At 57.0% G+C, this 56,149-nt stretch carries 57 protein-coding genes, 2 tRNA genes and 1 other RNA gene (1 of these 60 cut by a window edge); 25 read left to right on the plus strand and 35 right to left on the minus strand.

All coding sequences use genetic code 11. From position 1 onward, the window contains the following. Positions 1-284, plus strand: a 284-nt coding sequence (locus tag I9187_RS13330; RefSeq protein WP_245223220.1) for an HNH endonuclease, incomplete at its 5' end; no start/stop codon positions are given. A 139-nt stretch (positions 285-423) separates the two neighbouring features. On the opposite strand, the gene I9187_RS13335 is transcribed toward I9187_RS13330, so the two are convergent. The 3 genes from I9187_RS13335 to I9187_RS13345 all read right to left on the minus strand — a co-directional run bounded on the left by I9187_RS13335 (position 424) and on the right by I9187_RS13345 (position 2,130). After that, positions 424-498: transfer RNA gene (locus I9187_RS13335), tRNA-Gln, on the minus strand. An 89-nt stretch (positions 499-587) separates the two neighbouring features. Further along, positions 588-1,577, minus strand: a complete 990-nt coding sequence (locus I9187_RS13340) for an NADPH:quinone reductase (RefSeq protein WP_171175624.1) — start codon at positions 1,575-1,577, stop codon at positions 588-590. Positions 1,578-1,668: 91 nt separating this feature from the next. Continuing rightward, complete coding sequence (locus I9187_RS13345; protein ID WP_171176250.1) at positions 1,669-2,130, minus strand: SH3 domain-containing protein; 462 nt, start codon at positions 2,128-2,130, stop codon at positions 1,669-1,671. 198 nt (positions 2,131-2,328) lie between these two features. Between I9187_RS13345 and I9187_RS13350 the strand changes: the two genes are divergently transcribed. The 6 genes from I9187_RS13350 (at position 2,329) to I9187_RS13375 (ending at position 10,134) form a co-directional block, all read left to right on the plus strand. Beyond that, on the plus strand, positions 2,329-3,315 hold the full coding sequence (locus I9187_RS13350) for a D-glycerate dehydrogenase (protein ID WP_171176248.1): 987 nt from the start codon (positions 2,329-2,331) through the stop codon (positions 3,313-3,315). A 20-nt stretch (positions 3,316-3,335) separates the two neighbouring features. After that, positions 3,336-3,719: a GFA family protein gene (locus tag I9187_RS13355; protein ID WP_171175622.1), complete on the plus strand. Its 384-nt coding sequence runs from the start codon at positions 3,336-3,338 to the stop codon at positions 3,717-3,719. 111 nt (positions 3,720-3,830) lie between these two features. Next, positions 3,831-5,618, plus strand: coding sequence for a gamma-glutamyltransferase (gene ggt / locus I9187_RS13360; protein ID WP_171175620.1), 1,788 nt, complete (start codon positions 3,831-3,833; stop codon positions 5,616-5,618). Positions 5,619-5,709: 91 nt separating this feature from the next. Beyond that, a complete protein-coding gene (locus I9187_RS13365) occupies positions 5,710-7,119 on the plus strand; it encodes an FAD-linked oxidase C-terminal domain-containing protein (protein WP_171237189.1) in 1,410 nt (469 codons plus the stop codon). An 86-nt stretch (positions 7,120-7,205) separates the two neighbouring features. Further along, positions 7,206-7,484, plus strand: coding sequence for a hypothetical protein (locus I9187_RS13370; protein WP_171175615.1), 279 nt, complete (start codon positions 7,206-7,208; stop codon positions 7,482-7,484). A 142-nt stretch (positions 7,485-7,626) separates the two neighbouring features. Then, a complete protein-coding gene (locus I9187_RS13375) occupies positions 7,627-10,134 on the plus strand; it encodes an FAD-dependent oxidoreductase (RefSeq protein WP_209509448.1) in 2,508 nt (835 codons plus the stop codon). 34 nt (positions 10,135-10,168) lie between these two features. On the opposite strand, the gene I9187_RS13380 is transcribed toward I9187_RS13375, so the two are convergent. From I9187_RS13380 to I9187_RS13390, 3 genes are all read right to left on the minus strand, one after another. Next, a complete protein-coding gene (locus tag I9187_RS13380) occupies positions 10,169-10,504 on the minus strand; it encodes a carboxymuconolactone decarboxylase family protein (RefSeq protein ID WP_171175610.1) in 336 nt (111 codons plus the stop codon). 69 nt (positions 10,505-10,573) lie between these two features. Next, on the minus strand, positions 10,574-11,227 hold the full coding sequence (locus I9187_RS13385) for a DUF938 domain-containing protein (protein WP_171175608.1): 654 nt from the start codon (positions 11,225-11,227) through the stop codon (positions 10,574-10,576). Next, positions 11,224-12,297, minus strand: a complete 1,074-nt coding sequence (locus I9187_RS13390; protein ID WP_171175606.1) for an FAD-dependent oxidoreductase — start codon at positions 12,295-12,297, stop codon at positions 11,224-11,226. The genes I9187_RS13385 and I9187_RS13390 overlap by 4 nt, the downstream gene beginning before the upstream one ends. Before the next feature lie 161 nt (positions 12,298-12,458). On the opposite strand from I9187_RS13390, the gene I9187_RS13395 reads away from it, so the two are divergent. Continuing rightward, positions 12,459-12,887 carry a hypothetical protein gene (locus I9187_RS13395; RefSeq protein ID WP_171175604.1) on the plus strand — a complete coding sequence of 143 codons (429 nt, stop codon included), beginning with the start codon at positions 12,459-12,461 and terminating at the stop codon, positions 12,885-12,887. Next, positions 12,884-14,116: a biotin/lipoyl-binding protein gene (locus tag I9187_RS13400; protein ID WP_171175602.1), complete on the plus strand. Its 1,233-nt coding sequence runs from the start codon at positions 12,884-12,886 to the stop codon at positions 14,114-14,116. Before I9187_RS13395 ends, I9187_RS13400 begins: the two co-directional genes overlap by 4 nt. Before the next feature lie 58 nt (positions 14,117-14,174). On the opposite strand, the gene I9187_RS13405 is transcribed toward I9187_RS13400, so the two are convergent. The 7 genes from I9187_RS13405 to I9187_RS13435 form a co-directional block, all read right to left on the minus strand. Next, on the minus strand, positions 14,175-15,320 hold the full coding sequence (locus tag I9187_RS13405) for an iron-containing alcohol dehydrogenase (protein WP_171175600.1): 1,146 nt from the start codon (positions 15,318-15,320) through the stop codon (positions 14,175-14,177). Between the two features lie 67 nt (positions 15,321-15,387). Next, positions 15,388-16,770, minus strand: a complete 1,383-nt coding sequence (locus I9187_RS13410) for an aldehyde dehydrogenase family protein (protein ID WP_209509446.1) — start codon at positions 16,768-16,770, stop codon at positions 15,388-15,390. A 90-nt stretch (positions 16,771-16,860) separates the two neighbouring features. Further along, complete coding sequence (locus I9187_RS13415; protein WP_171175597.1) at positions 16,861-18,222, minus strand: glutamine synthetase family protein; 1,362 nt, start codon at positions 18,220-18,222, stop codon at positions 16,861-16,863. Between the two features lie 60 nt (positions 18,223-18,282). Further along, on the minus strand, positions 18,283-19,320 hold the full coding sequence (locus I9187_RS13420; protein ID WP_171175595.1) for a TRAP transporter substrate-binding protein: 1,038 nt from the start codon (positions 19,318-19,320) through the stop codon (positions 18,283-18,285). 57 nt (positions 19,321-19,377) lie between these two features. Further along, positions 19,378-20,703: a TRAP transporter large permease subunit gene (locus tag I9187_RS13425; protein WP_209509445.1), complete on the minus strand. Its 1,326-nt coding sequence runs from the start codon at positions 20,701-20,703 to the stop codon at positions 19,378-19,380. Beyond that, positions 20,703-21,224: a TRAP transporter small permease subunit gene (locus I9187_RS13430; protein ID WP_171175590.1), complete on the minus strand. Its 522-nt coding sequence runs from the start codon at positions 21,222-21,224 to the stop codon at positions 20,703-20,705. The genes I9187_RS13425 and I9187_RS13430 overlap by 1 nt, the downstream gene beginning before the upstream one ends. A 16-nt stretch (positions 21,225-21,240) precedes the next feature. After that, positions 21,241-22,026: an N-formylglutamate amidohydrolase gene (locus I9187_RS13435; protein WP_245223221.1), complete on the minus strand. Its 786-nt coding sequence runs from the start codon at positions 22,024-22,026 to the stop codon at positions 21,241-21,243. A 103-nt stretch (positions 22,027-22,129) separates the two neighbouring features. Here I9187_RS13435 and I9187_RS13440 point away from each other — a divergent pair, with 103 nt between their 5' ends. The 5 genes from I9187_RS13440 to I9187_RS13460 all read left to right on the plus strand — a co-directional run bounded on the left by I9187_RS13440 (position 22,130) and on the right by I9187_RS13460 (position 28,116). Continuing rightward, complete coding sequence (locus tag I9187_RS13440) at positions 22,130-23,002, plus strand: MurR/RpiR family transcriptional regulator (RefSeq protein WP_171175586.1); 873 nt, start codon at positions 22,130-22,132, stop codon at positions 23,000-23,002. A 105-nt stretch (positions 23,003-23,107) separates the two neighbouring features. Then, positions 23,108-23,181, plus strand: a tRNA-Gly gene (locus I9187_RS13445). A 128-nt stretch (positions 23,182-23,309) separates the two neighbouring features. Next, the gene (locus tag I9187_RS13450; RefSeq protein WP_171175584.1) at positions 23,310-25,130 is read left to right on the plus strand and encodes an ABC transporter transmembrane domain-containing protein; all 1,821 of its coding nucleotides are present in this window, start codon (positions 23,310-23,312) and stop codon (positions 25,128-25,130) included. Between the two features lie 160 nt (positions 25,131-25,290). After that, positions 25,291-27,180 carry an acyl-CoA synthetase gene (locus I9187_RS13455; protein ID WP_171175576.1) on the plus strand — a complete coding sequence of 630 codons (1,890 nt, stop codon included), beginning with the start codon at positions 25,291-25,293 and terminating at the stop codon, positions 27,178-27,180. A 12-nt stretch (positions 27,181-27,192) separates the two neighbouring features. Next, positions 27,193-28,116: an alpha/beta hydrolase gene (locus tag I9187_RS13460; RefSeq protein WP_171237195.1), complete on the plus strand. Its 924-nt coding sequence runs from the start codon at positions 27,193-27,195 to the stop codon at positions 28,114-28,116. Between the two features lie 30 nt (positions 28,117-28,146). On the opposite strand, the gene I9187_RS13465 is transcribed toward I9187_RS13460, so the two are convergent. From I9187_RS13465 to I9187_RS13530, 14 genes are all read right to left on the minus strand, one after another. Beyond that, on the minus strand, positions 28,147-28,983 hold the full coding sequence (locus tag I9187_RS13465; protein WP_171175571.1) for an alkaline phosphatase family protein: 837 nt from the start codon (positions 28,981-28,983) through the stop codon (positions 28,147-28,149). A gap of 151 nt (positions 28,984-29,134) precedes the next feature. Continuing rightward, positions 29,135-30,772 (minus strand): ABC transporter ATP-binding protein, encoded by a 1,638-nt coding sequence (locus tag I9187_RS13470; protein ID WP_171175561.1) that lies wholly within the window; start codon positions 30,770-30,772, stop codon positions 29,135-29,137. Beyond that, complete coding sequence (locus I9187_RS13475; protein WP_171175559.1) at positions 30,769-31,626, minus strand: ABC transporter permease; 858 nt, start codon at positions 31,624-31,626, stop codon at positions 30,769-30,771. The genes I9187_RS13470 and I9187_RS13475 overlap by 4 nt, the downstream gene beginning before the upstream one ends. Then, positions 31,623-32,579, minus strand: a complete 957-nt coding sequence (locus tag I9187_RS13480; RefSeq protein ID WP_171175556.1) for an ABC transporter permease — start codon at positions 32,577-32,579, stop codon at positions 31,623-31,625. The genes I9187_RS13475 and I9187_RS13480 overlap by 4 nt, the downstream gene beginning before the upstream one ends. Before the next feature lie 12 nt (positions 32,580-32,591). Next, on the minus strand, positions 32,592-34,181 hold the full coding sequence (locus I9187_RS13485; RefSeq protein ID WP_171175554.1) for an ABC transporter substrate-binding protein: 1,590 nt from the start codon (positions 34,179-34,181) through the stop codon (positions 32,592-32,594). Positions 34,182-34,425: 244 nt separating this feature from the next. Then, the gene (locus I9187_RS13490; protein ID WP_171237196.1) at positions 34,426-35,529 is read right to left on the minus strand and encodes a DUF4147 domain-containing protein; all 1,104 of its coding nucleotides are present in this window, start codon (positions 35,527-35,529) and stop codon (positions 34,426-34,428) included. Next, positions 35,529-35,966: a D-aminoacyl-tRNA deacylase gene (gene dtd / locus I9187_RS13495; protein WP_171175550.1), complete on the minus strand. Its 438-nt coding sequence runs from the start codon at positions 35,964-35,966 to the stop codon at positions 35,529-35,531. Before dtd ends, I9187_RS13490 begins: the two co-directional genes overlap by 1 nt. Positions 35,967-36,009: 43 nt before the next feature. After that, on the minus strand, positions 36,010-36,678 hold the full coding sequence (locus I9187_RS13500; RefSeq protein WP_171175548.1) for a nitroreductase: 669 nt from the start codon (positions 36,676-36,678) through the stop codon (positions 36,010-36,012). 77 nt (positions 36,679-36,755) lie between these two features. Then, positions 36,756-37,862, minus strand: a complete 1,107-nt coding sequence (locus I9187_RS13505; protein WP_171175546.1) for a TFIIB-type zinc finger domain-containing protein — start codon at positions 37,860-37,862, stop codon at positions 36,756-36,758. Between the two features lie 46 nt (positions 37,863-37,908). Beyond that, a complete protein-coding gene (locus I9187_RS13510) occupies positions 37,909-39,057 on the minus strand; it encodes an SPFH domain-containing protein (RefSeq protein ID WP_171175544.1) in 1,149 nt (382 codons plus the stop codon). A gap of 22 nt (positions 39,058-39,079) precedes the next feature. Beyond that, positions 39,080-40,075 carry a DUF2927 domain-containing protein gene (locus I9187_RS13515; protein WP_171237571.1) on the minus strand — a complete coding sequence of 332 codons (996 nt, stop codon included), beginning with the start codon at positions 40,073-40,075 and terminating at the stop codon, positions 39,080-39,082. Beyond that, entirely contained in the window at positions 40,050-41,240 is a 1,191-nt protein-coding gene (locus I9187_RS13520) for a toxic anion resistance protein (protein ID WP_171175540.1), read from the minus strand. Before I9187_RS13520 ends, I9187_RS13515 begins: the two co-directional genes overlap by 26 nt. A gap of 30 nt (positions 41,241-41,270) precedes the next feature. After that, positions 41,271-42,185, minus strand: a complete 915-nt coding sequence (locus tag I9187_RS13525) for a 5-bromo-4-chloroindolyl phosphate hydrolysis family protein (protein ID WP_171175538.1) — start codon at positions 42,183-42,185, stop codon at positions 41,271-41,273. 175 nt (positions 42,186-42,360) lie between these two features. After that, positions 42,361-43,176: a pseudouridine synthase gene (locus I9187_RS13530; protein ID WP_245223222.1), complete on the minus strand. Its 816-nt coding sequence runs from the start codon at positions 43,174-43,176 to the stop codon at positions 42,361-42,363. 61 nt (positions 43,177-43,237) lie between these two features. On the opposite strand from I9187_RS13530, the gene I9187_RS13535 reads away from it, so the two are divergent. Beyond that, positions 43,238-43,702 carry a nucleoside deaminase gene (locus I9187_RS13535; protein WP_171175534.1) on the plus strand — a complete coding sequence of 155 codons (465 nt, stop codon included), beginning with the start codon at positions 43,238-43,240 and terminating at the stop codon, positions 43,700-43,702. An 8-nt stretch (positions 43,703-43,710) separates the two neighbouring features. On the opposite strand, the gene I9187_RS13540 is transcribed toward I9187_RS13535, so the two are convergent. Then, a complete protein-coding gene (locus I9187_RS13540; RefSeq protein WP_171237199.1) occupies positions 43,711-44,403 on the minus strand; it encodes a metal-dependent hydrolase in 693 nt (230 codons plus the stop codon). A 60-nt stretch (positions 44,404-44,463) separates the two neighbouring features. Between I9187_RS13540 and I9187_RS13545 the strand changes: the two genes are divergently transcribed. Continuing rightward, entirely contained in the window at positions 44,464-45,135 is a 672-nt protein-coding gene (locus I9187_RS13545; RefSeq protein WP_171175530.1) for a ceramidase domain-containing protein, read from the plus strand. Between the two features lie 76 nt (positions 45,136-45,211). On the opposite strand, the gene I9187_RS13550 is transcribed toward I9187_RS13545, so the two are convergent. Both I9187_RS13550 and I9187_RS13555 read right to left on the minus strand, forming a co-directional pair. After that, on the minus strand, positions 45,212-45,775 hold the full coding sequence (locus tag I9187_RS13550; protein WP_171175528.1) for a DUF4202 domain-containing protein: 564 nt from the start codon (positions 45,773-45,775) through the stop codon (positions 45,212-45,214). A 152-nt stretch (positions 45,776-45,927) separates the two neighbouring features. Beyond that, positions 45,928-46,086 (minus strand): hypothetical protein, encoded by a 159-nt coding sequence (locus I9187_RS13555; RefSeq protein WP_171092527.1) that lies wholly within the window; start codon positions 46,084-46,086, stop codon positions 45,928-45,930. Between the two features lie 229 nt (positions 46,087-46,315). On the opposite strand from I9187_RS13555, the gene gatC reads away from it, so the two are divergent. The 5 genes from gatC to rnpB all read left to right on the plus strand — a co-directional run bounded on the left by gatC (position 46,316) and on the right by rnpB (position 50,021). After that, a complete protein-coding gene (gatC, locus tag I9187_RS13560; protein ID WP_171092525.1) occupies positions 46,316-46,603 on the plus strand; it encodes an Asp-tRNA(Asn)/Glu-tRNA(Gln) amidotransferase subunit GatC in 288 nt (95 codons plus the stop codon). Positions 46,604-46,606: 3 nt separating this feature from the next. After that, positions 46,607-48,094 (plus strand): Asp-tRNA(Asn)/Glu-tRNA(Gln) amidotransferase subunit GatA, encoded by a 1,488-nt coding sequence (gatA, locus tag I9187_RS13565; RefSeq protein ID WP_171237200.1) that lies wholly within the window; start codon positions 46,607-46,609, stop codon positions 48,092-48,094. Positions 48,095-48,132: 38 nt separating this feature from the next. Then, complete coding sequence (locus tag I9187_RS13570; protein WP_171175525.1) at positions 48,133-48,837, plus strand: hypothetical protein; 705 nt, start codon at positions 48,133-48,135, stop codon at positions 48,835-48,837. Further along, on the plus strand, positions 48,821-49,504 hold the full coding sequence (locus tag I9187_RS13575) for an N-acetylmuramoyl-L-alanine amidase (RefSeq protein ID WP_348540105.1): 684 nt from the start codon (positions 48,821-48,823) through the stop codon (positions 49,502-49,504). Before I9187_RS13570 ends, I9187_RS13575 begins: the two co-directional genes overlap by 17 nt. Positions 49,505-49,627: 123 nt before the next feature. Beyond that, an RNA gene (gene rnpB, locus I9187_RS13580) (RNase P RNA component class A) lies at positions 49,628-50,021 on the plus strand. A gap of 6 nt (positions 50,022-50,027) precedes the next feature. Here rnpB and I9187_RS13585 read toward each other — a convergent pair. From I9187_RS13585 to I9187_RS13595, 3 genes are all read right to left on the minus strand, one after another. Then, positions 50,028-50,360 (minus strand): GYD domain-containing protein, encoded by a 333-nt coding sequence (locus I9187_RS13585; RefSeq protein ID WP_171175521.1) that lies wholly within the window; start codon positions 50,358-50,360, stop codon positions 50,028-50,030. 67 nt (positions 50,361-50,427) lie between these two features. Continuing rightward, positions 50,428-51,270 carry a DUF2182 domain-containing protein gene (locus tag I9187_RS13590; RefSeq protein ID WP_171175519.1) on the minus strand — a complete coding sequence of 281 codons (843 nt, stop codon included), beginning with the start codon at positions 51,268-51,270 and terminating at the stop codon, positions 50,428-50,430. Between the two features lie 13 nt (positions 51,271-51,283). Continuing rightward, positions 51,284-51,919, minus strand: coding sequence for a DUF1326 domain-containing protein (locus tag I9187_RS13595; protein WP_171175517.1), 636 nt, complete (start codon positions 51,917-51,919; stop codon positions 51,284-51,286). A 266-nt stretch (positions 51,920-52,185) separates the two neighbouring features. Between I9187_RS13595 and I9187_RS13600 the strand changes: the two genes are divergently transcribed. From I9187_RS13600 to I9187_RS13610, 3 genes are all read left to right on the plus strand, one after another. Further along, positions 52,186-52,893, plus strand: coding sequence for a DUF533 domain-containing protein (locus I9187_RS13600; protein WP_171175515.1), 708 nt, complete (start codon positions 52,186-52,188; stop codon positions 52,891-52,893). Positions 52,894-53,020: 127 nt separating this feature from the next. Beyond that, a complete protein-coding gene (gene rpmG, locus I9187_RS13605; RefSeq protein WP_037309480.1) occupies positions 53,021-53,188 on the plus strand; it encodes a 50S ribosomal protein L33 in 168 nt (55 codons plus the stop codon). A 217-nt stretch (positions 53,189-53,405) separates the two neighbouring features. Further along, positions 53,406-53,912, plus strand: coding sequence for a hypothetical protein (locus I9187_RS13610; RefSeq protein ID WP_171175513.1), 507 nt, complete (start codon positions 53,406-53,408; stop codon positions 53,910-53,912). A 136-nt stretch (positions 53,913-54,048) separates the two neighbouring features. Here the strand turns inward: I9187_RS13610 and I9187_RS13615 are convergent, their stop codons facing one another. Beyond that, complete coding sequence (locus I9187_RS13615) at positions 54,049-54,828, minus strand: Bax inhibitor-1/YccA family protein (RefSeq protein WP_171175511.1); 780 nt, start codon at positions 54,826-54,828, stop codon at positions 54,049-54,051. 183 nt (positions 54,829-55,011) lie between these two features. After that, positions 55,012-55,221 (minus strand): DUF1127 domain-containing protein, encoded by a 210-nt coding sequence (locus I9187_RS13620; RefSeq protein WP_171175509.1) that lies wholly within the window; start codon positions 55,219-55,221, stop codon positions 55,012-55,014. A gap of 127 nt (positions 55,222-55,348) precedes the next feature. Here I9187_RS13620 and I9187_RS13625 point away from each other — a divergent pair, with 127 nt between their 5' ends. Then, a protein-coding gene (locus I9187_RS13625) for a LysR family transcriptional regulator (RefSeq protein WP_171175507.1) crosses the window boundary here: on the plus strand, positions 55,349-56,149 show its 5' portion. The gene runs 81 nt beyond the window's last position; 801 of the gene's 882 nt are visible here — the first part of the coding sequence; its start codon is at positions 55,349-55,351; the stop codon falls past the right edge of the window.

The raw sequence follows: 56,149 nt of genomic DNA on the forward strand, positions 1-56,149 counted from the left end.
CCAACTCCGTCCTATCGCAATCCTCTGAGGATGAGAACGGGTGCTGGGTGACCTCGACGCAGGGACGACCGAAAACACGCTTCAAGGGCCGTCAAGTGGCCTCTGCGCGGTTCGTGTACTGCGTGGTTAACCGGGCGGTGATCGATGAGGCGACGGTGGTTCGCCATCGCTGTCATAACGAGCGCTGCGTCCGTCCTGAGCACCTGATTGAGGGGTCGGTGGCGGATAACAAACGCGACGACTGGGATTTCTGGGCGAACGGGGTCGATCGAGACCTGCTGTAACCCGTGGCATGGGCCTCCAGCGGCTTCTGGGGGTCCACCCTCAACACCCGTAACACCCGAAACCACTGGGGCATAAACGGGGGCATTTCTTGGAGGGTTTAGCCCCAAGTGCCTAGTCTCGTTCCATGTTCTGATGAATTGGCTGGGGTGGTAGGATTCGAACCTACGATACACGGTACCAAAAACCGCTGCCTTACCACTTGGCTACACCCCAACGGTGAGCGGCTATCTACGATTGTTGTTGGCGGTGTTCAAGAGCTATTTGGCAAAAAAATGTGAGCGCCAGAAAATAATTTCGAGCACTCATTTGGTGCTGATCAAGACGGCCCCTACGCGATTTCCACCCTGAACCACGTCATGAGCAGCAGCGCAGTCCTCCAGTGCAAAGACGTTCTGGACCGGGCAGGTCAGCGCTCCTTCGACCAACGCACGATGAAGGGTTTCAACAGCGGCAGCGCGCAAGTTAGCAGGCAGCAGATAGATCAGGATCGTCTCAAGCGTTGCAGCTTTGAACATCATCGCTCCAAACGGAAAAACCGGTGCCATGTTTTGGGCAGACCCATACGCATTTATCCGGCCGTTCTCGGCGACCACAGTGGCGTTTGTTTCGATGTTTGATCCTAATTCGACATCTACGATACGATGGATCGCTTGTCCGCCGTTTGCGTCCAGAATCAGTTCCGTAAGATCTGGGCTGGCATAATCGAGTACGACATCCGCGCCTGCTGCGTGTACTCTGTCAAAGTTGCGTGGGCTTGCCGTTGTGATAACGCGCGCGCCTGCCCATTTTGCCAGTTGAACGGCAAGATACCCAACCGTGCCAGCCCCGCCATGAATCAGGATTGTTTGGTTTTTGGATAGCCCACCCGAAAACACGGCGTGGCAGGCGGTCAGTCCGGGGATGCCCAGAATCGCTCCGGTCTCAAGCGACACCGCGTCCGGCAGATCAACAGCCTGGTCGCTGGGTAAGGTGATGTAACTTGCAGCTGTTCCGAATGCGCGCTTCCATTGTCCATTCCAGACCCACACGCGCTGACCGATCCGGGATGTGGGTACGCCATCCCCGACGGCAGTGATCACACCGGATCCGTCACTGTGCGGGATGATCAGCGGAAAAGGAGGTTCCGTCACGCCTGGCCGGGTCCCAGACCGGGCCTTGATGTCCGAAGGGTTGACGCCCGAAAACGCCAACTCAACGGTGACCTCACCCGGTCCGGGAGGTATCGGAGGAAGGTCTTTCAGCTTCAGAACTTCGGCTGCGTCTCCGAAAGCGGAATAGGTCACTGCGCGCATAGGGTCCTCCGTTTGCCCTAGTTACATCGCAAACGAGTGGGGAATTCAAACCGCTTGTGCTTCGTGACCTGTGCAACAAGCGGCAGGTGCTTTATTCGCGGATTTCGGTTGGATCGACGCCCCAGAGATTCGATTTCAGCGTCCAGCCCCGATAGCCACCGGCCGTGATCCGGCACCAATCCAGCGAGCACGTGCCAAGGCGGGCCACGACGCCAGTCTCGAAATGTGCGTTCACAGGCGAATCCGGATCGGGGCGCACATATACAGGCAGCATGTCGGATTCGATCAGCACCGTGCGTACACCAGACAACAAAGCATAGTGAACCCACCCACCGGCGCCGTCGCGGTCCTGAACTTTGCGCCAGTTGCCGTATTCAGCCGTGACTTGCAGCGGCATCCCGCGCCGCTTGAATACCCAATCGATTCGATGGCTCAGCGACGGCCCGCGCCGAACGTTCCCTTCAGCGGCTTTCATTGAAACATAGCGGGGCAGGGGAAGGTTGGTAACCGATCCGCGCTTGTCCTCGGCATGCGCAGCCCAAGAGCTGAACATGACCAGAAATACGGATATCGCCGCCAGACATTGGCGTTTTACCGGTCGAATACCACTCACTGACTGCCTGCTCTTATGCCTGTTGATCCGGTTTTGAAAAAAGGTCGACTCAATGCCACTGGGGTTCTTGTGCCCCGCCTTATCCTGCGCCACGATGACATGGCGCGCGTCTGTTTGCAAAGCAGTGGGAGGGCCGAGGTGCCAAGAGAACGTCTGAGTGTTGTCGTTACGCGACGGTTGCCCGAAGCAGTTGAAACCCGGTTGAGCGAGTTGTTCGATGTGCGCCTGCGCGATGACGACACGCCCATGACAAGAGATGAGCTTGTGGCCGCGGTACAGGAAGCCGATGTGCTTGTGCCTACGGTGACCGACACGATCGACGGCGGCCTGCTGGGGCAGGCAGGTGAAAACCTTAAGCTGATCGCCAATTATGGGGCGGGCGTCGATAATATTGATGTGTCCACAGCCCGGCAGCGCGGCATTCTGGTTTCGAACACGCCGGGTGTGCTGACTGATGACACCGCCGACATGACAATGGCCCTGATCCTGGCCGTCACGCGCCGCATTCCCGAAGGGTTGAGCGTGATGCAGCAGGGTGATTGGACCGGCTGGGCTCCAACCGCCTTTCTTGGCGGGCGCATCGGGGGGCGGCGTTTGGGAATTCTGGGTATGGGTCGAATTGGACAGGCCGTTGCGCGGCGAGCAAGTGCGTTTGGAATGCAAGTGCATTATCATAACCGCCGCCGGCTGCGGCCCGAAATCGAGCAGGAGTTAGAGGCGACCTATTGGGAAAGCCTTGACCAGATGGTGGCGCGAATGGATGTGATCTCGGTCAACTGCCCATCGACCCCATCGACCTTCCACCTGATGAATGCACGCCGACTGAAGCTGATGAAGCCGTCAGCCGTGATCGTAAACACGTCACGTGGTGAAGTTGTCGACGAAAACGCCCTGACGCGGATGATCCGTGCGGGCGAAATCGCAGGGGCAGGGCTGGACGTCTACGAACAGGGTACTGATGTGAACCCGCGGCTGCGTCAGCTGCCCAATGTTGTGCTCTTGCCGCACATGGGATCGGCCACGCTGGAAGGGCGGATCGAAATGGGTGAGAAAGTTATCATCAACATCAAGACCTTCGAAGATGGCCACCGTCCGCCAGATCAGGTTGTGCCCTCAATGCTGTGAGCCGCCGGAAAGGAGCCTGAATGAACCTGTTTGAAGGGGGATGTCGCTGCGGACGTTTGCGCATTTCTGCTTCGGGCCGTCCCCTTCGGGTTGGGATTTGCCATTGCGTGGACTGTCGTAAGCATCATGGGGCTTTGTTTTATGCCGCAGCAATATTCCCTAGCGGTGCGGTCAAGATTTCCGGCCCCTCACAGGGCTATGCAGATCGGTTCTTTTGCCCAACTTGCGGCTCTCCGGTGTTTGCGCGCAGCGGTTCCGAGGTTGAGGTGCATTTGGGATGCCTCGATGAGCCTAACCAATTGACGCCGACCTATGAATGTTGGGTGTCGCGGCGCGAATGCTGGTTGCCCGAATTCATTGGAATGGATCGGTTTGAGAAGGATCGGGATGAGGCTGAAGCATAGCTACTGTCGCGAATCTCTGCCGCAACCCTGCGCTTGTGCTGCCAACTCTTGCAGTTCGGTTGCATTGCTTACAAGGCTGAAAATAAATAAAGTATTGGAGGATTTGACCAAATGAGATGTTTTTCCGCTTTATTGCTTTCGGCATTTGTTTTTTCAGCGCCAGGCTTTGCTCAGGAAGCAGCTGATGCCGTTGCGCCCGAAACCGCCACACAAGGGCAGGTGCAGGCTCTGACCGAAGAGGTCATCGCTGCGCTTGAAGCCAAGTTGGACGGCGTCCCGGTTACATCTGAGAACTGGATGGTGGCCGCCGCCAATCCACTGGCCGTTGAAGCCGGGGCCAAAGTACTGCGCGCAGGCGGGTCCGCTGCTGATGCAATGGTGGCCGTGCAGGTTGTGTTGGGTCTGGTTGAACCGCAATCCTCTGGCCTGGGCGGCGGCGCGTTCTTGGTTTGGTACGACGCAGCTACTGGTCGGATGACAACGCTGGACGGGCGCGAGACCGCACCGCAGGCAGCCAAACCAAGGCTGTTTCAGGATGAACAGGGCGAACCGCTGAAATTCTTTGATGCGGTCGTCGGAGGATTGTCCGTAGGAACGCCGGGCACGCCAGCCCTGCTTGAAGAGGCGCATCGCCGCTGGGGCCGCTCGTCCTGGCCCGGCTTGTTCGCCGATGGCATCCGGTTGGCAGATGAAGGTTTCCTGGTCTCGCCACGCTTGGCCAGCCTTGTTGAAAACGACGCCGAACGCCTGTCGCGTTTTCCCGAAACGGCCGCTTACTTTCTGCCGGGCGGAGAGCTTTTGCAGCAAGGGCAACGGCTGACCAATCCGGCCTACGCAGATACCTTGCGTGTATTGGCCAGCGACGGGGCCGCAGGGTTTTATGGCGGTGAGATTGCTGCAGATATTGTCCGCACGGTGCGGAATGCTCCGGGCAATCCGGGTGTTCTGTCCGGCATTGATCTGGCGCTGTATCAGGTGATCGAACGCGAACCGGTTTGTGCTGCATACCGCGCGTATGAAGTCTGTGGCATGGGGCCGCCATCCTCTGGTGCGCTGACCGTGGGACAGATTTTGGGGATGCTAAACAGCTATGATCTGGCAGCAATGGGCCCAGAAAGCGCGGAAGCTTGGCGGCTGATCGGAGACGCCTCGCGCCTCGCCTTTGCGGACCGAGGTCGTTACATGGCCGACAGTGATTTTGTTCCCATGCCGACAAAGGGGTTGGTTGATCCGGATTATCTTGCGCAGCGTGCGGCTTTGTTGAACACCGAAGCTGCGTTGGCGGAAACCGCGCCGGGCCAACCCGAATTCGACCATGCGCTGAACTGGGCGGATGATGTCTCGCTCGAGCTTCCCTCGACCTCGCATATCTCGATTGTGGACAGCTATGGCAACGTTCTGTCGATGACAACGACCATCGAAAACGGCTTTGGTTCGCGTCTGATGACGAACGGGTTTCTTCTGAACAACGAGCTGACGGATTTCTCGTTCAAAACCCATAGCGACGGTGTGCCGATTGCCAACCGGCTGGAACCCGGAAAACGCCCGCGTTCGTCCATGAGCCCGACCATTGTGATGCAGGACGGTGCACCGGTTCTGGCGATTGGATCGCCAGGTGGCAGCCGCATCATCGGTTATGTCGCGAAATCGATTATCGCCTGGGCCGATTGGGATATGGACGTACAGCAAGCGCTGTCCCTGCCGCATCTGGTCAATCGTTTCGGAACCTACGATGTCGAGGCGGGCACCGCAGCCGAAGGGTTCACGGATGCGCTGGTGCTGCAAGGTTTTGAGGTCAATCCGCGTGACCTGACATCGGGTTTGCATGCCATTGAAATCGGTGAAGGGCTAAGCGGCGGAGCGGACCCGCGCCGCGAAGGTATTGCGCTAGGCGAATAAGCCCCGGGTATGTATGAGGATTGCCACCGTTTGCGAGCCTTTCAGTCATGTCCTGAAAGGCAAGCCATGCGTTGGGGCAGAGAGGATGACGATGGTACAAGCAAAAGTCTTGCCAAGAAATGAAACAGGCATCGAAACGGCGATCAGCATTCTCAAACAACGTTTCGGTGACAGGCTGCAAACAAGCACCGCAATCCGCGAACAGCATGGTCACACCACGACATGGATCGAAAACCAAAGTCCGGATGCCGTGGTTTTCCCGCAGAACACGCAAGAGGTTTCAGACATCGTTAAAGCCTGTGCCGCGCATCGGGTGCCTGTGATCCCTTTTGGCACGGGCACGTCGCTGGAAGGGCACGTGAATGCGCCCGCAGGGGGCATTTCGGTCGATCTGATGCAAATGGACAGCGTGCTTGCTGTTCATGCCGAAGATCTGGACTGCGTCGTACAACCAGGCGTGACGCGCGAGGCGCTGAACACGCATCTACGGGATCAGGGTCTGTTCTTTCCGATAGACCCCGGGGCCAATGCCTCGCTGGGTGGGATGGCCGCTACCCGCGCCTCGGGCACCAATGCGGTGCGGTATGGAACAATGAAGGACAATGTTCTGAGCCTTGAGGCGGTCATGCCGGACGGTCAAATCATCCGTACCGGGCACCGGGCCAAGAAGTCGTCAGCGGGGTATGACCTGGCCCGCCTTTTGATCGGAGCTGAAGGCACGCTTGGGATCATCACTGAACTGACCTTGCGGCTGCAAGGCATCCCCGAAGCCATCAGTTCGGCCCGATGCTCGTTTCCAACGGTGGACGCGGCCTGCCGTGCTGTGATGATGACCATTCAGTATGGCATTCCGGTCGCTCGGATCGAACTTTTGGATGAGCTTTCGGTTCAGGCTGCCAATGCCTATTCGGGGCTCAGCCTTCCCGCTACGCCGCTCTTGTTGCTGGAGTTTCATGGCTCGGAAAGCGGCGCGGTTGAACAGGCTGAAACGTTTGGCCAGATCGCAGAAGAATTCGGGGGTACAGACTTTGCCGCCACATCGACCACCGAAGAGAGGAACAAGCTGTGGCAGGCGCGGCATGATATGTATTGGGCGTGTCTACAACTGCGTCCCGGTGCGCAGGGAATCTCTACGGATGTTTGTGTGCCGATCTCACGTCTGGCCGAATGTGTGACCCAGACCCAAAGAAAGGCAGCCGAACTTGGCTTGCTTGCTCCGGTTGTGGGCCATGTGGGGGACGGGAATTTCCACACGCTGTTGCTGATCGATATGGAAAATACAGAAGAGGTCGCTAAGGCCGACGCCTTTGTTGGCTGGTTGAATGATCTGGCCATTTCAATGGAAGGCACCTGCACTGGTGAACACGGCATTGGGCAGGGCAAGCAGCCTTATCTGATAAAAGAACTAGGGGGTGCAACGCGGTATATGGCAGCGATCAAGGCCGCGTTGGATCCTGACAACATAATGAACCCCGGCAAGATACTGTCTGGTCGTCCATAATAATTTTCCTGATCTGGTCCGTTTTGTGCCGTCAAAACGTCCAGTTGTTTTGGTTTTTAAAAGCCGAACGCAAACAGGTGGTCGATATGAGTGCAAAATACTTGGCAGGCTTTGTGGCAATCTGCGGATTGGCCGTCGCGGGGCTGGACTATCATCAGCAGGCCAAAGCATCGGAAAACGGTCTGAACATGAAAGGCTATCTGGATTCGGTGTCATCGCGTGTTGGTCTCGCAGACAGCGTAGATGAGGCAGAAGCCCGTGTTTCCAAACCACAGGAACCCGCAGCGCAGAAACCCAACGAGGACCGAGGCAAACTGGTCTGCATTACAGTCGGAACCAGTAAACGCTGCAGTTCAAGCGGGTGAACATTGCGGCGGAATGACCGATCTTGGACCTGCATTCGGGTTTAGGGTCGTTTTTTTCCCATCACTGGTCGGATGAATGTCGCGCGTCGCCCCTTAACTGCGCCATATGGTGTCAGCTGAATTCAAGGGGAGACGCCCGGTTATGAAAACCCAAGTCAAAGCACTGGTCGTTGGCGGTGGCGCCATTGGAACCTCGATTGCCTATCACCTGGCCAAAGCAGGCTGGGACGATGTGATGTTGATCGAACGGGACGAGCTGACCTCGGGCTCGACATGGCACGCAGCTGGCCTGTTGCCGCTGTTTAATATGTCTTACGCGACGACCCACATCCACAAGTATTCGGTCGACTTCTACAAGACGCTCGAAGAAGAAACCGGCCTGAACGCGGGCTTTGCGGTGGTCGGCAACCTGCGCATGGCACAGACGCAGGATCGTATGGACGAATACATGCTCTATGCATCCACTGCTGAGACATGCGACGTAAAATACGAATGGTTGACCCCGGATCAGATCAAAGAGCGCTGGCCGCTGATCGAAACCGGCGATTTGAAAGGTGCGATCTATCACACCGAGGACGGCTATATTAACCCCGCAGACGTCACGCAGGCCATGGCCAAAGGTGCCCGCCAACGAGGCGTTGATATCGTCCGCAAAATGCAGGCTGATGCCTTCCACTGGAACGGTACCCATTGGGAACTCACCTGCACCAAGATGGTCGAACAGGGCGGCAACCTTGTCCCATCCGACGAGCAGGTCGTCATCACGGCCGAACACGTTGTGACTGCATCGGGCAACCATGCGCAGCGCACCGCCAAGATGCTGGGCATCAAGATGCCTGCAATCCCGGTCGAGCATACCTTCATCGTCATGGACAAAGACCCCGAGCTGGTCAAATGGCGTGAAGCCGGCAACCCCGAGCACCCCGTTGTGCGCGACGCCGACAACGAATCCTACGCGCGCGAAGAGCGCGGGGGCTGGATTCTGGGTATCTACGAGCACGGGGCACCAGCGCGCTTCGAATACGGCGTGCCGGACAGCTTCCGTGCCGATCTGTTTCCATTGGACATTGATCGTATCGCAGATCAGTATATGGCGATGGCAGAACGGGTGCCTTCCTGCGCTGACTCCGGCCTGAAAGATGATTTCAACGGCCCGATCTGCTATACCCCCGACGGCAACCCGCTGGTTGGCCCGGCTCCGGGTCTGCGCAACATGTGGCTGGCCGAGGGTTTCAGCTTCGGTATCACCGCTGCTGGTGGCACCGGTTATTATCTGGCGCAGATGATGGTCGATGGAGAAGCCGAGATCGACATGGCCTCGCTGGACCCCAAACGGTATTCGTCCAACTGGATGACAACCGAGTTTGCGGCGCGCAAGAACGAAGAGTGCTACGAACACGTCTACATCCTGCACCACCCCGACGAAGAGCGTGAAGCTTGCCGTCCGCTGCGCACCGTTCCGGCCTATGACCGTCAGAAAGCACGCGGCGCACAGTTCGGCTGGGTCAATGGCTGGGAACGTCCGAACTATTTCGGCCCCGTCGATGCGTCTGACAACTTCGACAAGGAAAGCCGGTCGTTCCGTCGTGGTGGCTGGTGGCAGTACGCCGTCGAAGAAGCCAAGGCGATCCGCGAAGGCGTTGGCCTGATCGACGCTTCGGCTTTCACCAAACATGTCGTCAAAGGCCCCGGCGCGACCCAGTTCCTGGATTGGTTCACTTGCAATAAGCTGCCCAAGGTCGGTCGCATCAACCTGACCTACGCGCTGACGTCGCACGGCACCACCCGCACCGAATACACCATCGTCCGCAATGGTGAGAACAACTACTATATCGTCTCTGCCGGTGCTTGGACCGAATACGACGCCGACTATCTGCGCAAGGCGGCCGAGGACAAGATGGAGGAGTTCGGGTATATCGAAATCCAGGACGTGACCACTCAGTGGGGCGTTTTTGCCATCGCCGGACCCAAGTCCCGCGACGTTCTGAAAGAGGTCATCAAGGACGCCGATCCAGAAACCGCGCTGTCCAACAAGCGCTTCCCGTGGCTGTCGGCCCGTCAGATCGAACTGGGCATGTGCCCGGTCAACGCGATCCGCGTGGCCTATACAGGTGAACTGGGCTGGGAACTGCATCACCCGATCGAAATGCAGAACTACCTGTTCGACCTGCTGGAAAAAGCGGGTGAGAAACACGGTATGAAGCTGGTCGGCGCACGTGCCCAGAACTGGCTGCGTCAGGAGAAATCCTACCGTGCCTTCGGCACCGAACTGGGCCGTGATGCGACCCCGCTGGAAGCTGACCTGCCGCGCTTTGTCGATCTGTCCAAGGACTTCTACGGCAAGGCCAAGCTGGAAGAGACCGGTGTACGCGTTAAGTGCTGCACCCTGCTGATCGACGGCCCAGAAGATGCTGACCCGTGGGGTCGCGAAGCGCTGTACACCCCGGAAGGTGAGCGTGTGGGCCGTCTGACATCGGGCGGTTACTCGGTGGCGTTCGAGAAATCCATCGGCATGGGCTATGTGAAGCCCGATCTGGCCGTCGAGGGTACCAAGCTGAAGGTCAAAATGCAGGACAAACTTTGGGATGCAGTTGTCACCTGCGACAGCCCCTACGACCCGAAAAACGAAACCATCCGTAAGGACGGTTGATCGAAGAAAGGCCCCGGCACCCCGGGGCCTTTTTTTACGCAGAAAGCGCGTCGAAACACTCCAGCGCCTTTGCGGCGTACATCATGGCTGGCCCGCCACCCATTTGAATGGCCATAGCCAGTACGTCCGACACTTCGTCTCTTGTTGCGCCTGCTTTGATCAGGGCTTCTGTGTGTAGGGTGATGCAAGGCTCGCATCTAAGTGTGACCGACATTCCCAAAGCGATAAATTCCTTTGATTTGTAGTCGAGCGTTCCGCCTTCCTTGACGGCCTTCCCGAGCGATCCGAAGGCGCGCGTTGTTTCGGGAATTGACCCGTTGAGATTGCGAAGGCTCTTGCGAGTTTCCGAGAGTTTTTCTTGCCAGTCCATTGCTGATGCCTTTTCATATTTCGCAAATGGAATATGAAGCGGGAGGCGGGGATCTGACTTTGATCTCGATCAGGTTGCTGGTCGCGATGTGATGAATGCAAGGTTGTTGGCGGGCATGTTGACCGTGTCCAAAACCTTCAGGCCGACATCCTCAAAAAGCGCAACAATATCTGTGTCGTCTTTGTAGCCAATGTCCGGGTCTTGCTGGATCAGAGCTTCGTGAAATCTCTTGTCGCCTTCGCTTGTAAGCAGGCCTGATCGCTTGAATGGTCCGTATAAAACAAATCGACCAGAGGACCCGAGCGCCGTGGCGGCCTCAGTGATGAGCGTTCGCGTTTCTTGCCAGCTGATTAAGTGTATCAGGTTAACCAAAACGATCATGTTTCGTTCGGGAAAGCGGGCATGCCACCCCGAGGCGGTCGCGTCCAGTTCTTCGGCGGTCTCAACGTTTGGCAAATCGCGCGTGTAGGCGTCGATACTAGCGCGTCGTTCAGGATCGATTTCCGTAGGTTGCCACGTCAGACCCGGCAGCAGGGTTGCAAAAGCCGCGATATGCTGACCCGTCCCGCTGGCGATCTCTAACGCCTGTCCCCGTTGCGGAGCCCAATCACGGAGCAATGCACACAAAGCGTCGGAGTTTCGCGTGGCTGCGGGCGCGACCAGTTTGCCATCTTGGGCTACATTGGCGACGCTGGCAGAGGAGGGGAGGTTGCGTTTGATCATCGTTTCAACCTGTCTGGGGACAACATCGCAACATTCTTTGCATCAAGGGCAGGAGGAGCTCCTGTAACCAGATCGCAAAGCAATTGAGACGCCGCAGGTGCGGTTTGGAAACCATAGCCACCCTGACCTGCGCTCCAGATGAAGGAGGGTTCCAGTGGGTCTCTTCCAAGCACCAAAGTTCCGTCCGGTGCAAAACTGCGCAACCCGGCCCAATTTGTTTCGACCCGCGTGACGGCTTCGGTCATCAATGCCTCATACCGGGCCAGACCTTCTGCCAGTACCATATCGTCGGCATAGGCGTCCTGCGGGGGAACCGGGTCGGCTTCGGACGGGGACACAAGCAGTTTCCCGGCGTCGGGTTTGGCGTACCATGTTTCCCCGACACCCAGCATCATGGGCCAGCCAGAAACATCATGCCCACCGGGGGCGGGCAATCGTGCCATCGAACGACGGCGTGGGGTAATGTCGATTGGGGGAAGGCCCGCAAGATCGGCAATCTGGTCAACCCACGCCCCGGCGGCGTTGACCACATTCCGGGCTTCAAAATTCTGACCCGCGGTGACGATCCAATGCACGTCCTTGCGGATCGCTGTGACTTTGTGCCTGGTCGAAATCGTCCCGCCGTTGTTCCGAATGGTTCGGGCAAAATCCTGCAGCAAACGATCTGTATCGATATCAAAAGCGGCTTCGCTGATGGCCGCAAAGCCCACCTGGTCGGGGTTCAGGATCGGAACGCGTGCGATGGCGTCATCCACCGATATGTGCGTCATGTTCAGGTCACGGCGATCGGCGGCAAACAGGTCAGACTGATCCTGTGCGCCGATCAGCATCAGGCCGCGCGGCGTCAGATACCCACCGTTCTGCGTGTGCAGGAAGGCAGCGCCTGCCTTGTTAAGAGCCACCACCGAAGGCGGCCCATAGCTTTCTTCAAACATCGCCGCAGACCGGCCCGATGCGTGGTAGCCCAGTGCATCCTCGGCCTCGAGCACCATCACGGTTCCGTGCTGCGACAGGCGCGCACCAGCGCTGAGACCGGCGATACCACCTCCTATGATCAAGAAATCAATCATGACGTTCACGCATTCTGGAAAAAATGCGTTTGGTGCTCATTGTTTGCAAATTACCCCCTAAGCCCTTCATTCGCCTTGCGTTTTGGTTTCCAGACTATAAGCAGCCTTGAATTTACGCTTCAACCCGGTCAAAGACGTATCAAAATTTTAAGGAGGGCAAGGTGACTGCAGCAGACCTTCATCCAATGGCCACTGGGCATATTCCCCGTTACGTTGTCGCAGCTGACGGAAGCGACTACTTGTTTTCAGCTATGGTCGTCTTTTTTGTCGTCTTGGTGGTGTTGATCGGTGTCGGGTACCTGACGCTCCATTCTGTGCCGGAAAAAATGGCCCATGAAAACAACCACCCGCAATTTCAATTGGTTGGTATTTTGGCGCTGCTTGCGCTGTTTACGCATAACGGTCTTTTCTGGGTTGCCGCCATTCTGGTCGCGGGTTTCCAATTCCCGGACTTTGCCACACCACTCAAGAACATTGCTGATGCCATTCGGTCCCTTGGCCGATCGCCTGTACCGGACCCCGTGCCCGAGGCTGTTGCTCCGGCTGCACCCGTTACAGAAGCAAGCGAAGCGCAGGAGCAAAGTAAATGATCGAGACCATGCTTTGCGCCCTGATTACGGTGCTGCCCGATTATTTGTTCCGTCGGTTTGTACAGGGTAAACGTATAGGCCACGAAATCACTTTGTTTACCATGTGGTACGAACTGCGTTGGGGCCTGACGACATGTGCCATTCTGGCGCTGACTGTGATTACCACGCTGTTTTACTTCCACCCGGCCAGCAAAACGGCTGCGTCCTATTTCCGTACAGTGACGATCCTGCCGCAGCTGGGCGGGCGTGTTTCAGAGGTTTTCGTCCAGAACAACCAGTTGGTCACAGCGGGTCAGCCGATTTTCCGGATCGAAGATTTCAGCCAAACCGCACAGGTCCAGGCGGCAAATGCACAGATCGCGCAGGTCCAGGCCTCGCTTAAGGTGGCGGAAACCGATTTGGCCGAGGCCGAAGCTGGAATTGCCGGGTCCAAAGCAACTCTTGCGCAGGCGCTTGAGGATTTGGAGCGTAACACGACTTTGCGGGACGAAGGCTCAAGTGCTGTAAGACTAGCCGAGATTGAGCGCCTGGAAAACCTGGTCGCCGAGCGAGAGGCGCAGGTTGTTGCCGCTGAAGCCAAACGTGCAGCCGTTGAGCAGCAGATCGAAGAACTGATCCCAGCCCAACTGGCCAGCGCGATTGCACAACTGGACGCCGCGCAAACCGAGCTGGACAAAACAGTTATCCTCGCCGGTGTTACCGGACGGGTTGAACAGTTTAGCTTGCAAGTCGGTGACTATGTGAGCCCGTTGCTGCGACCCGCTGGTATTCTGGTGCCGTCCCATACGGGACATGACCGGTTCCAAGCTGCGTTCAGCCAACTGTCTGCCCAAGTCATCAAACCGGGCATGATCGGTGAGTTGGGTTGTATGACAAAGCCGTTCACCGTGATCCCGACGGTTGTGGTCGAAGTTCAGGATGTCATTCCTTCCGGCCAACTCCGTCCTTCGGACGAGCTGCGCGATGTGCAGACCAACAAAAATCCCGGATCGATCCTTGTTTTTATGGAGCCGCTATACAAAGGAATGGCCGATGACATTCCACCGGGCAGCAACTGCCTGGCCAATGTCTACACGGACAACCATGAGCGGTTGGAGCACGAACACCTTGGGTTTTGGGAGGCCGCCTTCCTGCATGTGGTCGACACGATCGGTGTGGTCCATGCCGCAGGTCTGCGCCTGCGATTGATCCTGATGCCGGTGAATACTCTGGTGCTGACCGGGCACTGATCCGGCCCTGGGGAACCAAATGTAAAAGGCCCGGCAGGTATTGCCGGGCCTTTCTGTTTCAAAGTGCTGCTTTGAACAATTGCGTCAGGTTTTCTTTCGTCAACTCGATCGGGTTGCCCCCGCAAGAGGGATCAATGATCGCGCCTTCAACCAGCTCGGGGATCGAAGCTTCGGTGACGCCCAGATCAGAAAGGGTGCGCGGGATGCCGAGGCTGTCGTTGAATTCCTGCACAAAAGCGCGGAAGCCGTCAAAGCCACCATCAATGCCCAGATAAGCCGCTGCCTGTTGGAACCTGTCCGCGATGGCGGGGGCGTTGAACTCCAACACAGCGGGCATACAAACCGCGTTGGTGGTTCCGTGGTGGGTATTGAACACCGCACCAATCGGGTGGCTCATTGCGTGGATCGCGCCCAACCCTTTTTGGAAGGCCGTCGCGCCCATGGCTGCTGCGCTCATCAATTGGGCGCGGGCTTCAATATCGGTGCCGTCGGCATAGGCGCGCGGCAGGTAATCCTTCACCAGCCGCATCCCTTCCAAAGCAATGCCCTGACTCATCGGGTGATAATGCGGGCTGGAGAAGGCTTCAACGCAGTGCGCAAATGCATCCAAACCGGTACCTGCAGTGATGAATTTGGGCATTCCCACGGTAAGTTCGGGGTCGCAGATCACCACGGTTGGCAGCACCTTTGGGTGGAAGATGATCTTCTTGGCATGGGTTTCTGAATTGGTGATGACGCTGGCACGTCCCACTTCCGACCCCGTACCGGCCGTAGTTGGCACCGCGATGATCGGCGCAATCACATCCGCATCGGCGCGCGTCCACCAGTCACCGATATCCTCAAAATCCCAAACAGGGCGCGTCTGGCCGGCCATGAAAGCAACCATCTTTCCCAGATCCAGCCCCGAACCTCCGCCAAAGGCGATCACCCCGTCATGCCCTCCCGCAGTATATGCGGCGACGCCCGCTTCAAGGTTCTTCTCGTTCGGGTTGGGGTCCACATCACTGAACAGTCCGCGGCCCAAACCGGCAGCGTCCATGATATCCAGCGTTGCCGAAGTAATCGGCAGATCTGCCAAGCCCTTGTCTGTAACCAGAAGGGGTTTTTTCATTCCTGCCGCAGCACAGGCTTCGGGCAGTTCCTTGATACGCCCTGCGCCGAATTTGATTGCGGTCGGATAGGACCAGTTTCCAACAAGTGACATGTCAGGTTTCCTTTAGTATTCGAGGTCTGCTCGGGGGAGGGGGTCAAACCCGAGCAGACCATCGTCCTTAGACCGTGACCTTTTTCAGGTGGTAGGATTTGGGACGGGTGAGATTGTGATAGCCAATAACCGACAGACCGCCGCCGCGCCCGGTGTTCTTGCAGCCGGTCCAGCAAAGACCGGGGTCCAGATAATCCGCACGGTTCATGAACACCGTGCCGGTTTCGATCTGGTCGCCAACTCGCGTTGCGCGATCTACATCACGGGTCCAGAGGCTGGCGGTCAGGCCAAATTCACTTTCATTCATCAGCGCGATTGCTTCGTCATCAGACGAGACCTTCATGATGCCCACAACCGGTCCAAAGCTCTCATCCCGCATCACGCGCATGTCGTGGGTCACATTGGTCAATATTTGAGGGGTCAGATAAGCGCCGCCATCATCCTCAGGGAAGGCTTCGATATGCGCAACCGCGCCTGCCTCAATGGCCTCGGCAATTTGTGCCCGCACTTCATCGGCGAAACGCGCGTTGGCCATAGGTCCGATGGTGGTCTCAGCGTCCAGCGGGTTACCCAGCTTGTATCCCTTCACGATCTCCACCGCCTTGGCGACAAAATCGTCATAAAGGCTTTCGTGCACGTAAATGCGCTCGATCCCACAGCAGCACTGGCCCGAATTGAACATCGCGCCATCAATCAACGTATCGACAGCGGCATCCACATCGGCATCCTCCATGACATAGCCCGGGTCCTTGCCGCCCAGCTCGGTCCCGACGCCGGTAAATGTTCCAGCCGCTGCGCGTTCCATCGCCTGTCCACCGCCGACCGAGCCGGTGAAGTTCACAAAGTCAAACGCATTGCCCGCAATAAGGTCATGGGTGACGTCATGGCTCAGGAATACGTTCTGGAATACCTCTTCAGGGACGCCTGCTGCATGAAAGGTTTGCGCCATCCGCTCGCCAACCAATAGGGTCTGGGTGGCATGTTTCAGGACCACAGTGTTTCCCGCAATCAATGCCGGGGCGACTGTGTTGATCGCCGTCATATACGGATAGTTCCAGGGTGCCACCACAAACACCACCCCATGCGGAATGCGTTTGATGTAACGCTTGAATGTCTCGTCTTCCCCCACCGCGATGTCTGCCAGAGATGCCTCGGCAATCTCCGCCATGTGGCTCGCGCGTTCATTGAAGCCACCAAACTCACCGCCATAACGTACGGGACGGCCCATCATACGGGCCAGTTCTGGCACGATTTCGTCATTCATCGCACCCACGGCCGTTACGCCAGCCATGACTAGATCAATCCGTTCCTGCAAGGGCCGCGCTGCCCAGGCCGCTTGCGCGCCCCGCGCCTGACTCGCTACCCCAAACGCCTCGTCCCGAGACAACACCTCTCGTTCCGCAAAAACCGATCCATCAATCGGTGAGACACATTTCAACATCTGCCCCATGTTCACTCCATGTAGTAAATAAGCAGGATCCCTGCTTCATCTGGCCAAAAATACCTCGGGGGTCTGGGGGCAGAGCCCCCAGCCAGAACCCTACGCTCGCTCAAACCCGCGGGCGACTTCCCAGTCTGTGACCACGCGCTCGAACTCCTCGATCTCAACTTCCGCTGCACGCGAGTAGTGATCGACGACCTCGTCTCCCATCGCCTCCCGCAACATGGCCGAGCTGTGCAGAGCATCCCGCGCCGCGCGCAAGTTGCCCGGGATCATACCCGTATCACCCTGATAAACGTCTCCTGTGGTAGGCGGTTGCAGATCCAATCCCTCTTCAATCCCTGCGATGCCAGCGGCCAGCATCCCGGCCAATGCCAGATAAGGGTTCATGTCTGAACCCGGAATTCGGCACTCTATCCGAACGGCCTTGGTGCCGTCGCCGCACAACCGGAATCCGGCGGTGCGATTGTCGACCGACCAGATGATCCGCGTCGGCGCAAAGGTTCCCTTCATGAATCGTTTGTAGCTGTTGATGTAGGGGGCCATGAAATAGGTATAATCGGCGGCGTATTTCAGCAGACCCGCCATATAGCTTTTCATCAGATCCGACATGCCCAGCTCATCATTCGCATCAAAGAAAGCCGGCTTTCCATCAGCCCAAAGTGACTGATGCACATGGCTGGAGCTGCCCACCTTGTCATGATGCCATTTCGGCAGGAACGTTGCCGCATGCCCGTGCTGCCAGGCGATCTCTTTCACGCCATTCTTGGCGATCGAATGATACTCGGCCGTGTCCATCGCAGGCGCGTATTTTATGTTCAGTTCTTCCTGCCCGGTCTCAGCCTCGCCCTTCGAGTTTTCGACCGGTATTCCCGCGTCCCACAGGTGATTGCGGATCGGGCGCATAACGTGTTCTTCCTTGGTCGTTTGAAGAATGTGATAGTCTTCATTGTAGCCCGAGATCGGTTCCAGATTGCGGAAGCCTTCCTTACGAATTTCATCAAAGCTCTTCTCGAACAGGAAAAACTCCAACTCGGTTGCGCACATGGCATCAAAACCCATGGCCTTCAGTCGCGCGACCTGCTTTTTCAGGATCGAACGCGGTGCGTGCGGCACTTCTTCGTGGGTGTGATGATCCAGCACATCGCACATCACCATGACCGTACCCTCAAGCCACGGAACCGGGCGCAGCGTGCTCAGATCGGGTTTCATGACATAATCACCATACCCCCGTTCCCAACTGGTCGAGGCATACCCGTCGGGTGTCGCCATCTCCAGATCGGTGGCCAGTAGGTAGTTGCAGCAATGTGTTTCTTCCCATGCGCCGGCGACGAAATGGCCTGCGTGAAAGCGCTTGCCCATCAAGCGGCCCTGCATGTCCACCAGGCAAACAAGAACAGTATCAATCTCGCCGTTGGCCACTCGTGATGTCAGGGTTTCAAAGGTCAAATTAGCGGTCATGGAGCAAACCTCATGCTTCTCAAAGGGGGCACTGGACGGCAATGCCCCCCGATTTTGATGTTAATCGAAAGTGTAAGGGGCACCGGCCTGGTTGATAACCGAGTTATACTCCCGGAATATGCCGACTATCTTCTGGTGAACTTCACCTTCCTGTGCGACCTCGTCCCAGAATTCGATGGCTGCGTTTTCGACTTCTTTCCATTCGGCGGCCGGAACCTGGCGCAGCTGCAGCTTGTCGCCATTCGCGCGCAAGGCCGCTTCACCACCCCAGTACCACTGGTTGCGATACGTGTGGCCCGCTTCGATACCCGCCATAACCACAGATTTCAGATGGTCCGGCAGTTCTGCCCAGCGTTCCTGGTTGGCGAACCACGATCCGATCCACGCGCCTGAAATGTTGTTGGTCAGGAAGTAATCTGTCACATCCGCCCAACCCACAGTGTAGTCCTCGGTAATACCGGACCATGCCATGCCGTCCAGTTCCCCGGTTTGTACCGCGACCTCGGCGTCTTCGTAAGGAATGTTTACCGGCACCACACCGAACTTGGCCAGGAAACGACCCGCGGTCGGGAAGGTGTAGAGTTTGAGACCATCCAGATCGGAAAGCGTTTTGATTTCCTTTTTGGTGTTAAAGTTGCACGGGTCCTGACCCGCAGCCGACAACCATGCCACGCCGACTTTTTCGTATTCCGAACGCCAGATATCGGCCAGACCGTACTGATTGAACAGCACAGGCACATCCAGAATGTGTTTGGTTGCAAACGGGAAATAACCACCGAACTGACGCAGGGGGGTCGGTGACGCCATCGAATCGTCATCCGAGTGTACCCCGTCAATCGTGCCGCGCTGCAGAGCCTGAAACAGTTCGCCTGTTGGGACGATCTGGTCGGCGTAGAACAGCTCGATCTCAAGCTCACCATTGGCGTTTGCGTTTATGTAGTCGATTGCGGGTTTGGTTACATGCTCTCCCAACGCGCCGCCGGCATAGGTCTGGAAGCGCCACTTGATGGCTGATTGCGCTTTGACAATTGCCGGGCTCGCCAACGTGGCAGCACCTGCCAAACCGGCGGAACTTAGAAATCTGCGTCTTGTTGTCATTGTCTTTCTCCTCTGTTTGATCTTGCAGAATTTCGCCCCTTTCCGGGGTCTTGTGACTTATTTTCCGTAAACATAATTCGGTAGCCAAAGCGCAATTTCCGGGAAGATTATGATGGTGGCCAAGGCGCAGACCATCACCAGAACAAAAGGAATGATGGAGCTGTAGATATCGCGCAGTGAAATCTCCGGAGGGGCCATCGCACGCATCAGAAAGAGGTTGTAGCCGAACGGCGGCGTCATGTACGCGATCTGCGTCGTGATGGTATAAAGAACGCCATACCAGATCAGATCGAAGCCCAGTGCCCCCACCAGCGGAACGTATAGTGGGGCGACAATGACGAGCATGGCAGTATCATCCAGGAATGTTCCCATCAGGATAAAGCTGAGTTGCATCAGGATTAGTATCATCCAAGGGGACAGGCCCAGTTTCTCGGTGAAAAGACTTTCAATGGCTTTGACCGCACCCAGCCCGTCGAAAACAGCGCCAAACGCCAGAGCCGCCAGAATGATCCACATGAACATACAGGAAATGCCCAATGTATGCCGAATGGAGTTTTCAAAGACCCTACGCGTCAGCCGACCTTTCAACGCCGCCGCTGCCATAGCCGTGATGGCTCCAATGGCGGAAGATTCCACCAGCGAGGTCCAGCCGTTCACAAACGGAACCATCATTACGGCGAAAATACCCAAAGGTAACAGACCAGACTGCAACAGGCGCAGCTTCTCCGGAAACGGAATGTCGCGCTCTTCGGCGGTTAGAACCGGACCGAGCGAAGGTGTTATGCGGCAACGGATGACAATATAGATGATGAACATCGCTGCCATCATCAGGCCCGGAAGCACGCCAGCGAGCCACAACTGGCCAACAGGTTGCCGCGCGATCATCGCGTACAGAACCAAAACCACTGACGGTGGTACAAGAATTCCCAAGGATGATCCGGCCTGTATGACACCCGTCACCATACGTTTGTCATAGTTCCGACGCAGAAGTTCCGGTAAGGCAATGGTCGCACCGATCGCCATTCCGGCTACGGACAGTCCGTTCATCGCCGAAATCAGCACCATTAGCCCGATGGTGCCAACGGCCAGCCCGCCTGACAAGCCACCCATCCAGACATGGAACATCTTGTACAAATCATCGGCGATCCGACTTTCGGACAAAATGTATCCCATGAAGATGAACATGGGCAGTGTCAGCAACGGATACCATTTCATGACCTTGATTGCGGCTGCAAACCCAAGGTCATAGCCACCCCGATCCCCCCACAGGAAGAGAGCCGAGACCACGGCGACAAAGCCGATTGCACCGAACACTCTCTGCCCGGTCAGCATCATCAGCATCATTGATGCAAACATCAGCAAGGCGATCATTTCGTAGGACATCAGATTACCTCACGCGGGATGTCGTCGCCACGCAGGCGCAAGATGTCCTTGAACAATTCAGATACGGCTTGCAGCAACATCAGGAAGATGCCGATAACCATGATCATCTTGACCGGCCACAAGTAAGGCCTCCAAATCGTCGCGCTGCGCTCGCCGCCATATTGGAACGAGTACATCAGACTGTCCCAACCACCCCACAGCAGAACGATAAGGTAGACGATCAGAAACAGGACAGTAAACGCATCGGTCCAGGCCTTGCGGCGATGAGACCATTCACCATACAGCAAGTCCATTCGTACATTCGACCCCATCTGAATCGAATACGGACCACCAAGCATGTAGTAGGCCACCATTGCGAACTGGGCCATTTCCAGTGTCCAGAGTGATGGCAGAAAGAAAGTTTTCGAGATCGAAGACCAGAGCAGAATGCCCATCATGACGAAAATGCCATACATGATCACGCGCCCGACCCAGCGGTTCGTGCGGTCGATTACCGCCACATATCCCCGCATAAACTTCATCTCGATACCTCTGTTTTCATAATTTGGCCTCCGTGCGCGAAAACGCCGTGATGACCGATTGCAGGACTGGCGTTAGCAAACCTGCCATGAGGTTCACACCTTTTGGAGTGTCGATCAGGTCGTTCCGCACTTCGATCATGACATTTGGAAGACCGCGTTTGATCGCATGTTCCCGCAAGGTGTGCGTGACGCCATCGGTGGCCGAATAAGGTTGGTTAAGCGCAACGCTCAGCCCTGATCCTTGCGCCTGTTGCAGCATGATCTGGGCTGCCCGATCATCTTCATCATGTAAAATGCCCAGCTCCACCGTCCTTTTTTGTCCCTTGTAGACTGGCGTGAAGCTGTGGATCGTGATGACAACCGGTCGTTCATGTCTTGCGTCCAGTGTTGAAGACAACAGCTGTCGGAACGGTTCGTACACCTCGTGAAGCCGTTGGGCGCGCTGGGCCGCGGTCAGGTTTATATTGCCGGGGACTGAGAACACTTCGCTGAGGCACGGCATGGAATCTTCGCGTTCCGGTGGGCGATTGCAGTCATAGACAAGGCGACTGACGCGCGAATACACCAACGGTGCATCCAGCGCCCCCATCAGCTCAATCGATAGCTCCATCGCACCGATATCCCATGCGACATGCGACCGGGCCGCATCGTCATCCAGACCCAAATTCTGCAAAGCCGCAGGTATGAAGCGACTGGCATGTTCGCACACCAACACTGCAGGCGCGCGGCCCCGTGCATTCAGCACACGGGCTGCCGGGGCTTCGGCAGATTGCAGCAGGGATGACTCGGTTTCTTGTCGCATAGGTAGCATTTGTTACAGCAACTTCGTACCTGTCAAGAAAATTACTGTAGACAAAACTACAGGCAGGAATATTCTGTAACAAATTTAAAAATCGAGGGTGTCGATGGCCGCCGTTGTAAAGCTGGTCAAACAGCGGATTCAGGACGAATTGGACGATTTGACCCGATCAGAACGTCAGTTGGCGTCTGTCCTATTGCAGGACTATCCGATGGCAGGGCTGCAATCGATCACCAAGCTGGCGGCTGCGGCTCAGGTCTCGACGCCAACTGTTATTCGCATGGCCCGCAAGCTTGGGTTCGATGGGTTTCCGGACCTGCAGGATGCCCTGCGCGAAGAAGTGGCAGCGCAGATCAAGAAACCGATCTCGAAACGAGATGCCTGGGTTGTCGATGACGATGCCGAACACCCGACAACGCGCTTTGCGCAGGCCGTCTGGACAAACATGCGCCACACGCTGGAGCGTCTGGACAAAGAGATGTTCGACACCGTCGCCCAGCTATTGGCTGAAACGGACCGGCATCTTTATGTGGTGGGTGGCCGCATCACCCGATCCAACGCGGATTATCTGTTCAATCACATGCAGATCATCCGGCCCAACGTAACTATGCTGGGCAATTCAGCGAATGTCTGGCCGCAATACCTTTTGGACATGGATGCGTCCTCGGTCCTGGTGATCTTCGACATTCGGCGATACGAAGCGCATTTGGAGAAACTTGCGCAAGTTGCTTCAAGCCGGGGCGTAACGGTTGTTTTGTTTACGGACCAGTGGGGTTCACCAATCGGTAAGACCGCCAACTACACATTCCACGCCTTGGTCGAGGCTCCCTCGAGCTGGGATTCGACGATAGCACTGCAACTGATTTCCGAGACTCTGATTGCCGAAGTACAGGAAGCACGGTGGGAGGAAAGCAAAGAGCGGATCGAAGAACTGGAGCAGTTTTTTTCTTCGACACGAATATTCCGCAACCAGGATTGAAGGGGCGAATACGACGGGGCGCTGTGGTTCTAAAACTGAGGCGCAAAATTTGCGACTTCCTGCTTGACGCGCCCGGGTGCATGACTTAACCAACGCAAACCATTTGCGGGTATAGCTTAATGGTAAAGCCCCTGCCTTCCAAGCAGGCTATGTCGGTTCGATTCCGTCTACCCGCTCCAAGATCCCAACCTTTTCTGCGTCAAATGGCCCTTTCGGGGTGCTGATCCTTGTTGTCATGCTTGACCAAAAGGGCGGCTGAGGCCAAGAAAGCGGTCACTTCCTAGAGTTCAATCCATAAGGGCCCGACATGGCAAGACAAACCGCCAGTAAACCAGCGCCAGCCGCTGCACCCGGTGCCAGTGAAGAGCGGGCCCGCTCAAAGAAAATTGGGGTGCTGGCCTCGCTCTGGCCATTCATGAAGCCCTATAAGTTTTTGATGATTGGCGCGACATTGGCGTTGATTCTGACCGCAAGCATGACGCTGACTCTGCCACTGGCGGTTCGGCGCGTGATCGACAACTTTCGCATCCAGGACGGCGAGCTGCTGGATTGGTATTTTCTGGCCGCGTTGGGCATTGCCGCTGTTTTGGCCGTGGGCACCGGCATCCGATACGCGCTGGTCACGCGCTTGGGCGAACGCGTTGTCGCCGATATTCGCAAGGCCGTGTTCGATCGCGTGATCGCGATGAGCCCGGAATTCTATGAACGCATCATGACGGGTGAGGTGCTCAGCCGGATCACAACGGACACGACCCTGATTCAGTCGGTTCTTGGGTCCTCGGTGTCGATCGCGTTGCGTAACATGTTGATGTTTTTCGGCGGGCTGGTGCTGATGCTGCTGACCTCGGCCAAATTGACGGGTTTGGTTCTGTTATTGATCCCGATTGTCATTGTTCCGATATTGGTTTTGGGTCGCCGTCTGCGTGTGATCAGCCGCGAGAATCAGGATTGGATTGCAGCCTCGTCCGGAAACGCAGGTGAAGCTCTGGGCGCTGTTCAGACGGTGCAGGCCTTTACCCACGAACAGGAAAGCCGCAAGCAATTCGGAGAGATGACCGAAACCTCGTATGTGGTCTCGCTGCGCCGCATTCAAACCCGTGCGGTACTGACGGTAATTGTGATCTTTCTGGTCTTTTCGGGCATCGTCGGCGTCTTGTGGATGGGTGCAAATGATGTGCGCAACGGCGTGATGACCGAAGGCGTGCTGGTGCAGTTCGTGATCTATTCGGTCATTATGGCCGGCTCGGTCGCGGCCCTGTCCGAAATCTGGAGCGAACTTCAACGCGCTGCCGGGGCAACAGAGCGTCTGGTCGAACTTCTCAATGCGCAAGACACCGTGACCGATCCTGCCAAGCCCATGATCCTGCCCAAGGATGTTCAAGGTGAAATCCGCTTCGAAGATGTCAGCTTCTGTTATCCGTCGCGTCCCGACACCGTTGCGCTGGATCATCTTTCGCTTCAGGTCAATCCGGGTGAAACGGTTGCCTTTGTCGGACCTTCCGGCGCGGGCAAGACGACAGTCATTCAGTTGATCCAGCGGTTCTATGACCCCAATTCGGGCCGGGTCACGTTGGATGGCCACGACCTGAGAGAACTGGATCGGGCAGATTTCCGTACGCATATGGCTCTGGTTCCTCAGGACCCTGTGATCTTTGCTGCCTCGGCCCGTGAAAACATCCGCTTCGGGCGTCTAGATGCAACCGATGCCGAAGTTGAAGCCGCGGCCCGTGCCGCTGCCGCGCATGACTTTATCGCTGCCTTGCCGGAAGGGTATGACAGCTTTGTTGGCGAACGCGGCGTGATGCTGTCAGGCGGTCAGAAGCAGCGTATCGCCATTGCGCGGGCCATTCTGCGCGACGCGCCGGTTCTGTTGCTGGACGAGGCAACTTCGGCTCTGGATGCGGAAAGCGAACGCGCGGTACAGGGCGCGGTGGACCAGATGCGGGCCGGACGCACAACCCTGATCGTTGCACACCGCTTGGCAACTGTGAAGAAAGCCGACCGCATTGTTGTGCTGGAAGAAGGCCGTATCGTGGCGCAAGGCAGCCATGACGATCTGGTTTCTCAGGACGGGCTCTATGCGCGTCTGGCCCGGTTGCAATTCACCGACGGTGTCGCCGCGGAATAAGGGTGACGCACGGGCATTTCCCTTTCCGCCGTAGCGTCATTCTACATTTTACTCACTGTCACAGCTAAGCCCTCGCTTGCGCGGGCTCGTTTTTGATCCCATCTTGGAGGCGAACAACAAGCCTGCGCAAAATGCGGGAGAAAATAACGGGAGGAACCACATGGCCTTTGTGGGATTGGAAGACAAAACGCGCATGGAACAGGAAATGCCGTGGGAGGATCGGGATCTGCCCGTCACCTTCCATCAGCTCTTGTCGCGCACGGCAGAGAAGTTTCCCAACCACAATGCCATCAGTTTTCAACTGTTGTCGGGACCAACCGACAAAGCCGAGACCCTGACCTGGTCACAATTGCAGGACAAGGTTAATCAGGCTGCGAACCTCTTCCGTTCACTGGGTGTGGGCGAAAAAGATGTGGTGGCCTATGTGCTGCCCAACTGTAACGAGACGCTGATCACCATGATGGGCGGCGCGGTAGCCGGGATCGTGAACCCAATCAATCCGCTGCTTGAGCCGGAACAGATTGCGGCCATCCTGCGCGAGACCGGCGCCAAGGTTGTGGTGACGCTGAAGTCTTTCCCAAAAACGGATGTGGCCCAGAAAGTGGAGGAAGCGGTCCGCCACGCGCCCAAGGTCAGCACCATTCTGGAAATCGACCTGAACCGCTATCTGACACCGCCCAAGTCCTGGTTGGTACCTTTCCTGCGCCCCAAGATGGGTGACAGGGAAAAACTCGCCCATGCGAATTACAAGAACTTTAATAAAGAGTTGGTCAAACAGCCGACGACGCTGACATTTGAAGACAGCAAGGAAGACCGTGTCGCGTGCTATTTCCATACGGGCGGCACGACCGGCATGCCAAAAGTGGCGCAACACAAGTATTCTGGTCTCGTCTATAACGGCTGGCTGGGACATACGCTGCTGTTTGACGAAAACGACGTCATCATGTGCCCGTTGCCCATGTTCCACGTCTTTGCTGTCCACGTGATTATGATGGCGGCCGTGTCCTCGGGCGCGCATGTGATCTTCCCCACACCAGCCGGGTATCGCGGAGACGGCGTTTTCGACAACTTCTGGAAGCTGATCGAACGCTGGAAGGTGTCTTTCATTATCACTGTACCCACTGCCATCTCGGCCAAAATGCAGCGCCCGGTTGATGCCGATATCTCAAGCGTGAAGACAGCTTTCTCTGGCTCGGCCCCGCTGCCGGTTGAGTTGTTCCGTCGCTTTGAAGAAGCCACGGGTGTGAAGATCGTCGAAGGCTATGGCCTGACCGAGGCCACGTGCCTGGTGTCGTGTAACCCTGTGGATGGTGAAAAAAAGATCGGATCGATCGGTATTCCGTTCCCCTATACGGATGTGAAAATCCTGCAAAGCGGGCCGGAGGGACCGGTCGAATGCGATACCGATCAAATCGGAGAAATCTGTATCTCGAACCCGGGTGTCTATGCGGGCAACACCTATACCGAGGCCGATAAGAACGTAGATCTCTATTATTATGACAAATACCTGCGTACAGGTGATTTGGGACGGTTTGACGAAGACGGATACCTTTGGATCACAGGCCGCGCCAAGGATCTGATCATTCGCGGTGGCCATAACATTGACCCAGCCGAAATCGAAGAAGCGCTATTGGGCCATGACGCAGTCGCGTTTGCCGGCGCTATTGGCCAGCCCGACGCGCATTCCGGTGAAGTGCCATGTGCGTTTGTCGAACTGGTCGAAGGCGCCTCGGTCACGGAAAAAGAGCTGATGGATTACTGCAAGGTTCATGTGCATGAACGTGCGGCGCAGCCCAAGCATATGACCATTCTGGACGAATTGCCCAAAACTGCGGTTGGTAAGGTCTTTAAGCCCGATCTGCGTAAACAGGCTATCACACGTATCTATAATGGTGCGCTTGAGACAGCTGAGGTATCGGCGCGTGTTGTTTCGGTGATCGATGATAAAAAGCGTGGCCTTGTCGCGCAGCTTGACGCGAATGGATCTTCGGAAGACGATGTCTCGAAAGTGCTGGGCGCATATACCCAGCCGTGGGAGTGGTCTGAGTAAGCCGGAGGGACAATGGATTATGAACGCCTGATTGACGAGGAAACCTGGGCGTTCATACGTCGCACGGCTGAAAGCTATCCTGATGATGCGGTTGATCTTTCAATCGAAGATCAGCGCCGCGTCTATGACACCATGTGTCAGGATTTCCGCCAACCGCGACCTGTCGGGGTGGAAACACAGGATCTGACAGCCGATGGAGTTCCTGTCCGCATCTACACCGCTGGTCAGCCCACCCGATCCGTCGTTTATTTCCATGGCGGTGGATTTGTGTTGGGTGGGCTGGACAGCCACGATGACGTCTGCGCTGAACTTTGCGCGCAAACAGGGTATCGTGTGGTCGCAGTTGACTACAGGCTGTGCCCTGAACATGTGCACCCCGCGCAGTTCGATGATTGTTGGACAGCAGTGATCTGGGCAGCGCGTGAATATGGTGACCCGTTGATCTTGGCGGGTGACAGTGCCGGAGGAAACCTTGCCGCTGCGGTGTCCCATCACGCGCGGGGCCGATTGGACGGCATTTTGGGCCAAGTGCTGATTTTTCCCCTGCTTGGTGGGGACCGAACCAATGGCTCCTACCTGGAACACGCCCACGCCCCGTTGCTGACTTTGGACGATATAAAGTTCTATGAATCCGTCCGATACGCCGGGGATCAGCCCGAAGGTGACCCAACCTATTTACCTTTGCAGGACAGTGATTTTTCGAACCTGCCGCCCACAGTAGTGGTGACTGCAGATTGCGATCCGCTACGGGATGATGGGCCGAACTACTGCGAGAAGATAGCGGCGACAGGAGGTAAGGCCCATTGGATCAATGAGCCCGGCCTGGTTCATGGCTATTTGCGCGCTCGTACCTCGGTGAAACGCGCAGCAGAAAGCTTTGAGCGTATCTCGGTCGCTATCGAAGCGCTGGGGCAGGGGATCTGGTCTTACTACTAAGTCCTTTACCGCCTAAAAAGCGGATGAACGTTATCGCAAGAAAACTTCGCCCTTCATCGTTTCTGCGACGGGCGCGCCCATGCGATGCAGGATCGTGGGGGCCAACTGCAATTGGTCGATTATAGTATCTGCGTCGGGGCCGTCCGCGTTGCCGAAGTAATACAGCGCCGTTTCCTGCTGCAGCGGTCCTCGCCCACCGTGATGACCGCGTTCATCCTGACCGTGATCAGCGGTCACGATAACTTCGTAGCCCAGTTGCCGCCAACGGGGAATGAAGGGCGCCAGCATCTCGTCCGCGACAAAGCATGCGTGGTCCATTTCCTCGCAATCGTGGAAGAACCGGTGACCCATGCTGTCCAACGTGCAGGCGTGCAGGATGCCATAATCCAGCCCGAAGCGCAGGCAGAGATTCGTGAGGGTTCCGTACAGATCGACATCGGACGGTGTCATCTGATTGTCTTTGCCATAGCCGGTCATGGTGTGGAAACGACCGTGGTTGATGGTCTGGCTTTCGGGTTCGTCATATTCGATGTCACGGACATAGTCGAAGGGGTGGCGGTTGAAAAACTGCGACCAATAGCTGTGGGTGACCGCTCCGGTTACACCGCCGCCTTCGCGGACCTGGCTGAACACATCCTTGTGGCTCAGCCGAAAAACATTGCCGTTGCCGGTGCAGCCATGTTCCTGCGGTGTCACACCTGTATGGATCGATGCATAGCAGCTGGCCGAAGTAGAGGGCAGCACTGCGCGCAGCTTCCAAACCCGCGCGTCGCCGCTGTCGACCCAGCCTTCCAGATTGCCAAACAGGCGGCGAAAATTACGGTAGGGGACGCCGTCCAGAATGATGAGCAGAAGTTTGCGGTCCATGCCCGAGCCTTTCAGTAATTTCTTCAGCCGAGCCTAGGAGATTCGCGGCTCAAAACACGACTGTTCACGCCCCCAATAGCAAAATCCCGACACCTGTCATTGGACAAAGCGCCGGGATTTTCAGATTTCATGGAACTGTCACAAGCGTGGATCAGTTCCCCGCGCTCTCCATCTTGCGATGGGCGACAACCTCTTCCAGCCAGCCCAGATGCATTTCGGGCACGGAACTGAGCAAAAGGTCGGTATAGTCGTCGAATGGCGGGCTGAGCACCTGCGATTTTGGACCGTACCGCACAACTCGTCCCTGATACATCACCGCAATACTGTCGCTGATTGCACGGACAGTTGCCAGATCGTGGGTGATGAACAGATAGGCCACATTCTCGATCTTCTGCAGGTCTAGAAGCAGCTTGAGAATACCATCCGCCACAAGTGGGTCGAGCGCCGATGTCACCTCATCACAGATGATCATCTTGGGTTTCGCAGCCAGGGATCGCGCGATGCAAACACGCTGTTTCTGACCACCAGACAGCTCGGCCGGATATCGGTCGATGAACTTTTCGCCCAGTTCGATTTCATCCAGCAATTCGATGATCCGCTTGCGCTTTTCCGCTCCGCGCATGTTGAAGTAGAACTCCAGCGGGCGGCCAATGATTGTACCAACCGTCTGACGCGGGTTCATCGCCACGTCGGCCATCTGATAGATCATCTGCAATTCGCGCAGGTCTTCGCGGGTTCGGCCTTTGAGGTCCGACGAGAGCTTGCGCCCGGCAAAGGTAATCTCTCCTTCGCGCGGTGGCAGCAGGCCAGTGATCACGCGCGCCAGCGTGGACTTGCCCGAGCCAGACTCGCCGACAACAGCCAATGTCTGCCCCGGATGAAGCTCGACATTGACGTTGTGCAACACGTCGAAATTCAGGCCCTTATAACGCGCAGTGATCCCATCAACGCTGAGCACGGGGTCCGCCGTTGGCTGTTTCTCTTCATGCTCGATCGAGCGTACCGAGACCAAAGCTTGCGTATACTCTTCCTGCGGATTGTTGATGATCTGATCCGTGTTCCCGTATTCAACGGTATTGCCCATTTTCAGGACCATGATGTCGTCGCTCACTTGCGCCACAACCGCAAGGTCGTGGGTGATATACAGCGCGGCAACACCAGTGTCGGCAATGGCCTCTTTAATCGCCATCAACACGTCGATCTGGGTGGTCACGTCCAGCGCGGTGGTTGGTTCGTCGAACACCACCAGATCAGGTTCGGGACACAGCGCCAGCGCCGTCATGCAGCGCTGCAACTGACCCCCAGAGACCTGGTGCGGGTAACGATCGCCGATATTGTCCGGATCGGGCAGACCCAGCTTGGCGAACAGCTCACGCGCGCGACTTTCGGCTTCTTTGCGGCTGAACTTTTTCTGTTCAACCGCAGCCTCGACCACCTGATCCATGATTTTTTTGGCAGGGTTAAAGGACGCAGCAGCGGACTGAGACACGTAAGTCACCTCGCCCCCGCGCAGCTTGCGAATATCCCGATGTGAAGTTTTTAGAATATCGCGCCCGTTGACCCAAACCTCTCCGCCTGTGATCTTCACGCCACCCCGGCCATAGGCCATGGACGCTAGACCGATCGTGGATTTACCGGCCCCGGATTCACCGATCAGACCGAGCACCTTACCAGGTGCCAGGTCGAAGCTGACCCCATGGACAATCTCAATGTCATGGGGTTTTTCACCCGGTGGGTAGACGGTTGCGCCGATTTTGAGGTCGCGGACCTTGAGAAGTGGATCACTCATCCCCGGCCTCCTTTCAGTGATGTGGTTCGGTTCAAGACCCAGTCGGCCACAAGGTTGACCGAAATCGCCAGCGTCGCGATGGCAACGGCGGGCAACAAGGCGGCGGGAATGCCATACACGATGCCTTCCTTGTTCTCCTTCACGATGCCACCCCAGTCAGCCTCGGGCGGTTGTACACCAAGACCCAGGAAGGACAGGGTTGAGACGAAAAGTACGGCAAAGATGAAACGCAAGCCCATCTCGGCAACCAGCGGTGAAAGCGCGTTGGGCAGGATTTCCCGGAAGATGATCCAACCGTTTTTCTCGCCCCGAAGACGGGCGGCTTCGACATAATCCATGACTGTAATGTCGACAGCGACAGCACGGGCCAGACGATAGACCCGCGTCGAGTCCAACAAGCCCATAACGACGATCAAAATCGGAACTGTCACAGGCATCACCGACAGTACCACAAGGGCAAAGATCAAGGTCGGTATCGACATGATCAGATCGACAAAGCGCGACAGCACCTGGTCGACCCAGCCCCCCATCACAGCCGCAAAGAAGCCCAGGACCGAGCCGGTCACGAAGGACAGGATGGTCGCAGCCGTTGCGATGAAGATTGTCGTGCGACCGCCATAGATCATGCGGCTAAGCAGATCGCGACCGATATTGTCGGTGCCCAGCCAGAAGTTTGACTCGGTGAAACCTGCGGGAGCGATCCCAAGCATGATCTCGATCTTTGAGGGTTCCCATACATCGCCGACCACTTGGGCCATGCCGTAGGGGGCGATGAGCGGCGCGAACAGCGCCATGAGAAAGTAGAGGGCCGTCAGGAACAACCCGATCAGTGCGGAAATAGGGATGTTCTTCATTTCGGGTGCCTCAGACGCGGGTTGGCCAGGATCGAGACGATGTCCGCGACCATATTGAGGCCGATGTAGACGGCCGCGAAGATCAGACCACAGGCCTGCACCACCGGAACATCACGTTTCGCAACATGATCGACCAGGTATTGGCCCATTCCAGGGTAGACAAAGACCACCTCGATCACCACGACACCGACCACAAGATAGGCCAGATTCAGCATCACGACGTTTACGATCGGGGCGATGGCGTTCGGGAAGGCATGGCGTGCAATCACCTGAAACCCGGTCAGGCCTTTAAGCTCGGCGGTTTCGATATAAGCCGATTGCATGACGTTCAAAATCGCCGCACGGGTCATACGCATCATATGCGCCAAAACCACGAGCGTCAGAACCATTACGGGCAGGGCGATAGCCTGAAGCTTTTGCAAAAGGCTCATATGGTCACCAATCATTGCGACCGATGGGAACCAGCCCAGTTTTACCGCGATGAAATACATAAGCAGGTAGCCGATCAGGAATTCCGGGATCGAGATTGAGGCCAGTGTCACTGCCGAAATCAGCTTGTCAGGCCACCGGTCCTTATAGCGTACGGCAATCAGGCCCAACATGATGGCCAGAGGCACCGAAATGATCGCAGCCCAGAAGGCCAGAAAAAGGGTGTTCGACATCCGCTGTCCGATGCTTTCAGCAATGTCACGGCCGTTGGTCAAAGCGGTCCCCAGATCGCCTTGCAGGGCCCCAAACAGCCAGTCGAAATAGCGGGTGAGCGGCGGATCATTCAGCCCGAGCTCTTCACGAAGGTTGGCCAGCGACTCCGGCGTAGCGGATTGCCCCAGGATCGATTGTGCCACATCGCCGGGCAAAATCATTGTCCCTGCAAAAATCAGTGCTGACGCCGCGATAAGGAGAAGGGTACTCAGCGCAAGGCGCTGAGCAACCAGTATTATGATGGGATGCATTGACCTGGAACCTTAGGCTTTCCAGGTGAATTTCGACGCGTACCAATACATCATGGCGCCGTTCGGGTCAGGAACATATCCTTGGACTTCGTTGCTGACTGCGTCAATGAAGTCGTTGAACATTGGCAGGATCAGGCCGCCTTCGTCACGCACCATCATGCCCATTTTCGAGTAGATTTCCTTGCGCTTCGCGTCATCCAGTTCGCTGCGTGCCGCCAGCAGCATTTCGTCAAACTCGGGGCGCTTGAAGCGTGTGTCGTTCCAGTCAGCAGTTGACAGATACGCGGTCGCGTACATCTGATCCTGAACCGGGCGCCCGCTCCAGTACGACGCGCAGAATGGTTGCACATTCCAGACTTCGGACCAGTACCCGTCATTTGGTTCGCGTTTGACCTCCAAAGGAATCCCCGCAGCCTGTGCCGTTTGCTGGAACAATGCGGCTGCGTCCACGGCACCGGGGAAGGCTCCATCGGCCGTGCGAAGGATGATCGGTGAGCCGTCATGCCCGGATTTCTTGTAATGCTCAGCAGCTTTTGCTGGGTCGTACTCACGCTGCGGAATACTATCGTCAAACAGCGGATAGGCAGCGTTGATTGGCATGTCGTTGCCGATACCGCCATACCCGCGCAGGATTTTATCAACCATTTCCTCGCGGTTGATGGCATATTTCAATGCCAACCTCAGTTCGTTTGCATCAAATGGTGCAGTATCCACATGCATGATGAACACGTAGTGGCCCCGCCCCGAGACATTCTGAACCGACAGATTTGGCGCCCGGTCCAGCAGTTGGGCAATCTTGGGCTCAACCCGGTTGATGATGTCTACCTGACCTGACTGAAGTGCGGCGGTCCGGGCTGTTGCATCGTTCAGCGTGATTACTTCGACACTGTCGTAATGGGCAAAAGCGTCGCCGCCCCAGTAATTCGGATTGCGGACAAACTGCATACGCACGCCTGGCTCGTCGCTCTCCAGAACATAAGGTCCGGTGCCGACGGCCGAGTTCGGATCATCAAAGCCACCGTCTGGCTGGATTTTCAAGTGATAGTCGGCAAGCAAGTAGGGTAGATCGGCATTGCCGATTTCCATTGTGACTTCAAAGGTGTCCCCGTCGACCCGCATCGATTCAATGCCCTGCACGATACCTAGTGCACCAGACTGAGAATCTTCATTTGTGTGGCGCTCCATCGTGCGCATGATGTCTTCTGGGGTGACTGTTTTACCATTGGAGAATTCGATACCCTGTCGGACTTTGAAGCGCCAAGTCTTTGCATCCGCAGACCCTTCCCAGCTTTCGGCAACCAACCCTTCAAGTTCGCCCTTGCCATTTACTTCGACCAGCGTCTCGCCCCACTGCTGGCCACCAGCAATCGGAACATCGGACGACCACAACGCCGGATCCTGCGTATTTGTGCTTTCGCCCCCTTGAACGCCCATTTTGAAGGTTCCACCCTTCACTGGACCCGCCGCACGAGCGGCGTCGGCAAACATAGTGCTGGCCATGGCAGCCGAAACACCCAATGCAGCTGCTTTCCCCATGAATTCGCGGCGGGTCATTTTCCCTGCTGTGACCTGACCGGCCATATGTGTGATTTGTTCGTTCATTTAATCTTCTCCCTATTGAGTGGTATTAGCCCTTTTCGGACTTTTTATTGACGCTTGAGTCAACGTTGGCTTATTTCTGCTAGTCGGGCAAGGATATTTCGTGCCGATATCAAAAACGATCGTCTGCACATGGACGACACGAAGGGATGTCACGAACGCAGTGTCCGTGATCTGTCTAAAAGAAAACTGGCAATTTTTGATATTTCCAGACGCTTGTGGATCACAATGTGGGCAAGGCGTCTAATTACCCTCGTATTGCGACGACCAGATCCATGACGTTGGTCCCGGTTGGTCCGGTCGTCAGCAACGCGTCAACTTTGTCCAGAAACGATCCACTGTCAGCATTTTGAAGATAGGTTTCGGCCCCATCGGCCCAGGTGGTGCCGCAAACGATTCCTCCGGCTTCCTTTGTCGGGCCGTCGGTTCCATCCGTGCCGCCAACAACAATTGCCAGGCCAGACTGCCCCGAGATTTCTTTGGCCAAAGCAAGCGCCAGTGCCTGATTACGACCCCCACGACCGGGTTTTTCCGGCAGGACTACAGTTGGTTCACCGCCAAAGATCATAACGCCTTTGTCCATGCCGCGCAGCATTGGCCCCAGTTTCGCGGCGACTTGCAAATAGTCGTCATGCAGGGCCTCTTCATTTGCAAAAACCGCAAGGCCCGCCACATCCGCAGCCGTGGCCGCCGCATTCCGCGCATGGGCATTGGAAGCCACGATCTGCGTGGTGGCGGTAAAGGTGTAGTTGTCCGGCAACGCGCCGATGCCCGAGCCAATGATATTCAGATCATCCCCTGGCACATCGGAAATCGCCAGCACAGTGGCACGCGCGCCTTTGAAATGAGACAGCAATCCGCCGCCTTTGATACGAGACAGCTTGCGCCGCTCGGCGTTCATGGCGCGGATGTCCAAACCTTCCGACAGCAGCTTGCGATTCAACGCCTCAAGATCACCCAAAGATGTTCCTGGCAACAGATCCTCGGCCAATGAGGATGCCCCGCCCGAAACCAGCAACAGGACATGTGACCCGGGGTGCATCTGCTCCATCGCCAAGCGCAGCGCCCGCCCACCGGCAAGGCTGCGGTCGTCTGGCACCGGGTGCGAAGCTTCGATTACCTCGACCGCGTCTGGCAGGTCGCGGCCGTGATCGTCCTTGGTCACGACAAGCGTGGGGACCGAGCCAAATTGCGCCAGCGCTGCACGCGCCATCGCAGCCGCGGGTTTGCCGACGGCCAGTATCCGGTCCGGTTTGGGAACACCAGGCAGTGCGGCTTTGGTGGCGGTATATCCGTCAACCGCATCAACCCCGGCCTGCCAAAAATCTACCGCTTGTTTTGATATGTCCATCAGTTCTCGATCCAGATCGTGACAGGGCCGTCATTCACAAGTTCAACCGCCATGTCAGCCCCAAACTGTCCGGTTTCCACCGCAACGCCCTGTGCGCCAAGGTGAGCTGCAAATTCCTTGTACAGGTGCTCGCCCTGATCCGGTGGTGCTGCGTTTGAAAACCCTGGCCGGTTGCCGCTTGTTGTATCGGCGGCCAGCGTGAACTGGCTGATCACCAACGCTGATCCGCCAACATCCAGCAACGAGCGGTTCATTTTACCCGAGTCATCCTTGAAGATACGCAGTTTCGCGGCTTTTTCTGCAAGCTTTCTGGCCTGCATCTCATCATCGCCCTGCATTGCGCAAACAAGAATCATGAGGCCCGGCCCTGACGAACCTATGGCTGCGTCATCAACCGACACTTTGGCGTATGACACCCTCTGCAATACTGCGCGCACTCAGGTTACTCCCTTTAGATGACAAAACTGCCTGAGCGACCGTTTAACCGCGCCACTCCACAAAGTCACTTGGCTCGGCGCGATCTGTTCGAAAGTTATTTGCCGGATGATCCGGATCGGCAAAGCCAAACGAAATTGCGCAGAGGATCAGGCGATCCTCAGGGATTTGAAAATACCGATGCAGAAAGGGGCCGTAAGTGGCCAGGGCCGCTTGGGGGATTGTCGCCACACCCAGTGCCTGCGCGGCCAGCGTGAAGGCCGTGACAAAACCACCGCAATCCATCGCGCCATAGGGTCCAAGTTCTGCCGGACTTGATAGGATGGCGCAGTGTGGCGCGCCGAACAGGGAAAAGTTCTGCATCATCTGCTGCGCCGACCCGGCGCGATCCCCGCGTTCCACTCCAACAGCTTCGTAAAGCGCCCAGCCACAGGCGCGGCGGCGGTCTTGGTACACGCCAGAATAAGATGTTGGAAACGGAAGATCGGGAGCGGGCGTTCCGCTGACAGCCTCGTTTTGCATCGCTTCACGGAAAGTATCCGTTTCGTCTGCGCTGGTGATTGCCAACTGCCAGGGTTGCGCATTGCACCAGCTGGGAACGCGAGATGCGCTGGCGACGATCTGCTCGATCTGCGCGCGGGGGACAGGATCAGGCAGAAACGCCCGGCAGGAATGGCGGTCTCTCAGAAGGGTATTCAGTTCAGCAAACGACACAACAGGCTCATCCCTTTGTTTTCCGAACTGAACATGGCCGCGCTTCGTCGGATGCACAAGCCTGTCTGCAGGTCTGCCTATTGCCCGGTGGCCGCCAAATAGCCGACACCCGCAGCCAGCAGCAATCCCAGCACAACAGCGATGGTTATCTTGATGGCTGACCACGGGCGTTCGCCCTGAACCCGCCCGGTTCTGCCATTGACCACAAACCGATACGTCTGGCCGCGGTATTTGTAAGCGGCCATCCAAACCGGCAGCAGGATATGCTTGAACGTGACATCGCGCACGTCTGTATCGACCGCATGAATGCGCTGCCGGTCGCCGCCGATGTCAAAACGAACATCCCGCTCGATCACGCGTGCCATATGCGCGCGCGCTTCGACGTACCCCTCCCGCAGTTCAACGCTGTAGGCTTCAGCCCGGAAGCCTGCGAGGTATTCGGGCTGATAGGGCTCCAGCGCGGGCAGATCCCAGGGTTCCAACGCGTCGGTGTAGCTTTTGGGAAGCGACTTCGATGCCAACACCAGCACGTCGTCAAAAAACCGCGCGACGCGGCCGGACTTGGGGGTCCAGCGTACCTTTGGCACTTGTTGCTGAACCCGCTTGCCGTCTCGCATCACGGTGCGGGTTTCATAATAGACAGTACCGCGTTCGCCGCGATACGAAGACTTGGTGTCGGCATCGAAAGTCCAGTAAGGCACGTAAATGCCCTGCATCTTGCGCCCTTTGCGGGCATATTCTTTCAACCCGTTTGGTGCGAACCATAGTCGCCCCAACCAATCGCCCATCGCCTTGTGGGCTGATCGTTCGTCGAACGCAAAAGGCAATACGCCCTTTGGTTTGATATGCCGGTTGATCCCGGTATCTGTCACGACCGGCGTGGCACAGAACGGGCATTCGGCGGCATGGGTGTTTGGGTCAAACTCTACCTGCGCGGCACAGTTTGGGCACGACAGAACGCGGGTTTCCTCGATCTCGCTGTCCGGCAGGCGGTCAGCGATGGCGGCGTCAAAGTCCAGCTCTCGCAGACTTGCACCGCCCCACGGTCCGGCACTGATCGGCTCGGAATGTCCACAATGATCGCAGGTTAAGGTACCATCACCCGGATTGAACCGGTAGTCCGCGCCGCATTGGTCACAGGGGAAACGATGTTCTGCAATATCAGGAGCAGTGACGTGTGTCATGATTTACCCGGTGGTCACGATGAATATGAAAGAAGACCGTGTTTGTTCACGTCCCGGGCGGCGGCGGAGGCAAGATCGTGAACAACTGCGCCAGTTCCTGCACGTCGCCTGCCTTTTTCCAGCCGTCCTGTCCCGCAGTCCAGACATATGTGTCACGTGTCAGTTCGCCTTCGCTGGCCATGCGCCCCATCTTGGCTTTGGAAAACGGCCCGCTTGTCTGACCATCCACAGCGATATGCCACACATGCTCGACAGGTGGCGGAGGAGGCGGTGCCGCGTGTGCTGCCGCTTGCGGGGCAGCGGGGGCGGGCGATCCCCAAGGGCCGCTCGGCTGGCCCGCTGCCATGTTCGACATCTGATGCGCCATTGCCATCCCCATACCCATGCCAAGACCGGCGCCCATGCCACCGCCTTGACCCGGATTACTGGCCGCGGCCGTCATCGCCTCTGCTGCCGAATATTGAGTGAACTTGCCCAGATCGCCCGCCAAACCCATCGAAGTCCGCTTATCCAGAGCTGCCTCAACCGCCGGGGGCAGCGAGATGTTCTCGATGTAAAACTCCGGCATTTCCAGCCCATAGCTGTCCAAGACTGGTGAAACTTCGGCAGCGATCAGCTTGCCCAGATCGGCGGTGTTTGCGGCCATGTCCAGAACAGGAATGCCTGAGCCCGAGATGACGCGGCTGAACTCCTGTACGATGATATTGCGCACCTGGAAACTGATTTCGTCCATGGTGAATTCGCCATCTGTTCCGACGATTTCCACGAGGAACTTCGCGGGGTCCTTAACACGCACCGTGTAGGTGCCATAGGCGCGGATACGGGTTGGCCCGAACTCGGGATCGCGCAGCATGATGGGGTTCTTGGTGCCCCATTTCAGGTCGTTGAACCGAGTTGTGTTGACGAAATAGATCTCGGACTTGAACGGCGACTGAAAACCGTGATCCCAATGCTGAAGGGTGGTCATGATCGGCATGTTGTTGGTCTCAAGCATATAGAGACCCGGCGTGAATACGTCGGCCAATTGCCCTTCATGCACAAATACTGCTGCCTGACCTTCGCGCACGGTCAGTTTGGCACCGTACTTGATTTCGTGCCCTTCACGCTCAAACCGCCAGACCATCGTGTCACGGGTGTCATCCACCCAATGAATGACATCAATGAATTCTCCGGTCAGAAAATCAAAAATTCCCATTTGGGTTCTCCTGTCCTTGGGGTCAGAGCGGCTGCCCCATCAATTCACGCGCAATAATACGTACGACAGGGCGTGCTTCATCCACGCCCACACCGGGCTGCAATCGCTGGTCATACAGCATCGTCAGCAGTTTCTCGTCATGGCTGGTCAGCAATGCAAACTCATCATCATCGTTAAAAATCGAAGGCCGCGCCGCCGGGCTGTCATTGGACAGGCCAAGCCCCTGGGCGATTTCCTCGTGAATGCAGCTACGGCGCACCAGGTCCGTCAGTTCAGCGCGGATCAATGCAACCGCGCGCACATATTTGTAGGGCGACGCCTTGGTCGCAGACGCAAAGACCAGACAGTCGAAATTGGCGCGTGGGTTGGCGACCAGATCCAGCGAAGCCTGGCTGATATTCGGGATCAATTGCTTCAGGCGGGACGCGACATAGGCGCTGTCGTCCTTGCCTGCGAAAAAGACATGGAAATTGGCGTTTCGCGATACAACCGATATCGGGTGCTGGGTCAATCCGGCCAGACGACCCGCAAACACCCGAACCTGTTCCGCATCCTGTGTTCGTGTTTCGGGCAAAACCGAGGGGCCAAACTCGGTCTGGATACGAACGGGCCCCGACCAACGGCTCAGCTGCCCGTCCGTCTGGCGTGAACCAATCGAAACACTCTGCGTCGGATATTCGCTGTAGAACGCGATTGCTTCGAAATTCCGGGCCAAATCGTCCGCATCATAAGGCGTGTCCGGTCCGCCGCCGTCTGTACGCAACAGCCCCCGAACCAGAAGGTCACGTTCAACGCGCTGGTAAAACCGCGCCAGATCCTGACTGGCTGCCGAGGGTGGTACATACGCATTCGCCGCCGTCGGTGCGGGTTCCGGGCGAGGCTGCGGCGCAACAGTAGATGTAAGGGTTTCATCGCAATTGGCCAACGCCAAAACCGAAGTCACACCCAACGCAAGTTTCAGAGAATTGAAGTGCCGCACACCGATCCTGCCTTTAGCCGGGAACTGCAGTGCCGGCATTGTCACCAACACCGTCCTGGCGCGCTTTGGCAGAGGCCAAAGTGTCGCGTAGTTCGGCTTCCATCTTTTGCAGTTCAACTTCGGCCGCAGCGCGTTTGGCCTTGCCTTCATCTGCAATTGCAAGACTTTCGTTGATGGTCCCGATCAGGTCAGCATTGGCCTGCTTGACGGCTTCAATGTCGAACACGCCGCGCTCCATTTCCTCGCGGATCATCTTGTTGGATTCGCGAAGATTCGCCGCGTTCGAGGTCAGCAGTTCGTTTGTCAGATCGTTGGCGTCACGCACGGCGGCGGCAGCTTCGGCGCTGCGCTGGATGGTGACAGCTTGCGCCAGCTGGGTTTCCCACAGAGGAACTGTGTTGACCAGGGTCGAGTTGATCTTGGTCACCAGCGACTTGTCGTTTTCCTGTACCAAACGGATCGATGGCAGCGACTGCATCGTAACCTGGCGGGTCAGTTTCAGATCATGAACACGGCGTTCCAGATCGTCCCGTGCGGCGCGCATGTCGCGCAGCTCTTGCGCTTTCATGACCTGTTGATCTTCGGGCGCGGCCTCTACCTCGGCCTCTTTTTCCGGAATGTCGTGGCTGTCCAGTTCGGTCAGCTTTTCCTCGCCTGCAGCGATGTAAAGCGCCAGTTCGTCGTAGAAGTCCAACGTCTTTTCATACAGCAGATCAAGCGATTTGATGTCTTTCAGCAGGGTATGCTCATGGCCCAGAAGATCGTCGGTGATACGGTCGATCTGGCCCTGAACTTCTTCGTACTGAGCGGTGAATTTGGCAAAAGGCGCGGCCTTGCCCAGCAGTTTTTCCCACCAGCTGCGTTCGCGGCGCACGTCCAGTTCACTGACCGAGAAGCCACGGATCGTGGTGACGATATTGCGCAGGCTGTCTCCGGCGGGGCCCACATCCTTGTTGCGCACATCCGCCAGCATCGCCTGACTGATTTCCTGCAACTCGGCCTGTGCAGATGACCCAAAAGACACGATCGAGTTGGTATTGCCAATGTCGATTTCATCCATCCGCTTGCGGATTTCTGCACTGACGGGTTCGTCGGCGTCTTCCAGCGACACGACCTCGGCCTGCGGTTCAGGCAAGGCAACGGCGGTGACTTCCTGCACCAGAGTTTCAGCCTGAACTGCCTTGTTCTTGATCTCATCGGACATGGGTATGTTCCTCGCTCAGATAATGGCCGGTCAGTCCAACCGGACGCCTTCGCGCTGCAGTCTTTCGCGCAACACGTCAATTTCAACCGTCAGATCACTGCGGTCATCCAATAGCATTTTGCGCGTACGCGCGGCGAAATTCTGTTCCAGATCGTCCAGCAAAGCAGAGTAATCCGCAAGCGCCTGCGCATCGCGGGTTCGGGCGTAGACGTCCGCAAACTTGACGGTCGCGTCCCGTGCGCCCTGCAAATACACGGTCAGGTACTTTCTGGCACCGGCCAGATCGCGGGGGTCTTCTTCGACTGTGCGGAACAAGTCCCGCGCAGTGTCCTGAAACCGTTCGACGCGGGCTTCGACCCTGCGGTCACCCGCGCGTTTGATGGCGTCCGTCATCTCAGACAGATGTTTCTCGGCATCGTCGACGACGCGGGCCACGCGATCCTGCTGAAAGGTGTCGATCCCTTCCATGCCCTTATCCTTCATCGGATCAATGCCGAATGAGACCGAGTGCAAAACGGTAGCCGCCACTCCAAAAAGCACCGGGGCCAACAAGCTGGCTTGTGCCGCAGTTTCTGCATCCAGAAACTCGGTCCTGTATGTGGCTAGCCCTGCACCCAGGCCCGTTAGAATGCTGGCAAATATCTTGCGCGGAAAAGCAGGCCGTCGGGCGGTCTTTCGGGCGTTATACGCGGCTTCGGCCCGCAAACCTTCGCGCAGCAGGAACGCGGCAGCTGTCAGGATACCAGCTGCGATCAGACCGATGGTCATGCCGATCGCGCCATCGTTCAGCGACAAAAACACCAAAGGAATGGCCGGAAGAAACAGAAGATTGGCACGGGCACCAGCGGGCTCGACCCGTGCACCGTCAAACTGTCCACGTGGCACAGGTGTATCGTCTGAGGTATCGCCCTGCGGGCTGTACTTGCCGCCAAACCGCTTTGCCATGGACTACAGCCCCCCGAGCAGGCCGGTGCAGACACCAAGCAATAGCAGCAACAAAACAGCGTAGGCGAGTTTTTGCACTCCGCTTCCGGACATCACGCCCCCCAAACAGCACCATTCCCTGAAAATTTAGGGGATGCGCGGGCTTAGCGCTAGGGGGAAGGTTGACGAACCTGCATCACTTGCGAGGTTTCTTGCCGATCGGTGCCCGTTTTCTTTGCGGTCGCGCCGGGCGCTTGGGTGCAGCATCTGGTTTCGCGTCTGCGTCCAGCCCAAGTTGTTCACGCATCACTCGGCGACGCACCTCTTCCACTTCACCCTGTTTCAGATCGCCCAACTGGAACGGACCGTAAGACACGCGCAAAAGGCGGTTTACTGTGAACCCGATATCTTCCATCGCACGGCGGATTTCGCGGTTCTTGCCTTCCCGAAGGCCAATGGTCAGCCAGGCATTAGCCCCTTGCTGGCGGTCAAGTGTAACGGTCATCGGCTGAAACCGCTCTCCTTCGATCACCAGCCCTTTGCGCAGTGGCTCGAAATCTTCATCTTTCGGTCGGCCATTCACCCGCACGCGATATTTGCGCAGCCAACCGGTCGAGGGCAGTTCAAGCTTGCGCTTGATCCCGCCATCATTGGTCAGCAACAGCAAGCCTTCGGAGTTCAGGTCCAGTCGCCCGACGCTCATCACCCGTGGCATGTCTTCGGGTAGCTTGTCGAAAATCGTTTCGCGGCCTTTTTCGTCGCGCGTGGTTGTCACCAATCCCGCAGGCTTGTGATACAGCCACAGGCGCGAGGGTTCCGGTTCCGAGACGGGCTTGCCATCAACAACGATCTTGTCTTTTGCCGTGACGTTCAGGGCAGGGCTGTTGATGGTCTTGCCATTCACGGCCACACGACCTGCTTCGATCATGCGCTCAGCCTCACGCCGCGATGCGATGCCAGCACGGGCCAGGACTTTGGCGATCCGGTCGCCGGGAGGAGGGGTCTTGTTCATGTCAGGCCCATAACCCATCCGGCGCGCTTGCGAAAGGCAGGTTTCTGATGCAGTCAGGGGCATGGTGTTCAAATCGCATATGGAGCAAGCCCTGGCCGAGGCGCGCGCAGCAGCAGATCGCGGCGAGGTGCCCGTGGGGGCAGTTCTGGTTGGTCCAGACGGAAAGGTCGTGGCTGCGGCTGGGAACCGGACGCGCGAGTTGAATGATCCAACGGCCCATGCAGAAATCTTGGCTCTGCGCGAGGCCTGTGCAAAGGCGGGGTCTGAGCGGCTGCCAGAACATGATCTATACGTGACGCTGGAACCCTGTGCGATGTGCGCCGCGGCCTTGGCGGCCGCGCGCATCCGGCGAATCTACTACGGCGCGGCTGACCCCAAGTCGGGCGGAGTGGCCCACGGCGCGCGCGTGTTTTCGCACCCGCAGGCGCATCATGTGCCCGAAGTCTATGACGGGATCGCCAGTGAAGACGCAGCGGCGCTTTTGAAAGACTTCTTTGCATCCCGCCGCAAGGACGTGCCGGACTGAAGCCCAGCCTACAGTTTGATGGGCTGCATCACCTCTGGCTCGATCACATCGACACCCGGAAGCTCGTCGACCAGCACCTGTGCAGACTGTTCGAGGATCGGGAAGGTCTTGTAGTGGCACGGAATAACCGTCTTGAAATTGAAGTATCGCTTGGCGGCATAGGCGGTGGCCTTCATGTCCATGGTAAAATGCCCGCCAGCTGAAAGGATCCCGATATCGGGTTTGTAGTAATCCCCCATCCAATCCATGTCAGCCATGATGTCTGTGTCGCCGGAGGCATAGAGCATTTTTTCCTCAGCAGCGATCATAAAGCCGACCTCACTACCGCCGGTGCGCAAACCGTCGGGCGTTGAAAAGGTAGAACTATGAGAGGCCGGGACCATTGTCACCATGACCCCGTTCAGGTTGACTGTGCCGCCCTTGTTGAAGCCTATCGTTTCTATTCCTTCGGCTTCGCTCCAATACCCCATCAGGTCATATTGCCCGACAACGGGGATTTTCAGATGTTTGGCCAGGGGCAGTACATCAGCCACATGATCAAAATGTGTATGAGTCAGAAGGATATGAGTCGCACCGTCCAGCGCGGCATCGTGCTGATCTTCGGGCAAGACCGGATTGCCGGTCAGCCAGGGATCGATCAATAGAACCTGCCCCTGCGTTTCAATGCGAAAACTGCCATGTCCCAGCCAAACAATATTCATTCCCAATTTCCTCCCAAATGGTGTCTTGGCAGTAGCCTAGCATCGGCTATGTAAAATTCCATGGACTGGATTCGAGAAATTGATGGCTATTGTGAACGTTTGTCACCGGAGTATTGGGCCGAGCCAATCAATGCGATTACAAACGCCGCCTTTCTGATTTCTGCTTGGCTTATGGGGCGGCGGGTGCGCAATCAGGACATGCCGCTGGCCATGATTCTGGTCGCGCTTTTGGCGATGATCGGAATCGGCAGCTATCTGTTTCACACGCATGCGCAGGCCTGGGCAGCGTTGGCAGATATAGTGCCGATCCTTCTGTTCATTCTGGTCTATATCTTTGCAGTGAACAGGGACATCTGGCGGATGTCTTCGCCGTTCGCGCTTGGGGGAACAATGCTCTTTTTTCCCTATGCTGCCGCGACCGTTCCACTGTTTCAGCTTTTTCCAGGGCTCGGCGGATCGGCGGCCTATGCGCCGGTCCCGTTGTTGATTCTGATCTATGCGATCCTGTTGCGGGGCCGTGATCCAATCCTGGCCAAAGGGTTGGCAATCGGAGCGTTGATCTTGATCCTGTCGATCACGTTCCGCGCACTTGATTTGCCGGTTTGCGGGCACTGGCCACTGGGTACGCATTTCATGTGGCACATCCTGAACGCCATCATGCTGGGCTGGATGATCGAAGTATATCGCGCGGCCCTGATACGGGGCCGCTTTTCAGCAGGTCTTAAAGCCTGAGAGCCGGGCGGGGCGATCCCTTTTAACTATCCTCTAATCAAGGAGTATCAGCCCCCGTATTTAGGTCGGTCCTGACTCAATCCTGAAAGGCGGCGGCCAGATGGTCGGGCAGGTCGAACTCAGCCAAAACCCGCGCACGGCCGTCGGATGACATCTTACGGGCAGTCTTTTCAACGATGCTCTGGATTTTCTCAGCCGAGCGTTTTGCGGCAAAGGGTTGGAAATACCATTTCAGGAACACAAAGCAGATTACATCTTCCAGCGCCTGCACCTCTTCATCGCGCTTGATGCCTTGCTTGCGCAACATGCGTCCTGCGGCCTCGACCTGTTCAGCGTCATAACCTTCACGCGTCATCAAACCCATGACCACCTCGGCGTGGTGCACAGCCTGCGCCTTGCGCCAGGCCAGATAACCTGCGCGGCCTTCTGGGTATTCGCTGCGGGCGAGTTTCCACCTCTCTACATGTTGGCCACGCGCCGCAATCCGTAAGGCGTCAGAGGCGTTCGGAAACAAACGGTCCAGCTCGGCGGTCATGCGTTCGCCGTAAAGCTGCGCTTCGGGCCGGCCGTCGTCGAGGTTGGGGTCATGTGCATTGGCTGCATCGATTGCGTCCAGAACCGCTTGTTTTTGCGCGCTCATTTCTAGCTCCATTGGCTTAGCTGCGCCACGAGAGTCCCGCGGCCGTTTTGGTCGTGTCGCTCATGCTAACGGCTCGCCATGGGAGATGCATCCTCGAAAATGCAAAGGGCCGGGTCAGAGAGGGGAAATCTGACCCGGCCGAGACCTGCGCTTTATTTGGCAGGTTTAACCTGATCCTGTGTGACGGGTTCCGCGACGGGGGACGGGAAGGTCAACGTGCGTGTCAGGTTGCTTGTGTCGATACCCAAAGCCATGGCCGGTGCGGCCAAAAACGTGGCGGACAAGACTGCGGCTGTGATCAGGGATTTCATTTTGTTTCTCCGGTTTGCGTTGTGTCGCATAATTCAAAATGAACAGAATAGTTTAGTTTTCAAGGTCGAAAATGAACTAAACAGTTTACTTATTTGTATATCCCTCATTCAGTTTTGAATGGCAGGTGAAAGACCGGGAATTTGAAACTCTGACCTGCCCGTGGCGCAGCGGTCTTGCGACTGCCGCAACAGACGGGTAAACGCCCCATAACGTAGATGAGGGAAGCCGATGTCGATTGACCAAAGCACCGCCGCCAAAGTGGCCAAACTGGCCCGGATCAAGGTCGAGGATGACGCGCTGCCGGCGCTGGCATCCGAATTCAACACCATCCTGGGTTTCATCGAGCAACTGAACGAAGTGGATGTCGAAGGGGTCGAGCCGATGGTTTCGGTCACGCCGATGCGCCTTAAGCGCCGTCAGGACGAAGTGACTGATGGCAACCAGCAAGACAAGGTTCTGGCCAATGCCCCCGACGCGCGCGAAGGGTTCTTCGCAGTCCCCAAAGTGGTGGAGTAAGACATGAGCGATCTGAACAAACTGGGCCTGGCCGAGGCCCGCGACGCGCTGCGCAAAGGTGACGTAACCTCGGTCGAGCTGACCGAATCCTGTCTGAAGGCCATTGATGAGGCCGACGCGCTGAACGCTTTTGTCCATAAGACGCCCGAAATCGCGCTGGAGCGTGCCAAAGCAGCGGACCAGCGGATCAAGGGTGGCGATGCGCCGTCCATCTGCGGCCTGCCGATTGGTATCAAGGATCTGTTCTGCACCAAGGGCGTGCCGTCACAAGCCGCGTCGGGTATTCTTGAAGGCTTCAAGCCTGAATACGAATCTACCGTGTCGCAGCAATTGGCTGATGCTGGTGCGGTGATGCTGGGTAAGCTGAACATGGACGAATTCGCCATGGGCTCGTCCAACGAAACCTCTGTCTATGGCAATGCGGTCAGCCCGTGGCGCCGTGGCAATGATGATGCACAACTGACACCCGGTGGTTCGTCGGGCGGGTCAGCCTCTGCCGTTGCGGCAGATCTGTGTCTGGCCGCGACCGGCACCGACACGGGCGGTTCGATCCGCCAGCCTGCCGCGTTTGTGGGCATCACGGGTATCAAACCCACCTATGGCCGTTGTTCGCGCTGGGGCATCGTTGCGTTTGCATCCTCGCTGGATCAGGCAGGTCCGATGACCAAAGATGTGCGCGATGCGGCCATCATGCTTGAGGCGATGTGCGGACATGATCCCAAGGATTCCACCAGCGCCGAGTTGGCCGTGCCGAATTTCGAGGCGATGCTGACTGGCGATATCAAAGGAAAGAAGATCGGTATCCCCAAGGAATACCGCATGGACGGCATGCCGACCGAGATTGAAAAGCTCTGGGCCGAAGGGGCTGAGATGCTGAAAGCTGCTGGGGCCGAGATCGTCGATATCTCGCTGCCGCACACCAAATACGCACTGCCTGCGTATTATGTGATTGCCCCGGCCGAGGCGTCCTCGAACCTGGCCCGCTATGACGGTGTTCGCTATGGTCACCGCGCGCAGCTGGCACAGGGCGACGGCATCACCGAGATGTACGAAAAAACCCGCGCCGAAGGTTTCGGTCACGAGGTGCAGCGTCGTGTGATGGTCGGTACCTATGTGTTGTCGGCAGGTTTCTACGATGCTTACTACAACCGTGCGCGTCGCGTACGCACCCTGATCAAAAAGGACTTCGAGGATGTATTCGCCGCAGGCGTTGATGCCATCCTGACCCCGGCAACCCCCTCGGCGGCCTTTGGCCTGGGAGAAATGACCGAGGCGGATCCCGTTCAAATGTATTTGAACGACGTCTTTACAGTGACCGTGAACCTGGCCGGTTTGCCCGGTATTTCAGTGCCTGCAGGGCTCGACAAACAAGGTCTTCCGTTGGGTCTGCAGCTGATCGGACGCCCGTGGGAAGAGGGTGATCTGCTCAACACCGCCTATGCGCTGGAAAACGCGGTTGGTTTTGTGGCCAAGCCCGGGAAATGGTGGTAAGCCTCGGGCATCTAAAGCACGAGATACGGAGCCAAGTGATGCGCGTTTTGCTTTTGGTCCCCGCCCTGACACTGGCTGCGGCCTGTACGGATGTCGCGCCGCTGACCAGCACTGGGTTCAATACGCCCGAATACCAGGCACAGCGCGAGGCGCAGTTGGCTGGGCAAGGCGCAGCAGGCAACCCGCTGCTGGCTCCTGTCGATGTGTCCCAGCAGCCGCTGGGCGCGCCCGGTTCGGCAGGCTTCGCAACCGGTGAAAACGCTGATATTGCCAATCAGGCCGCTGCAGCCTTGGCCAGCACGTCAGGGCAGGGCTCTGGCGTTGTGCCTGCGGCACCAGCGTCAAACAACAGCGCAATTTCCGACGAGCAGGACTTTGCGGCGGTGTCCGAACGGCGCAGCATCGAATCCGACGCCGCGCGGATCGAGCAAAACCGCCAGACCTACGAAGTTGTGGCCCCGACCGCCGTGCCAGAGCGCAGCGCAAGCGGTCAGCCCAACATCGTACAATACGCCCTTAGCACCTCGAACCCGGTCGGTACGCAGCTCTACAGCCGCGCAGGCTTTAACCTGCAGGCAAAAGCTCAAAGGAACTGCGCGCAATTCCCATCCCCCGATCAGGCACAGATCGAGTTCCTGTCAAATGGCGGGCCACAGCGTGATCGCAAAGGGCTGGATCCCGACGGGGACGGCTACGCCTGCGGTTGGGACCCAAGCCCGTTCCGCAGTGCCGTCAACAACTGAACTCTCACCCATTTGGCACCCGTCGCCTAACTTCGGCGAACGCCGAGACGGTCTAACGCCGTCTTTGATCGTGATTCATTACACAGCCATGGGCAGCGCGCAGGCAGCTCTGGAGCGTCTCTGTGACCCGAAGGCCGAGGTTTCAGCCCATTACCTGATCGGCAATGATGGAACGCTTTGGCAGATGGTGCGCGAAGAGCACCGCGCGTGGCACGCCGGGGCAGGGGAGTGGGATGGCAAGGACGACATAAATTCGCGATCGATCGGGATCGAATTGGACAACACAGGATCACATCCCTTTTCCGAACCACAAATGACGACGCTCGAAGCCCTGCTGCCTCGGATTATGAAAAATTGGTCGATCACTGCATCGGGTGTGATCGGCCATTCCGACATGGCTCCGGGCCGCAAATCAGACCCCGGTCCACATTTTGATTGGCAACGGCTAGAGCGGCAAGCTTTGGCAAAGCCACGCGGTCCAGACATCGCGTCAGCCTCACCAAGTCCGGGGGAATTCCGCGCCGCCGCGCGACGGGCAGGTTTCACTGCCCCGGTGGATGATGTTGAACTATTGGCGGCAGTTCGGCTGCGATTTCGCCCCTGGGCAAGTGGCTCGCTTGAAACCGCGGATATGAAGGTGCTCGCCCCGCCGGACACAGTAACCTGATCCGCTCTTCATCTGGCTAAAAATACCTCGGGGTTGAATTGGCCATAGGCCAAGAAGGGGCTGGCCCCTTTGCCCGCTTTCCACTCTTGACGTCGCAGGGCGCAAAGCCTACCCATCCCCGGCGCGGAGGGCCGGATGGCCGCTGGGGTCGCAAGGCCCGAGAGGAAAGTCCGGACTCCACAAGACAACGGTGCCGGGTAACGCCCGGGCGGGGCAACCCGACGGAAAGCGCCACAGAAATCAGACCGCCACACGTGTGTGGTAAGGGTGAAACGGTGGGGTAAGAGCCCACCGCGCCACTGGCAACAGGGGCGGCACGGCAAGCCCCACCGGGAGCAATGCCAAATAGGGTCCCCGCGCGGGATGGTCGGCGTCTGCCGATACCACCGCTAAGCGCGTCTTGGCCGAGAGGGACCGGGTTGGCAGCTTGAGCCGCGCAGCAATGCACGGCCTAGAGGAATGGTCATCGAAGGGGGCAACCCTGGAACAAGATCCGGCTTACAGGCCCTCCGCGCGTATTCCTTTACCCTCCGGGCGGTGTGTACGCTCCGGTCAGCCTGGCCGCTTTTTCAGTAATTGAAACAAACTCGTCAGCTGTCCAGGCGCGGACCGTTTCGACATTTGTCACCGCACCCGACGCCGCAACAGCCATGCCTACGGCCACAGCGTCGGTTCCGTCGGGGGCTTCGCTGATCACAACAACGTCGTTGCCGCCCGTTGTCATGTAAAAAGACAACAGCCTGCCGCCGACTTTCTCGAGCAAGGTTTTTACTGGGCCGGTGCGGTTCTCGGGCTTCTGCAACATGCCTTTGACGCCAGCTTGCGAGTAAGATGCATAAGTAATGAAAATTGGCATTGAAACCTCCGTGTTGTGACAATCAATTGGGGCCATTGCATCGGCTGGCCCCAGGGGCCGATTGGTGTCAGCTGCCGCTAAGAAACGTGGAAGTGATCAACCAAACACCTGCGCCAATCAGCGCCACACCCGAGACCGGAACCAGCCAGCGGGCAGTGGGCAGCAATTTTTCAAGCGCCACATAAGCGGCGATCCCGGCGATCCAGTAGAGGTTCATGATACCGCCGACGAACAGAAGCAGCATCAGCGCCCAGCAGCATCCCAAGCAATAGGTTCCGTGCAGGCCGCCTGTTCTGAACGCCCCCAAAAGACCGGGATGGTTGTGGTCAGCCAAAAATCGGGCAGGGCTTTGGCAATGACGCAGACACGCGGTCTTCAATTCTGAAAACTGGTAGATGCCTGAGGCCAGCAGAACGGTCCCCGCAAAAATGCAGGATCGGATTGTCATCATCGGTCCGTCAGACAGGCCGATGAGTTCTAAACCCCATTGCAAAGCGGTAGCGGCAAGACTGAAAGCCCCCCACGCCACGAGATAGCCCGACAGAAAGCTTAGGCCGTAAGTCGCGGTGCGCTCTTTGTCTGGACCAACGCGTTTGAGCGCGGTGAACAAAAGCACTGCAGGGGCAGCGCTTGGGGTCATCATCGCGATCATCATGACCCACCACATGAGAAAGATCAGCAGGGCATAACCGGTGCTCCAAGGCGTGGCAGAGCCCATGGTCATGGGCTCACCTATCGGGCCAGCCATCCGCGTCATCTCGATTGCGGACATGTTCATCCCAACCCCGGCGACCGTGTACCATGCGGCACACAGAATGATCAGAAAAACACTGCTCAAAACGATCACAGTGTCCTGCCGCAACAGCCGCTCAACTGCCCCGGCTTGGCCTGACGATTTCTGCTTGGTCATGAGACATCCAAAGCTATGCGCCCAATACGCCGTGACCCGAGATGTTCAGATGTGCCAGGTGGGCATGGGTGGCATCTAAAGTCAGGCTGATCTCGCTGCCGGTGGTTTTTGCCGTGCCCGAGGCAGCCTCGGCGTGGCGGTACTCAAATCCGTTTGGCAATTGGATCGATGCCCGATGGGGCGCCCCAGAGACGATGTGGGGTATCGGGTTGACCTCGACGTCGAAAACACCGGTGACTTTTGCATATCCAGTGCGATCTTCCCGGCTCCAGTCCAGTTCGATCGGTACGAATAAGGTTTCATGCTTGGTCGGAGCCATCGCGCTGAAGACGTACCAGAACGTGGCCATTTCGTCGGTGTCTTCTCCGGTCATGATCGCCTGCAACGCGGCCCGCTGACCGGCTGAGGCGCTTTCATCAATGATCAGTTGCATCTGACCGTTGCCTTCATGAATCGGGCCTGGCCAATGATAAACACCTGCCGCCCGAAGGCCGCCCAGATCGGTGTCACCATAGTGGCCGCTATGGATGTCAAAGACCACAACCGCTTCGCAATTGCCATGAGACGGCAGAACGCTGAACTGGCAAGGACAGCCGAAGTTGCAATTGCAATTGGCCAGTTCCTCGGCCTGGATAACCCATTCTGTCATGATAGCCCCCCAAGAAAAGTCGCATTAAAGAACTCTGCTCAACACAGGCCGGTCCTGTTGATGCTGCCTCGGCTATGAGCCTGAATTCGGCTTCTTGGATGCGAGACCGTATCACGAATCCGTGATATGGACAAACTTGATGGCGGTTTAGTCGTGCATTTTAGGCTTTATCGCAGGCCTTAGTCGCGTTGGGGTTGAACACTGTATTCGTCACTACATTCAAATGTTAGATTTGAGGTGCAGTTTTTTGATCCGGGAGGTTGGTTATGAGCTTTATGAAAACGCTGGCGTCTGTGGCCATTGGGTTTGCTGCGGCCAAGGGTATGGACAAGTATCAGAAGATGGGCGGCATGGCGGGCTTGCAAGACATGATGCAGGGCTCTGGTGGAGGATTTGGCATGGACCAGCTGGGCAAAATGGCCGAGCAGTTTGGCTTGCCCGGGGGGGCAGCGGGACTTCAGGACATGATGGGCAAGATGGGACTTGGTGGCAGTGCCGCCGGAGCCGCCGGTTTGGGCGGCTTGTTGAACGCCATGCAAGGGGCTGCCAAAACCGCCAACCAGCAGGCCGGTGATATGATGGAAACGGTGTTCAGCGGCACACCTGCAGGCGCAGCGATGGAAGCACAAGCCAAACTGATGCTGCGCGCCATGATTCAGGCGGCCAAGGCAGATGGCGAGCTGGATGATCACGAAAAAGAAATCATTCTGGGTGAATTGGGCGACGACATCAGCGACGAGGAACGGGCGTTTGTACAAGAGCAGTTGAACGCACCGATTGATGTCATGGGATTGGCGGCTGATTCTGGCGCGCCGCTGAGAGCGCAGATTTACGCCACGTCTTTGGCGGCTATTCGTCTGGATAACGCGCGTGAAGCGTCATACCTGCGGCAATTGTCCACTGCGCTGGGTCTTTCAGACGCGGAACGGGACCAGATTCACACCTTTATGGGCGCACCAACTCTGCCGGACTAACGCCGAGTGGGATTCCTGTGACTGCATCGGCCGATTGGCCTTGACATAGACGGTGCAGCGCGTAAAAGCGCACGCTCATAGGAATTCAACCGAAAGGCCCCTGCCTTTTCGGACGCAGGAGACAACCATGGCGAAGCCGACGACAATCAAGATCCGCCTGAACTCGACCGCGGGCACGGGCCACTTCTACGTGACCAAGAAAAACGCGCGTACCATGACCGAGAAAATGACCATTCGTAAATACGATCCGGTCGTTCGCAAGCATGTCGAGTACAAGGAAGGCAAGATCAAGTAATCTGCCGTTCCACGTGGACATTTTTTAAAAGGGCTCTGTCAGGCAGAGCCCTTTTTCTATTCTGCATCGCCGTCTTCTGCTGAGTAGATTGGACCAGATCGATCTGGGTCCGTTGCAGAGGCGCATCAGCGCGTGATGCAATCGCATCGGCTGCGGCTTGCTTTTTTAGGCGACCTGCAAGTACGCTTCAGCAAACCGCCACAAAATGTTGAGCGCCATGAAAAAAATCTTGTTGTCCACAATCGCCGTCCTGACCCTAGCGGCTTGTGAAGATCCGTTTAACCGCGAAGGTGTCGGATTTACCGGAATCGATGGGGAGCCACGCACGATCTCCGATGTACCGGGCGCCGTTGCCTTTCTTCCAGATGCGACCAACGTGCCTGCAGAGCTGGCGAAACTTCCAACTGTAACGCTGCGGGTCGATGAGACCGACCCATCCAAAGTCGCGTCAGTGGCAATCGACAACGGTGGGCAGACGCCAAATACAGCTGTTCAGCTAGAGGGCAGCGACACAGACCTGTTCCTCAGTACAGTCAATGTCAACGGCACTTTGTTCGGCGTTTTGCGTACATCTACGAACAGCGTAAAAGTCGATAACTCGATAGGGGTCGGCTTTGCGGAAGAGACTGAACGATTCACCGGATGCCTTCCCTCTGGCAATGTATTCCGCAAAGGAACTTCCGAGCGGAGTTCAGGTTTCGCCGTTCCGCTGAACTGTAGCTGATCACGTTTCGACTCGACTAATAAAACCCCGCCGGTCCGGCGGGGTTTTTCGTTTTCTTGCGACCCGAAGTTGTTTGTTGAAGCAAAGAAAAGGGCCGGTGAAAACCGGCCCTGTAATCATTGTCTTTTCGCAGCTGTTATTCCTGTTGGCCCATGAACATGAGCAGGAACTGGAACATGTTCAGGAACGAGATGTACAAGCTCAGCGCGCCGTCAAAGGCCGCCTTGTCCAGCCACTCCTGGTCGCCATGCGCAGCATGTGCGACGTAGGTGTTCTTGATGTCCTGCGTGTAGAACGCGGTCAGACCAGCAAAAATCAGGATGCCGATGGCGGAAATAGCCAGCATCATGACGCCAGACTGCAGGAACAAGTTGATGATCATTGCAACCAGCAGACCGATCACACCCATCATCAGGAAGGTGCCCATACCGCTGAGGTTACGCTTCGTGGTGTAACCGTAAAGGCTGAGGCCGGCAAAGGCGATTGCAGTCACCAGGAAGGTCTGCGCAATCGAGTAGGGCGTGAAGACCATGAAGATCGAGCTCATGGATACGCCCATGACCGCTGCGAAGGCGAAGAAGCCCAGCTGTACGGTTGCGGCCGAGCCACGACGCATCAAAGCGCCCCAGCCAAAGAAGATGAAGGCCAGAGGGGCGAACATTACAACCCACTTTAGTGGCGACAGGAACAGCGCACCACCGAGGCTGGTCAGATATCGATCAGCGCCGATCTGTGCTACGGCATTGGACGGATCGCTGGTTACTGCCAGACCTGCAATCGCCCAGGCCGCCAGTGCTGTAATCAGCATGCCTACGGACATTGTGCCGTAGACTTTGTTCATGTGGGCGCGCAGGCCCTCGTCAATCTCGGCGGCGCGCGCGCCGGATACCGTCCGGATCGTGTCGAATTGTGCCATCAAAGGGTCTCCCTTGTCGAATATCTTAGTCGCCCCGAGAGTGCGGGGCGGTTTCCCAGTAAATATCGGCAACTAGAGGCTATGTTTCAAGAGATTCCGGATGAAAACCGACTAAAACACGCAACAAATTTGGCGACGGGAGATGAAACACCACCCATCGCCTTCAAAATATGAGTTTTGAAGTTATCTTTTCCAAAAATCAGGTGCGTCCCAGAAGAACCGGCGCGCCTCAGCAGAGGCTTCAGCGCGGGTCACTCCGATATCCTCAAGCGCGGCATCGTCCAGGTGCGCCAGAGCGCGGCGTTGCCGGGTCAGTTCGATTGCCTGAAAGATTCCCACCATCAGGGACCGGTTGGCTGGCTTGCAAGTCGTGTGAAGTGCAACTTGGGTCATGGTCTTTGTCCTTTCCTGGTTTCGCGATGCTTTTTGTTTTCAACATCAATTTCCTTGATAGATATGGATGCATGTGTCATATTTTCAAAACGAATATTTTTGATGTCATCCATAAGGAATCGTGAAGATGCGAAATCTGGACATTACGACCCTGCGATCCTTCGTGGCCGTTGCAGATCAGGGCGGTGTGACACGTGCTGCCGGATTTCTGCACCTGACCCAATCTGCCGTATCCATGCAATTGAAGCGTTTGGAAGAGCTTTTAGGTCTGGAGTTGTTGGATCGAAGCGGCCGTACCATTGCGTTGACTGCATCCGGCGAGCAGCTGCTGGCTTACGCCCGCCGAATGATTGCCCTGAATGATGAGGTGATCGGTCGTCTGACGGATCAAGCTTTTGAAGGCGAGGTTGTTCTCGGTGTGCCCCATGACATTGTCTATCCTGCGATCCCAAGGGTCTTGCAGCGGTTCAACGTAGATTTTCCACGCGTGCGCGTGCAATTGGTGTCATCGTATTCGCTGCAGCTGAAAGATATGTACAAGCGTGGTGAATGCGATTTGATCCTGACAACTGAACCATCTGCGGCTGAGGCGGCAGAGACAATAGCAGAGCTTCCTTTACGCTGGATTGGTGCGCCGGGTGGGTCTGCGTGGCGCAAACAACCGCTGCCGCTGGCACTTGGGCGTAGGTGCCTGTTCCGGCCACAGGTGATTTCGGCATTGGATGCGGCGGGAATTCCTTGGGAGCTGTCAGTTGAAACCGAAAATGACCGGACGATCGAAGCCACGGTCAGTGCTGACCTTGCAGTTAACGCCATGTTAGACGGAACCGAAGCTTCGCATCTCGAGCAAATCGATTCCGGTGGCGCGCTGCCTGATCTGCCAGCCCACATGATCAACCTTTATGGCGGCGAGCCAGGCAGGGGCGCA

Source organism: Ruegeria sp. HKCCE4148 (assembly GCF_017872495.1).
GTDB lineage: Bacteria > Pseudomonadota > Alphaproteobacteria > Rhodobacterales > Rhodobacteraceae > Ruegeria.

What these genes read in the sequence shown, in the direction of transcription:
- I9187_RS13340 (WP_171175624.1), bottom strand. Translation starts at nt 1,577, where the DNA reads ATGCGCGCAGTGACCTATTCCGCTTTCGGAGACGCAGCCGAAGTTCTG.
- I9187_RS13345 (WP_171176250.1), bottom strand. Translation starts at nt 2,130, where the DNA reads ATGTTCAGCTCTTGGGCTGCGCATGCCGAGGACAAGCGCGGATCGGTT.
- I9187_RS13355 (WP_171175622.1), top strand. Translation starts at nt 3,336, where the DNA reads ATGAACCTGTTTGAAGGGGGATGTCGCTGCGGACGTTTGCGCATTTCT.
- ggt (WP_171175620.1), top strand. Translation starts at nt 3,831, where the DNA reads ATGAGATGTTTTTCCGCTTTATTGCTTTCGGCATTTGTTTTTTCAGCG.
- I9187_RS13365 (WP_171237189.1), top strand. Translation starts at nt 5,710, where the DNA reads ATGGTACAAGCAAAAGTCTTGCCAAGAAATGAAACAGGCATCGAAACG.
- I9187_RS13370 (WP_171175615.1), top strand. Translation starts at nt 7,206, where the DNA reads ATGAGTGCAAAATACTTGGCAGGCTTTGTGGCAATCTGCGGATTGGCC.
- I9187_RS13375 (WP_209509448.1), top strand. Translation starts at nt 7,627, where the DNA reads ATGAAAACCCAAGTCAAAGCACTGGTCGTTGGCGGTGGCGCCATTGGA.
- I9187_RS13380 (WP_171175610.1), bottom strand. Translation starts at nt 10,504, where the DNA reads ATGGACTGGCAAGAAAAACTCTCGGAAACTCGCAAGAGCCTTCGCAAT.
- I9187_RS13385 (WP_171175608.1), bottom strand. Translation starts at nt 11,227, where the DNA reads ATGATCAAACGCAACCTCCCCTCCTCTGCCAGCGTCGCCAATGTAGCC.
- I9187_RS13390 (WP_171175606.1), bottom strand. Translation starts at nt 12,297, where the DNA reads ATGATTGATTTCTTGATCATAGGAGGTGGTATCGCCGGTCTCAGCGCT.
- I9187_RS13400 (WP_171175602.1), top strand. Translation starts at nt 12,884, where the DNA reads ATGATCGAGACCATGCTTTGCGCCCTGATTACGGTGCTGCCCGATTAT.
- I9187_RS13405 (WP_171175600.1), bottom strand. Translation starts at nt 15,320, where the DNA reads ATGTCACTTGTTGGAAACTGGTCCTATCCGACCGCAATCAAATTCGGC.
- I9187_RS13410 (WP_209509446.1), bottom strand. Translation starts at nt 16,770, where the DNA reads ATGGGGCAGATGTTGAAATGTGTCTCACCGATTGATGGATCGGTTTTT.
- I9187_RS13415 (WP_171175597.1), bottom strand. Translation starts at nt 18,222, where the DNA reads ATGACCGCTAATTTGACCTTTGAAACCCTGACATCACGAGTGGCCAAC.
- I9187_RS13420 (WP_171175595.1), bottom strand. Translation starts at nt 19,320, where the DNA reads ATGACAACAAGACGCAGATTTCTAAGTTCCGCCGGTTTGGCAGGTGCT.
- I9187_RS13425 (WP_209509445.1), bottom strand. Translation starts at nt 20,703, where the DNA reads ATGTCCTACGAAATGATCGCCTTGCTGATGTTTGCATCAATGATGCTG.
- I9187_RS13430 (WP_171175590.1), bottom strand. Translation starts at nt 21,224, where the DNA reads ATGAAGTTTATGCGGGGATATGTGGCGGTAATCGACCGCACGAACCGC.
- I9187_RS13435 (WP_245223221.1), bottom strand. Translation starts at nt 22,026, where the DNA reads ATGCGACAAGAAACCGAGTCATCCCTGCTGCAATCTGCCGAAGCCCCG.
- I9187_RS13440 (WP_171175586.1), top strand. Translation starts at nt 22,130, where the DNA reads ATGGCCGCCGTTGTAAAGCTGGTCAAACAGCGGATTCAGGACGAATTG.
- I9187_RS13450 (WP_171175584.1), top strand. Translation starts at nt 23,310, where the DNA reads ATGGCAAGACAAACCGCCAGTAAACCAGCGCCAGCCGCTGCACCCGGT.
- I9187_RS13455 (WP_171175576.1), top strand. Translation starts at nt 25,291, where the DNA reads ATGGCCTTTGTGGGATTGGAAGACAAAACGCGCATGGAACAGGAAATG.
- I9187_RS13460 (WP_171237195.1), top strand. Translation starts at nt 27,193, where the DNA reads ATGGATTATGAACGCCTGATTGACGAGGAAACCTGGGCGTTCATACGT.
- I9187_RS13465 (WP_171175571.1), bottom strand. Translation starts at nt 28,983, where the DNA reads ATGGACCGCAAACTTCTGCTCATCATTCTGGACGGCGTCCCCTACCGT.
- I9187_RS13470 (WP_171175561.1), bottom strand. Translation starts at nt 30,772, where the DNA reads ATGAGTGATCCACTTCTCAAGGTCCGCGACCTCAAAATCGGCGCAACC.
- I9187_RS13475 (WP_171175559.1), bottom strand. Translation starts at nt 31,626, where the DNA reads ATGAAGAACATCCCTATTTCCGCACTGATCGGGTTGTTCCTGACGGCC.
- I9187_RS13480 (WP_171175556.1), bottom strand. Translation starts at nt 32,579, where the DNA reads ATGCATCCCATCATAATACTGGTTGCTCAGCGCCTTGCGCTGAGTACC.
- I9187_RS13485 (WP_171175554.1), bottom strand. Translation starts at nt 34,181, where the DNA reads ATGAACGAACAAATCACACATATGGCCGGTCAGGTCACAGCAGGGAAA.
- I9187_RS13490 (WP_171237196.1), bottom strand. Translation starts at nt 35,529, where the DNA reads ATGGACATATCAAAACAAGCGGTAGATTTTTGGCAGGCCGGGGTTGAT.
- I9187_RS13505 (WP_171175546.1), bottom strand. Translation starts at nt 37,862, where the DNA reads ATGACACACGTCACTGCTCCTGATATTGCAGAACATCGTTTCCCCTGT.
- I9187_RS13510 (WP_171175544.1), bottom strand. Translation starts at nt 39,057, where the DNA reads ATGGGAATTTTTGATTTTCTGACCGGAGAATTCATTGATGTCATTCAT.
- I9187_RS13515 (WP_171237571.1), bottom strand. Translation starts at nt 40,075, where the DNA reads ATGCCGGCACTGCAGTTCCCGGCTAAAGGCAGGATCGGTGTGCGGCAC.
- I9187_RS13520 (WP_171175540.1), bottom strand. Translation starts at nt 41,240, where the DNA reads ATGTCCGATGAGATCAAGAACAAGGCAGTTCAGGCTGAAACTCTGGTG.
- I9187_RS13525 (WP_171175538.1), bottom strand. Translation starts at nt 42,185, where the DNA reads ATGGCAAAGCGGTTTGGCGGCAAGTACAGCCCGCAGGGCGATACCTCA.
- I9187_RS13530 (WP_245223222.1), bottom strand. Translation starts at nt 43,176, where the DNA reads ATGAACAAGACCCCTCCTCCCGGCGACCGGATCGCCAAAGTCCTGGCC.
- I9187_RS13535 (WP_171175534.1), top strand. Translation starts at nt 43,238, where the DNA reads ATGGTGTTCAAATCGCATATGGAGCAAGCCCTGGCCGAGGCGCGCGCA.
- I9187_RS13540 (WP_171237199.1), bottom strand. Translation starts at nt 44,403, where the DNA reads ATGAATATTGTTTGGCTGGGACATGGCAGTTTTCGCATTGAAACGCAG.
- I9187_RS13545 (WP_171175530.1), top strand. Translation starts at nt 44,464, where the DNA reads ATGGACTGGATTCGAGAAATTGATGGCTATTGTGAACGTTTGTCACCG.
- I9187_RS13550 (WP_171175528.1), bottom strand. Translation starts at nt 45,775, where the DNA reads ATGAGCGCGCAAAAACAAGCGGTTCTGGACGCAATCGATGCAGCCAAT.
- I9187_RS13555 (WP_171092527.1), bottom strand. Translation starts at nt 46,086, where the DNA reads ATGAAATCCCTGATCACAGCCGCAGTCTTGTCCGCCACGTTTTTGGCC.
- gatC (WP_171092525.1), top strand. Translation starts at nt 46,316, where the DNA reads ATGTCGATTGACCAAAGCACCGCCGCCAAAGTGGCCAAACTGGCCCGG.
- gatA (WP_171237200.1), top strand. Translation starts at nt 46,607, where the DNA reads ATGAGCGATCTGAACAAACTGGGCCTGGCCGAGGCCCGCGACGCGCTG.
- I9187_RS13570 (WP_171175525.1), top strand. Translation starts at nt 48,133, where the DNA reads ATGCGCGTTTTGCTTTTGGTCCCCGCCCTGACACTGGCTGCGGCCTGT.
- I9187_RS13585 (WP_171175521.1), bottom strand. Translation starts at nt 50,360, where the DNA reads ATGCCAATTTTCATTACTTATGCATCTTACTCGCAAGCTGGCGTCAAA.
- I9187_RS13590 (WP_171175519.1), bottom strand. Translation starts at nt 51,270, where the DNA reads ATGACCAAGCAGAAATCGTCAGGCCAAGCCGGGGCAGTTGAGCGGCTG.
- I9187_RS13595 (WP_171175517.1), bottom strand. Translation starts at nt 51,919, where the DNA reads ATGACAGAATGGGTTATCCAGGCCGAGGAACTGGCCAATTGCAATTGC.
- I9187_RS13600 (WP_171175515.1), top strand. Translation starts at nt 52,186, where the DNA reads ATGAGCTTTATGAAAACGCTGGCGTCTGTGGCCATTGGGTTTGCTGCG.
- rpmG (WP_037309480.1), top strand. Translation starts at nt 53,021, where the DNA reads ATGGCGAAGCCGACGACAATCAAGATCCGCCTGAACTCGACCGCGGGC.
- I9187_RS13610 (WP_171175513.1), top strand. Translation starts at nt 53,406, where the DNA reads ATGAAAAAAATCTTGTTGTCCACAATCGCCGTCCTGACCCTAGCGGCT.
- I9187_RS13615 (WP_171175511.1), bottom strand. Translation starts at nt 54,828, where the DNA reads ATGGCACAATTCGACACGATCCGGACGGTATCCGGCGCGCGCGCCGCC.
- I9187_RS13620 (WP_171175509.1), bottom strand. Translation starts at nt 55,221, where the DNA reads ATGACCCAAGTTGCACTTCACACGACTTGCAAGCCAGCCAACCGGTCC.